General features: G+C 71.8%; 63 protein-coding genes (2 of these 63 running past the window's edge). 26 read left to right on the forward strand and 37 right to left on the reverse strand.

What is annotated here, in order from left to right; genetic code table 11:
- Both E6R62_RS16470 and E6R62_RS16475 read right to left on the reverse strand, forming a co-directional pair.
- A protein-coding gene (locus E6R62_RS16470) for an aldo/keto reductase (protein WP_136214186.1) crosses the window boundary here: on the reverse strand, positions 1-26 show its start. It extends 997 nt beyond the left edge of the window; only the first 26 of its 1,023 coding nucleotides appear in the window; the start codon lies at positions 24-26; the stop codon falls past the left edge of the window.
- Positions 23-403: a MerR family transcriptional regulator gene (locus tag E6R62_RS16475; protein ID WP_240801710.1), complete on the reverse strand. Its 381-nt coding sequence runs from the start codon at positions 401-403 to the stop codon at positions 23-25. The genes E6R62_RS16470 and E6R62_RS16475 overlap by 4 nt, the downstream gene beginning before the upstream one ends.
- Before the next feature lie 70 nt (positions 404-473).
- Between E6R62_RS16475 and E6R62_RS16480 the strand changes: the two genes are divergently transcribed.
- On the forward strand, positions 474-1,292 hold the full coding sequence (locus tag E6R62_RS16480; protein ID WP_136214315.1) for a serine hydrolase: 819 nt from the start codon (positions 474-476) through the stop codon (positions 1,290-1,292).
- 16 nt (positions 1,293-1,308) lie between these two features.
- Here the strand turns inward: E6R62_RS16480 and E6R62_RS16485 are convergent, their stop codons facing one another.
- Entirely contained in the window at positions 1,309-1,965 is a 657-nt protein-coding gene (locus tag E6R62_RS16485) for a pirin family protein (protein ID WP_136214188.1), read from the reverse strand.
- 115 nt (positions 1,966-2,080) lie between these two features.
- On the opposite strand from E6R62_RS16485, the gene E6R62_RS16490 reads away from it, so the two are divergent.
- From E6R62_RS16490 to fabF, 5 genes are all read left to right on the forward strand, one after another.
- Positions 2,081-3,310, forward strand: a complete 1,230-nt coding sequence (locus E6R62_RS16490; RefSeq protein ID WP_168714072.1) for a CdaR family transcriptional regulator — start codon at positions 2,081-2,083, stop codon at positions 3,308-3,310.
- Between the two features lie 89 nt (positions 3,311-3,399).
- Positions 3,400-4,317: an ACP S-malonyltransferase gene (locus tag E6R62_RS16495; protein ID WP_136214189.1), complete on the forward strand. Its 918-nt coding sequence runs from the start codon at positions 3,400-3,402 to the stop codon at positions 4,315-4,317.
- 19 nt (positions 4,318-4,336) lie between these two features.
- Positions 4,337-5,341 (forward strand): ketoacyl-ACP synthase III, encoded by a 1,005-nt coding sequence (locus tag E6R62_RS16500; RefSeq protein WP_136214190.1) that lies wholly within the window; start codon positions 4,337-4,339, stop codon positions 5,339-5,341.
- Positions 5,342-5,395: 54 nt separating this feature from the next.
- Positions 5,396-5,644 carry an acyl carrier protein gene (locus tag E6R62_RS16505; RefSeq protein WP_136214191.1) on the forward strand — a complete coding sequence of 83 codons (249 nt, stop codon included), beginning with the start codon at positions 5,396-5,398 and terminating at the stop codon, positions 5,642-5,644.
- An 81-nt stretch (positions 5,645-5,725) separates the two neighbouring features.
- Entirely contained in the window at positions 5,726-6,991 is a 1,266-nt protein-coding gene (gene fabF / locus E6R62_RS16510; protein ID WP_136214192.1) for a beta-ketoacyl-ACP synthase II, read from the forward strand.
- Between the two features lie 59 nt (positions 6,992-7,050).
- On the opposite strand, the gene E6R62_RS16515 is transcribed toward fabF, so the two are convergent.
- Positions 7,051-7,545 carry a DUF3145 domain-containing protein gene (locus E6R62_RS16515; RefSeq protein ID WP_136214193.1) on the reverse strand — a complete coding sequence of 165 codons (495 nt, stop codon included), beginning with the start codon at positions 7,543-7,545 and terminating at the stop codon, positions 7,051-7,053.
- 250 nt (positions 7,546-7,795) lie between these two features.
- On the opposite strand from E6R62_RS16515, the gene E6R62_RS16520 reads away from it, so the two are divergent.
- A complete protein-coding gene (locus tag E6R62_RS16520) occupies positions 7,796-8,692 on the forward strand; it encodes an SGNH/GDSL hydrolase family protein (RefSeq protein WP_136214194.1) in 897 nt (298 codons plus the stop codon).
- A 78-nt stretch (positions 8,693-8,770) separates the two neighbouring features.
- On the opposite strand, the gene E6R62_RS16525 is transcribed toward E6R62_RS16520, so the two are convergent.
- On the reverse strand, positions 8,771-11,224 hold the full coding sequence (locus tag E6R62_RS16525; RefSeq protein ID WP_136214195.1) for a beta-glucosidase: 2,454 nt from the start codon (positions 11,222-11,224) through the stop codon (positions 8,771-8,773).
- 180 nt (positions 11,225-11,404) lie between these two features.
- On the opposite strand from E6R62_RS16525, the gene E6R62_RS16530 reads away from it, so the two are divergent.
- Together E6R62_RS16530 and E6R62_RS16535 are read left to right on the forward strand one after the other, a co-directional pair.
- Positions 11,405-11,986, forward strand: a complete 582-nt coding sequence (locus E6R62_RS16530; protein ID WP_136214196.1) for a TetR/AcrR family transcriptional regulator — start codon at positions 11,405-11,407, stop codon at positions 11,984-11,986.
- A gap of 88 nt (positions 11,987-12,074) precedes the next feature.
- Positions 12,075-12,788, forward strand: a complete 714-nt coding sequence (locus E6R62_RS16535) for a carbon-nitrogen hydrolase family protein (RefSeq protein ID WP_136214197.1) — start codon at positions 12,075-12,077, stop codon at positions 12,786-12,788.
- A 10-nt stretch (positions 12,789-12,798) separates the two neighbouring features.
- Here E6R62_RS16535 and E6R62_RS16540 read toward each other — a convergent pair whose 3' ends face one another.
- The 3 genes from E6R62_RS16540 to E6R62_RS16550 form a co-directional block, all read right to left on the reverse strand.
- Positions 12,799-13,662 (reverse strand): EI24 domain-containing protein, encoded by an 864-nt coding sequence (locus tag E6R62_RS16540; protein ID WP_136214198.1) that lies wholly within the window; start codon positions 13,660-13,662, stop codon positions 12,799-12,801.
- Positions 13,663-13,732: 70 nt separating this feature from the next.
- On the reverse strand, positions 13,733-14,155 hold the full coding sequence (locus tag E6R62_RS16545; protein WP_136214199.1) for an organic hydroperoxide resistance protein: 423 nt from the start codon (positions 14,153-14,155) through the stop codon (positions 13,733-13,735).
- 65 nt (positions 14,156-14,220) lie between these two features.
- The gene (locus tag E6R62_RS16550; protein ID WP_136214200.1) at positions 14,221-15,243 is read right to left on the reverse strand and encodes an NADP-dependent oxidoreductase; all 1,023 of its coding nucleotides are present in this window, start codon (positions 15,241-15,243) and stop codon (positions 14,221-14,223) included.
- A 114-nt stretch (positions 15,244-15,357) separates the two neighbouring features.
- Between E6R62_RS16550 and E6R62_RS16555 the strand changes: the two genes are divergently transcribed.
- Positions 15,358-15,780, forward strand: coding sequence for a MarR family winged helix-turn-helix transcriptional regulator (locus E6R62_RS16555; RefSeq protein WP_136214201.1), 423 nt, complete (start codon positions 15,358-15,360; stop codon positions 15,778-15,780).
- 7 nt (positions 15,781-15,787) lie between these two features.
- On the opposite strand, the gene E6R62_RS16560 is transcribed toward E6R62_RS16555, so the two are convergent.
- Positions 15,788-16,747 carry a hypothetical protein gene (locus tag E6R62_RS16560; RefSeq protein WP_136214202.1) on the reverse strand — a complete coding sequence of 320 codons (960 nt, stop codon included), beginning with the start codon at positions 16,745-16,747 and terminating at the stop codon, positions 15,788-15,790.
- Between the two features lie 78 nt (positions 16,748-16,825).
- Here E6R62_RS16560 and E6R62_RS16565 point away from each other — a divergent pair, with 78 nt between their 5' ends.
- Positions 16,826-17,419 carry a hypothetical protein gene (locus E6R62_RS16565; RefSeq protein WP_136214203.1) on the forward strand — a complete coding sequence of 198 codons (594 nt, stop codon included), beginning with the start codon at positions 16,826-16,828 and terminating at the stop codon, positions 17,417-17,419.
- A 16-nt stretch (positions 17,420-17,435) separates the two neighbouring features.
- Here E6R62_RS16565 and E6R62_RS16570 read toward each other — a convergent pair whose 3' ends face one another.
- On the reverse strand, positions 17,436-18,146 hold the full coding sequence (locus tag E6R62_RS16570) for a triacylglycerol lipase (protein WP_136214204.1): 711 nt from the start codon (positions 18,144-18,146) through the stop codon (positions 17,436-17,438).
- 223 nt (positions 18,147-18,369) lie between these two features.
- Here E6R62_RS16570 and E6R62_RS16575 point away from each other — a divergent pair, with 223 nt between their 5' ends.
- Both E6R62_RS16575 and E6R62_RS16580 read left to right on the forward strand, forming a co-directional pair.
- Positions 18,370-19,407: a rod shape-determining protein gene (locus E6R62_RS16575; RefSeq protein WP_136214205.1), complete on the forward strand. Its 1,038-nt coding sequence runs from the start codon at positions 18,370-18,372 to the stop codon at positions 19,405-19,407.
- Positions 19,408-19,499: 92 nt separating this feature from the next.
- Positions 19,500-21,017, forward strand: a complete 1,518-nt coding sequence (locus tag E6R62_RS16580) for a GAF domain-containing protein (RefSeq protein WP_240801723.1) — start codon at positions 19,500-19,502, stop codon at positions 21,015-21,017.
- A 42-nt stretch (positions 21,018-21,059) separates the two neighbouring features.
- Here E6R62_RS16580 and E6R62_RS16585 read toward each other — a convergent pair whose 3' ends face one another.
- Complete coding sequence (locus tag E6R62_RS16585) at positions 21,060-21,494, reverse strand: Lrp/AsnC family transcriptional regulator (protein WP_136214207.1); 435 nt, start codon at positions 21,492-21,494, stop codon at positions 21,060-21,062.
- Positions 21,495-21,563: 69 nt separating this feature from the next.
- Between E6R62_RS16585 and E6R62_RS16590 the strand changes: the two genes are divergently transcribed.
- From E6R62_RS16590 to E6R62_RS16600, 3 genes are read left to right on the forward strand one after another with little or no spacing between them, the layout of a single operon-like run.
- Positions 21,564-22,265 (forward strand): LysE family transporter, encoded by a 702-nt coding sequence (locus E6R62_RS16590; RefSeq protein ID WP_136214208.1) that lies wholly within the window; start codon positions 21,564-21,566, stop codon positions 22,263-22,265.
- A 52-nt stretch (positions 22,266-22,317) separates the two neighbouring features.
- Complete coding sequence (locus E6R62_RS16595) at positions 22,318-23,679, forward strand: carboxyl transferase domain-containing protein (RefSeq protein WP_136214209.1); 1,362 nt, start codon at positions 22,318-22,320, stop codon at positions 23,677-23,679.
- A gap of 40 nt (positions 23,680-23,719) precedes the next feature.
- Positions 23,720-24,139, forward strand: coding sequence for a hypothetical protein (locus tag E6R62_RS16600; RefSeq protein ID WP_206308743.1), 420 nt, complete (start codon positions 23,720-23,722; stop codon positions 24,137-24,139).
- Positions 24,140-24,178: 39 nt separating this feature from the next.
- On the opposite strand, the gene E6R62_RS16605 is transcribed toward E6R62_RS16600, so the two are convergent.
- The gene (locus E6R62_RS16605; protein WP_136214210.1) at positions 24,179-25,441 is read right to left on the reverse strand and encodes an MFS transporter; all 1,263 of its coding nucleotides are present in this window, start codon (positions 25,439-25,441) and stop codon (positions 24,179-24,181) included.
- 203 nt (positions 25,442-25,644) lie between these two features.
- Here E6R62_RS16605 and E6R62_RS16610 point away from each other — a divergent pair, with 203 nt between their 5' ends.
- A complete protein-coding gene (locus E6R62_RS16610) occupies positions 25,645-26,811 on the forward strand; it encodes a glutamate--cysteine ligase (RefSeq protein WP_136214211.1) in 1,167 nt (388 codons plus the stop codon).
- Here E6R62_RS16610 and E6R62_RS16615 read toward each other — a convergent pair.
- Positions 26,808-26,999 carry a hypothetical protein gene (locus tag E6R62_RS16615; RefSeq protein ID WP_136214212.1) on the reverse strand — a complete coding sequence of 64 codons (192 nt, stop codon included), beginning with the start codon at positions 26,997-26,999 and terminating at the stop codon, positions 26,808-26,810. The genes E6R62_RS16610 and E6R62_RS16615 overlap by 4 nt on opposite strands.
- Positions 27,000-27,005: 6 nt before the next feature.
- Between E6R62_RS16615 and E6R62_RS16620 the strand changes: the two genes are divergently transcribed.
- Positions 27,006-28,034, forward strand: a complete 1,029-nt coding sequence (locus E6R62_RS16620) for a hypothetical protein (RefSeq protein ID WP_136214213.1) — start codon at positions 27,006-27,008, stop codon at positions 28,032-28,034.
- Between the two features lie 16 nt (positions 28,035-28,050).
- Here the strand turns inward: E6R62_RS16620 and E6R62_RS16625 are convergent, their stop codons facing one another.
- Together E6R62_RS16625 and E6R62_RS16630 are read right to left on the reverse strand one after the other, a co-directional pair.
- On the reverse strand, positions 28,051-28,737 hold the full coding sequence (locus tag E6R62_RS16625) for a GAP family protein (protein ID WP_136214214.1): 687 nt from the start codon (positions 28,735-28,737) through the stop codon (positions 28,051-28,053).
- Between the two features lie 74 nt (positions 28,738-28,811).
- Positions 28,812-29,225 (reverse strand): SHOCT domain-containing protein, encoded by a 414-nt coding sequence (locus E6R62_RS16630; RefSeq protein WP_136214215.1) that lies wholly within the window; start codon positions 29,223-29,225, stop codon positions 28,812-28,814.
- A 1,043-nt stretch (positions 29,226-30,268) separates the two neighbouring features.
- Between E6R62_RS16630 and E6R62_RS16635 the strand changes: the two genes are divergently transcribed.
- The 3 genes from E6R62_RS16635 to E6R62_RS16645 are packed head-to-tail and all read left to right on the forward strand — an operon-like array spanning position 30,269 to position 32,572.
- Entirely contained in the window at positions 30,269-30,634 is a 366-nt protein-coding gene (locus E6R62_RS16635) for a WXG100 family type VII secretion target (RefSeq protein ID WP_136214216.1), read from the forward strand.
- A complete protein-coding gene (locus tag E6R62_RS16640) occupies positions 30,631-31,893 on the forward strand; it encodes an RNase A-like domain-containing protein (protein WP_136214217.1) in 1,263 nt (420 codons plus the stop codon). The genes E6R62_RS16635 and E6R62_RS16640 overlap by 4 nt, the downstream gene beginning before the upstream one ends.
- 22 nt (positions 31,894-31,915) lie before the next feature.
- On the forward strand, positions 31,916-32,572 hold the full coding sequence (locus tag E6R62_RS16645) for a contact-dependent growth inhibition system immunity protein (protein ID WP_136214218.1): 657 nt from the start codon (positions 31,916-31,918) through the stop codon (positions 32,570-32,572).
- Between the two features lie 1,147 nt (positions 32,573-33,719).
- On the opposite strand, the gene xerC is transcribed toward E6R62_RS16645, so the two are convergent.
- Both xerC and E6R62_RS16665 read right to left on the reverse strand, forming a co-directional pair.
- On the reverse strand, positions 33,720-35,363 hold the full coding sequence (gene xerC, locus E6R62_RS16660; protein ID WP_136214220.1) for a tyrosine recombinase XerC: 1,644 nt from the start codon (positions 35,361-35,363) through the stop codon (positions 33,720-33,722).
- Between the two features lie 67 nt (positions 35,364-35,430).
- On the reverse strand, positions 35,431-36,012 hold the full coding sequence (locus E6R62_RS16665) for a helix-turn-helix domain-containing protein (RefSeq protein WP_168714073.1): 582 nt from the start codon (positions 36,010-36,012) through the stop codon (positions 35,431-35,433).
- A 132-nt stretch (positions 36,013-36,144) separates the two neighbouring features.
- Between E6R62_RS16665 and E6R62_RS16670 the strand changes: the two genes are divergently transcribed.
- On the forward strand, positions 36,145-36,372 hold the full coding sequence (locus E6R62_RS16670) for a DNA-binding protein (RefSeq protein ID WP_240801711.1): 228 nt from the start codon (positions 36,145-36,147) through the stop codon (positions 36,370-36,372).
- An 81-nt stretch (positions 36,373-36,453) separates the two neighbouring features.
- Here the strand turns inward: E6R62_RS16670 and E6R62_RS16675 are convergent, their stop codons facing one another.
- The 8 genes from E6R62_RS16675 to E6R62_RS16710 form a co-directional block, all read right to left on the reverse strand.
- Positions 36,454-36,768, reverse strand: coding sequence for a MazG-like family protein (locus E6R62_RS16675; RefSeq protein ID WP_136214223.1), 315 nt, complete (start codon positions 36,766-36,768; stop codon positions 36,454-36,456).
- A 44-nt stretch (positions 36,769-36,812) separates the two neighbouring features.
- The gene (locus tag E6R62_RS16680) at positions 36,813-37,037 is read right to left on the reverse strand and encodes a hypothetical protein (RefSeq protein WP_136214224.1); all 225 of its coding nucleotides are present in this window, start codon (positions 37,035-37,037) and stop codon (positions 36,813-36,815) included.
- A 21-nt stretch (positions 37,038-37,058) separates the two neighbouring features.
- Entirely contained in the window at positions 37,059-37,772 is a 714-nt protein-coding gene (locus E6R62_RS16685; protein WP_240801712.1) for an endonuclease/exonuclease/phosphatase, read from the reverse strand.
- Positions 37,738-38,487 carry a dTMP kinase gene (gene tmk / locus E6R62_RS16690; protein ID WP_240801713.1) on the reverse strand — a complete coding sequence of 250 codons (750 nt, stop codon included), beginning with the start codon at positions 38,485-38,487 and terminating at the stop codon, positions 37,738-37,740. Before tmk ends, E6R62_RS16685 begins: the two co-directional genes overlap by 35 nt.
- Complete coding sequence (locus E6R62_RS16695; RefSeq protein ID WP_136214225.1) at positions 38,484-39,599, reverse strand: radical SAM protein; 1,116 nt, start codon at positions 39,597-39,599, stop codon at positions 38,484-38,486. The genes tmk and E6R62_RS16695 overlap by 4 nt, the downstream gene beginning before the upstream one ends.
- Before the next feature lie 83 nt (positions 39,600-39,682).
- Positions 39,683-39,868 (reverse strand): hypothetical protein, encoded by a 186-nt coding sequence (locus tag E6R62_RS16700; RefSeq protein WP_136214226.1) that lies wholly within the window; start codon positions 39,866-39,868, stop codon positions 39,683-39,685.
- 84 nt (positions 39,869-39,952) lie between these two features.
- Positions 39,953-40,381 carry an ATP-binding protein gene (locus E6R62_RS16705; protein WP_136214227.1) on the reverse strand — a complete coding sequence of 143 codons (429 nt, stop codon included), beginning with the start codon at positions 40,379-40,381 and terminating at the stop codon, positions 39,953-39,955.
- Between the two features lie 95 nt (positions 40,382-40,476).
- Positions 40,477-40,959, reverse strand: a complete 483-nt coding sequence (locus E6R62_RS16710) for a hypothetical protein (protein ID WP_136214228.1) — start codon at positions 40,957-40,959, stop codon at positions 40,477-40,479.
- Positions 40,960-41,233: 274 nt separating this feature from the next.
- On the opposite strand from E6R62_RS16710, the gene E6R62_RS16715 reads away from it, so the two are divergent.
- The 3 genes from E6R62_RS16715 to galE all read left to right on the forward strand — a co-directional run bounded on the left by E6R62_RS16715 (position 41,234) and on the right by galE (position 44,249).
- Positions 41,234-42,541, forward strand: coding sequence for a hypothetical protein (locus tag E6R62_RS16715; protein ID WP_240801714.1), 1,308 nt, complete (start codon positions 41,234-41,236; stop codon positions 42,539-42,541).
- Positions 42,541-43,113 (forward strand): GNAT family N-acetyltransferase, encoded by a 573-nt coding sequence (locus E6R62_RS16720; protein ID WP_136214229.1) that lies wholly within the window; start codon positions 42,541-42,543, stop codon positions 43,111-43,113. Before E6R62_RS16715 ends, E6R62_RS16720 begins: the two co-directional genes overlap by 1 nt.
- Before the next feature lie 140 nt (positions 43,114-43,253).
- On the forward strand, positions 43,254-44,249 hold the full coding sequence (gene galE, locus E6R62_RS16725; RefSeq protein WP_240801715.1) for a UDP-glucose 4-epimerase GalE: 996 nt from the start codon (positions 43,254-43,256) through the stop codon (positions 44,247-44,249).
- An 18-nt stretch (positions 44,250-44,267) separates the two neighbouring features.
- Here galE and E6R62_RS16730 read toward each other — a convergent pair whose 3' ends face one another.
- The 6 genes from E6R62_RS16730 to E6R62_RS16755 are packed head-to-tail and all read right to left on the reverse strand — an operon-like array spanning position 44,268 to position 49,744.
- Positions 44,268-45,110: a hypothetical protein gene (locus tag E6R62_RS16730; protein ID WP_136214230.1), complete on the reverse strand. Its 843-nt coding sequence runs from the start codon at positions 45,108-45,110 to the stop codon at positions 44,268-44,270.
- Complete coding sequence (locus E6R62_RS16735; protein ID WP_136214231.1) at positions 45,085-45,861, reverse strand: sugar phosphate nucleotidyltransferase; 777 nt, start codon at positions 45,859-45,861, stop codon at positions 45,085-45,087. The genes E6R62_RS16730 and E6R62_RS16735 overlap by 26 nt, the downstream gene beginning before the upstream one ends.
- A 17-nt stretch (positions 45,862-45,878) precedes the next feature.
- Positions 45,879-46,937: a DUF2332 domain-containing protein gene (locus tag E6R62_RS16740; protein WP_168714075.1), complete on the reverse strand. Its 1,059-nt coding sequence runs from the start codon at positions 46,935-46,937 to the stop codon at positions 45,879-45,881.
- Positions 46,934-47,614, reverse strand: coding sequence for an RraA family protein (locus E6R62_RS16745; protein ID WP_136214233.1), 681 nt, complete (start codon positions 47,612-47,614; stop codon positions 46,934-46,936). Before E6R62_RS16745 ends, E6R62_RS16740 begins: the two co-directional genes overlap by 4 nt.
- Positions 47,615-47,628: 14 nt before the next feature.
- Positions 47,629-48,825 (reverse strand): SIS domain-containing protein, encoded by a 1,197-nt coding sequence (locus tag E6R62_RS16750; protein ID WP_136214234.1) that lies wholly within the window; start codon positions 48,823-48,825, stop codon positions 47,629-47,631.
- A 16-nt stretch (positions 48,826-48,841) separates the two neighbouring features.
- A complete protein-coding gene (locus E6R62_RS16755; RefSeq protein WP_168714076.1) occupies positions 48,842-49,744 on the reverse strand; it encodes an SDR family oxidoreductase in 903 nt (300 codons plus the stop codon).
- 223 nt (positions 49,745-49,967) lie between these two features.
- Here E6R62_RS16755 and E6R62_RS16760 point away from each other — a divergent pair, with 223 nt between their 5' ends.
- Positions 49,968-51,278 carry an XRE family transcriptional regulator gene (locus tag E6R62_RS16760; RefSeq protein ID WP_136214236.1) on the forward strand — a complete coding sequence of 437 codons (1,311 nt, stop codon included), beginning with the start codon at positions 49,968-49,970 and terminating at the stop codon, positions 51,276-51,278.
- A gap of 54 nt (positions 51,279-51,332) precedes the next feature.
- Here the strand turns inward: E6R62_RS16760 and E6R62_RS16765 are convergent, their stop codons facing one another.
- From E6R62_RS16765 to E6R62_RS16790, 6 genes are all read right to left on the reverse strand, one after another.
- Positions 51,333-52,355 (reverse strand): HAD hydrolase-like protein, encoded by a 1,023-nt coding sequence (locus E6R62_RS16765; protein WP_240801716.1) that lies wholly within the window; start codon positions 52,353-52,355, stop codon positions 51,333-51,335.
- A gap of 160 nt (positions 52,356-52,515) precedes the next feature.
- A complete protein-coding gene (locus E6R62_RS16770; RefSeq protein WP_136214237.1) occupies positions 52,516-52,890 on the reverse strand; it encodes a hypothetical protein in 375 nt (124 codons plus the stop codon).
- A gap of 5 nt (positions 52,891-52,895) precedes the next feature.
- Positions 52,896-53,204, reverse strand: coding sequence for a hypothetical protein (locus E6R62_RS16775; RefSeq protein WP_136214238.1), 309 nt, complete (start codon positions 53,202-53,204; stop codon positions 52,896-52,898).
- A 16-nt stretch (positions 53,205-53,220) separates the two neighbouring features.
- The gene (locus tag E6R62_RS16780; RefSeq protein ID WP_136214239.1) at positions 53,221-54,141 is read right to left on the reverse strand and encodes an N-acetylmuramoyl-L-alanine amidase; all 921 of its coding nucleotides are present in this window, start codon (positions 54,139-54,141) and stop codon (positions 53,221-53,223) included.
- A complete protein-coding gene (locus tag E6R62_RS16785; protein WP_136214240.1) occupies positions 54,141-54,404 on the reverse strand; it encodes a hypothetical protein in 264 nt (87 codons plus the stop codon). The genes E6R62_RS16780 and E6R62_RS16785 overlap by 1 nt, the downstream gene beginning before the upstream one ends.
- Positions 54,405-54,580: 176 nt before the next feature.
- A protein-coding gene (locus E6R62_RS16790) for a hypothetical protein (RefSeq protein ID WP_240801717.1) crosses the window boundary here: on the reverse strand, positions 54,581-54,782 show its 3' end. Its footprint extends 713 nt past the window's final position; only the last 202 of its 915 coding nucleotides appear in the window; its start codon lies beyond the right edge, outside the window; its stop codon occupies positions 54,581-54,583.

Below are 54,782 nucleotides of genomic sequence, written 5' to 3' on the forward strand. Positions count from 1 at the left end.
TCGATCTTCATGGTGCTCTCCGTCATTGCCGTACAGCCTTCCCCGCGTAGAGATCGATCTTGTAGTCCAGTACGGCGAGCGCGTCCTTCATCTCCGAGAGCCGCGCCCGCACCTCCCGGCGCGTCCGTTCCAGCAGTTCCCGTCGCTGGTCGATGGTGTGCTCCCCCTCGCGGACCAGCTCCGCGTACCGCACCATGTCCGCCACCGACATCCCGGTGGTGCGCAGCTTGCCGACGAACGCCAGCCAGTCGAGGTCCTTGTCGGTGAACCGGCGCTGCCCCGAGTGGGAGCGGTCCACGTGCGGCATCAGGCCGATCCGCTCGTACCAGCGCAAGGTGTGCTGGGTCAGACCGGTCCGTGCCTCGACTTCGCTGATCGTGTACCGCGTCTGCGTCAGGCTCATGGCGACCACGCTAAAACCTTGGAGTGCACTCCAAGCAAGTAGGCTCGGCCGCATGGAGAGCCCGGAGACCTTGCAGACCCTGAGGACCATCGAGAGCTGGCCGGTGCCGACGGCCGCGGCGGCCGTGGTGCGCGCCGACGGGAGCGTCGCCGGCGCCCACGGGCCCGTGGACCACCGCTTCGCCCTGGCCTCGGTCACCAAGCCGCTCACCGCGTACGCCGCGCTCGTCGCGTACGAGGAGGGCGCGGTCGAACTGGACGAGCCCGCCGGGCCCCAGGGTTCCACGGTCCGTCACCTCCTCGCCCACACCAGCGGGCTCGCGTTCGACGAGCACCGTGTGATGGGGCCGCCCGGACAGCGCCGGCTGTACTCCAACGCGGGTTTCGAGGTGCTCGGCGACCACATCGCCAAGGCCACCGGCATCCCCTTCGCCGAGTACCTGCACCAGGCCGTGTTCGAGCCGCTGGGCATGGCGTCGAGCGCGCTGGAGGGCTCCCCCGCCAAGGACGGCGTCTCGACCGTCCGCGACCTGGTGCGTTTCGCCGCCGAACTGCAGGCGCCCCGCCTGCTGGACGTCCGCACGGTCGCCGAGGCCACCTCCGTCGTGCACCCGGGCCTCAAGGGCGTCCTGCCGGGCTACGGGCACCAGTCCCCCAACGACTGGGGACTCGGCCTGGAGATCCGCGACGGCAAGTCCCCGCACTGGACGGGCACCACCTCCTCGCCGCGCACCTTCGGGCACTTCGGCCAGTCCGGCACCTTCCTGTGGGTGGACCCGGACGCGCGCGCGGCCTGCGTGGCGCTCACCGACCGCGCCTTCGGCCCGTGGGCCGTGGAGGCCTGGACCCCGTTCACCGACGCCGTCCTCGGCGAGCTCCGCGGGCGCTAGGTCCCGTCCCCGGCGCTCAGGGGAGTTCGAAGATCAGCAGTTCACCCGGGGAGCCGGCGACGACGGCCAGGCCCGGCTCGTCGGTGATCCGCGCCGAGTCCCCGGGGCCCAGCTCCTCGCCGTCCAGGCGGAGGTCGCCGCGCACCACGTGCAGGTAGACCCGGGGCGCCGCCGGGACGGCGATCCGCTCGCCGGCGCCGGGTCGGCGCACGTGCAGGACGGCCCCGGCGGCGGGGATCTCGTAGGGCTGCCCGTCGGCGAGGCCTCGGACGAGGCGGTAGGAGGGCTCGCCGCCCGCCGTGAGCGGGGCGAGCCAGGTCTGGACGAAGCGCAGCGGCGTGGGGCCGTCGTTGCGTTCGATGTGCCGGGCGCCCGATCCGGCGGCGAAGTGCTGGACGTCGCCGGGGCGGACCGGGCCGGTGTGGCCGGTGGTGTCGTCCTTGTGCGTGAGTTCCCCCTCGGCCACCCAGGTGACGATCTCGGTCTGGCTGTGCGGGTGCTCGTCGAACCCGGCGCCCGGCCGCAGGAGCTCCTCGTTGCAGGCCAGGACGGGCCCGAAGCGGATGTTGTCCGGGTCGTAGAAGGACCCGAAGGAGAAGGCGTGCCGGGTGGTGATCCCGGCGGCCGGGTTCCCGCCCTCGTACCGGTCCGCGGCTCGGCGTACATCAATCATGGTGGCCACCGTAGACCCCCGGGGGCACGTGGTTCCGGGACGGCTGCGGCGCCCCCCGGTCGGGTGGCCCCGGACCCGGCTCCGCGCCGGGGCGCCGATAAGGCAGTCTTGTCCCGTGCCCCAACCCGAACGTGAGCTTTCCCCCGAGACCGGCCCGGCGCGTCCCGCGCACTCCGCGCATCCCGCGCACCCGCATCCCGCGACGCTGCGCCGGCTGGAGAAGTCCGCCGGTCGGCTCTCCGCCAACGCGATCGCGCGCATGGACGAGACCCTGCCGTGGTACCGGGCGATGCCGCCGGAGAACCGGTCGTGGATCGGTCTGGTCGCCCAGGCAGGCATCGCCGCGTTCACGGAGTGGTTCCGGCACCCGGAGACCCCGCAGGCGATCTCCACGGACGTGTTCGGGACGGCTCCGCGGGAGCTGACCCGGGCGATCACCCTGCGCCAGACGGTGGAGATGGTCCGTACGACGATCGAGGTCATGGAGACCGCGATCGACGAGGTGGCGGCCCCGGGCGACGAGTCGGTGCTGCGCGAGGCGCTGTTGGTGTACGCGCGGGAGATCGCCTTCGCCACCGCCCAGGTGTACGCGCAGGCGGCCGAGGCGCGCGGGGCGTGGGACGCCCGCCTGGAGTCCCTGGTGGTCAACGCGGTGTTGTCGGGCGAGGCGGACGAGGGCGCGTTGTCGCGGGCGGCCGCGCTCGGCTGGAATTCGCCGGAGCACGTGTGCGTCGTCCTGGGCACGGCCCCGGACGGCGACAGCGAGCTGACGGTCGAGGCGATCCGGCGTGCGGCCCGTCACCACAAGCTCCAGGTGCTCACCGGCGTGCTGGGCGACCGCCTCGTGGTCGTCGCGGGCGGCAGCGACAACCCGTTGCAGGTGGCGAAGTCGCTGATCGGACCGTTCGCGGCCGGTCCGGTGGTGGCCGGCCCGGTGGTTCCCGACCTGCTGAACGCTACGAAGTCCGCGCAGGCCGCCGCGGCGGGGCTGAAGGCGTGCACCGCGTGGCAGGACGCCCCGCGCCCGGTGCTCGCGGACGATCTCCTTCCCGAGCGCGCCATCGCGGCTGATCCCTCGGCGAGGGATCAGCTGGTGGAGGAGATCTACAGACCGCTGGAGGAGGCGGGCTCGGCGCTGCTGGAGACGTTGAGCGTCTACCTGGAGCAGGCGAGCAGCCTGGAGGGGGCGGCGCGGATGCTGTTCGTCCACCCCAACACGGTGCGCTACCGGCTCCGACGTGTGACCGACGTCACCGGCTGGTCACCCTCCGATGTCCGTTCGGCGTTCACGCTCCGGATCGCCCTGATCCTGGGGCGTCTGGCCGACGGCGATCTTCAGTCCTAGACTTTTGTCGGACATCAACAATTACCCCGACGGTTCTTCGTCCCTGTCCCCACGGGCGGCGCGGGCCGGATACAAGAGAGAGTGTGAGGGTGTTCGTACTCGTCGCTCCAGGCCAAGGCGCTCAGACGCCCGGCTTCCTGACTCCCTGGCTCGAACTCCCCGGCGCCGCCGAGCGCGTCTCGGGGTGGTCCGACGCCCTCGGGCTCGACCTCGCCCACTACGGCACCAAGGCCGACGCCGACGAGATCCGTGACACGGCCGTGGCCCAGCCGCTGCTGGTCGCCGCCGGTCTGCTGTCCGCTTCGGCGCTGGGTTCCCCGGCCGCCTTCGGAGCGGTCGCGGGTCACAGCGTCGGTGAGATCACCGCCGCCGCGTACGCCGGTGTCCTGAGCGAGGCCGACGCGCTGTCGCTCGTACGGACCCGGGGCCTGGCCATGGCCGAGGCCGCGGCCGTCGCCCCGACGGGCATGGCAGCGGTGCTCGGCGGTGACCGCGACGTGGTCGTGGCGCACCTGGAGAAGCTGGGGCTCACCCCGGCCAACATCAACGGCGCGGGCCAGATCGTGGCGGCCGGCACCCTGGAGCAGATCGCCGCTCTGGAGGCCGACAAGCCCGAAGGCTCCATCAAGGTCGTCGCCCTCAAGGTCGCGGGCGCCTTCCACACGGCCCACATGGCACCGGCGGTCGCCACCATGGAGAAGGCCGCGCAGGCCCTCACCCCGGCGGACCCGGCGCTTACGTACGTGTCGAACAAGGACGGCGCGGTCGTCACCTCGGGCGCCGATGTCGTCGCCCGCCTGGTCGGCCAGGTCGCCCATCCGGTCCGTTGGGACCTGTGCATGGAGACGTTCGCCGAGCTGGGCGTCACCGGGATCATCGAGCTGTGCCCGGGCGGGACCCTGACGGGCCTGGCCAAGCGCGCGCTCAAGGGCGTTCCGAACGTGGCCCTCAAGACCCCGGACGATCTCCAGAAGGCCGCGGCGCTGCTCGCCGAGCACGCGGCCTGAGAGAAGGAGCCCCCTCAGCATGTCGAAGATCAAGCCTGCCAAGGGCTCCCCCTACGCCCGCATCCTCGGTGTCGGCGGTTACCGCCCGACCCGTGTGGTGCCCAACGAGGTCATCCTGGAGACGATCGACTCGTCCGACGAGTGGATCCGCTCGCGCTCCGGCATCGCGACCCGGCACTGGGCCTCGCCCCAGGAGACCGTCGCCGCGATGTCGGTGGAGGCGTCGGGCAAGGCGCTGGCCGATGCCGGCGTGTCGCCCGAGCAGATCGGCGCGGTGATCGTCTCCACGGTCTCGCACTTCAAGCAGACGCCGGCCGTCGCGACGGAGATCGCGCACCGGGTCGGCGCGATCAAGCCGGCCGCGTTCGACATCTCCGCGGGCTGCGCCGGGTTCGGCTACGGCCTGACGCTGGCCAAGGGCATGGTGGTCGAGGGGTCGGCGCAATACGTCCTCGTCATCGGTGTCGAGCGGCTGTCGGACCTGACCGACCTGGAGGACCGCGCGACGGCCTTCCTGTTCGGTGACGGCGCCGGCGCGGTGGTCGTCGGTCCGTCGGACGAGCCGGCCATCGGCCCCACGGTGTGGGGTTCGGAGGGCGACAAGTCCGAGACGATCAAGCAGACCGTGCCGTGGGACGAGTACCTCGGCAAGGGCGGCGGCGAGAAGTTCCCGGCCATCACCCAGGAGGGCCAGGCGGTCTTCCGCTGGGCCGTCTTCGAGATGGCCAAGGTGGCCCAGCAGGCGCTCGACGCGGCCGGGATCACCGCCGCTGACCTGGACGTCTTCATTCCGCACCAGGCCAATATGCGGATCATCGACTCGATGGTGAAGACTCTCAAGCTGCCGGAGCACGTCACGGTCGCCCGTGACGTGGAAACCACCGGCAACACGTCGGCCGCCTCGATTCCGCTCGCTATGGAGCGGCTCCTGGCGACCGGAGCGGCGAAGAGCGGCGACACCGCGCTCGTCATCGGCTTCGGGGCGGGGCTCGTCTACGCCGCGACGGTCGTTACCCTCCCCTAGGGCCGGGATCGTTTTCCCTCCCTGATCATCAATTAGCTAGAGAAGGAGCGCCTCATGGCCGCCACCCAGGAAGAAATCGTCGCGGGTCTCGCGGAGATCGTCAACGAGATCGCCGGCATCCCGACCGAGGACGTCCAGGTCGACAAGTCCTTCACCGACGACCTGGATGTCGACTCCCTGTCCATGGTCGAGGTCGTCGTCGCCGCCGAAGAGCGCTTCGACGTCAAGATCCCGGACGAGGACGTCAAGAACCTCAAGACGGTCGGCGACGCCGCTGAGTACATCCTGAAGCACCAGGCCTAAGAGCCTGCCGGGCGTTTGTCGCCACCCCGCGGTGGCGCCGTGACAATTCAGCACCCCCTGAGACGTGGAGAAAGAATTCCTGTGAGCCCGACCAATCGCACCGTGGTCGTCACCGGTATCGGCGCAACCACTCCGCTGGGTGGCGACAGCGCTTCGACCTGGGAAGGTCTGCTTGCCGGCCGTTCCGGCGTCAAGCCCCTGGAGGGCGAACGTTTCGCCGAACTCCCGGTCCGCATCGCCGCCCAGGCCGCCGTGGACCCCGGTGAGGTCCTGCCCAAGCCGCTGGCCCGCAAGCTCGACCGTTCGGCGCAGTTCGCCCTGATCGCGGCCCGTGAGGCCTGGGCCGACGCGGGCTACACCGCCCCGGCCGGCGAGGACGAGTCGATCGTCCCCGAGCGACTGGGCACCGTGATCGCCTCCGGCATCGGCGGCGTCACCACCCTGCTCGACCAGTACGACGTCCTGAAGGAAAAGGGTGTGCGCCGGGTCTCCCCGCACACCGTCCCCATGCTCATGCCGAACGGCCCGTCGGCCAACGTCGGCCTGGAGGTCAACGCCCGCGCCGGTGTGCACACGCCGGTCAGCGCGTGCGCGTCGGGCGCCGAGGCCATCGGCTACGCCGTCGAGATGATCCGTACCGGCCGCGCCGACGTGGTCGTCGCCGGTGGCACCGAGGCGGCCATCCACCCGCTGCCGATCGCCGCCTTCGCCAACATGATGGCGATGTCCAAGAACAACGAGAGCCCCACCGAGGCCTCCCGCCCCTACGACAAGGCCCGTGACGGCTTCGTCCTGGGCGAGGGCGCGGGCGTCGTGGTCCTGGAGTCCGCCGAGCACGCCGCCGCGCGCGGCGCCCGGGTCTACTGCGAGGTGCTGGGCCAGGGCCTGTCCGCGGACAGCCACCACATCGCGCAGCCGGAGCCCACGGGCCGCGGTGTCGCGGCCGCGGTGCGCAACCTGCTGGACAACACCGGCCTCGACCCGGCCGAGCTGGTGCACCTGAACGCGCACGCCACTTCCACCCCGCAGGGTGACACGGCCGAGCTGAAGGCGCTGCGCCAGGTCCTGGGCGACGACCTCGACCACATCGCGATCTCGGCGACGAAGTCGATGACCGGTCACCTGCTGGGTGGCGCGGGCGGCATCGAGACCGTCGCGACGGTACTGGCCCTGTACCACCGCATCGCCCCGCCGACGATCAACGTCGACGAGCTGGACGACGACATCGACGCGGACATCGTGCGCGGCGAGCCGCGCAAGCTGCCAGTGGAAGGCCCGATCTCGGCGATCAACAACTCGTTCGGTTTCGGCGGCCACAACGTGACGCTGGCGTTCCGTACGGTCTGACGCCCCGGACAACGCGTGAAGCCCACCCGGTCACCGGGTGGGCTTTTCGCGTGACGGGCTCAGACCACCTGGTGGAGCCAGCGCACGGGGGCGCCCTCGCCCGCGTGGCGGAAGGGCTCCAGCTCGTCGTCCCAGGGCTTGCCGAGCAGCGTGGAGATCTCCGCCTCCAGATCGCTCTCGCCGCTCGCGGACCGGGCGAGGGCCGCGCGCAGCCGGTCCTCGGGGATCATGATGTCGCCGTGCAGACCGGTGACGGCGTGGAAGATGCCGAGCTCCGGGGTGGAGCTGTAGCGCTCGCCCTCGGCGGTCGGGCAGGGCTCGGCCGTCACCTCGAAGCGCAGCAGGTGCCAGCCGCGCAGCGCGGACGCGAGCTTCGAGGCGGTGCCCGCCTCGGCCTGCCAGGAGAACTCGGATCTCCAGGTTCCGGGGGAGGCGGGCTGCCTGATCCAGTCGAGGTTCACCCGCACCCCCAGCACCCCCGCAACAGCCCATTCCACGTGCGGGCAGAGCGCGCGCGGTGCGGAATGCACGTACAGGACTCCACGTGTCGTCACCGGGACCTCCAGTGTGGGACGAGGTCGGGAATAAACTCCAGAAAACGGACAGTATGTGACGAGATGTAATGTAACGGAAATGATCTGACATTGCGTCGCGGGACCTGCGGCCGAAACGCCACGGGAAAAAGCTACCGTGCGCCAGGGGTCCCGGTGTGACGTACGGTCGCTCAGAACCCCGTGAACACAGAGCATTCACTCAGCAGGACGCCCCCGCAGGACGGGGGGCGACGAGGGAGGGACCACCCCGATGGGCACCACCGCTCCGCGCCGCCGCACCCGCGGGACCCTCGCGGCGGTGGTCGCGACGGCCGCCCTGCTTGCAGGGGCGGTGACGGCCTGCGATTCCGGCGACCCGGGGACCGGTGGCGGCCGGGGATCGCAGGCACGGCCCCGCTGGAACACCGCCCCGAGGTCGATCGCCGCGGTGGGTGACTCCATCACCCGCGGGTTCGACGCCTGTTCGGTGCTGGCGGACTGCCCCGAGGTCTCGTGGGCCACCGGCGCGGACCCCGAGGTCGACTCGCTCGCCACCCGGCTGCTCGGCCGGGCCGACGCGCCCGCGCACAGCTGGAACTACGCGGTGACCGGCTCCCGGATGGCGGACCTGGCGGCCCAACTGTCCTCGGCGGCCTCGCACAAGCCCGACCTGGTCACGGTGATGGTCGGCTCGAACGACGCCTGCCGGCCCACCACTTCCTCGATGACCTCGGTGGCCGCCTTCAGGGCCGGCTTCGAGAAGGCCCTCGCCGACCTCAGGGCCACCTCTCCCACGACCCAGGTGTACGTGTCCTCCGTGCCGGACCTCCAGCGATTGTGGGAGCAGGGCAAGGACGCCCCGATGGTGCGGCAGGTCTGGAAGCTCGGCATCTGCCAGTCGATGCTGGCCGAGCCGCTGTCGTCCACCCAGGAGGCGACGGCCCGGCGCGAACGGGTCCGGGCGCGCGTGGTCGAGTACAACGAGGTGCTGCGCACCGTCTGCTCGAAGGACCCCCTGTGCCGCTACGACGGCGGCGCCGTGTTCCAGTACCCGTTCGGAACCGCCCAGTTGAGCCGCTGGGACTGGTTCCACCCGGGCAAGGCGGGCCAGGCCCGACTCGCGGAACTGGCGCACCGACAGGTGACGGCGCCCGCGCCGCCGCGCTGAACCACCGGACCGGCGGAGGCGACCGGTGGAGGCCGTCAGGAACCTCCACCGGTCCGTTTCAGGGGTGATTTCCGGCCATCACACGCGCAGCACGGCCGTCAGCCGCGTGTCGCCGTGCGCGTGGCTCGCGCGCACCTCGTACTCGCCGCCGATCCGCCGCCACGATCCGGCCGCCTCGTCCCAGATCTCGAAGGCCCGCTCGGGCAGGACGACCTCCGCCTCGACGCTCTCGCCGGGGGCCGCCGCGACGGACGCGAAGCCGGCCAGCCGGCTCGCCGGGCGCTCCGCGGTGTCGGCGAGCGGAGCCAGGTACACCTGCACGACCTCCCGGCCCGGCCGGGAGCCGGTGTTGGTGAGCCGCACCCGCGCCACCGACCCGGTGACCTCCAAAGACGCGTACGCCCATGTGGTGTAGCCGAGGCCGTGGCCGAACGGGTAGGCGGGGGCCACGCCCAGGGCCTCGTAAGCCCGGTGGCCGACGAGGAGGCCCTCGCGGTACTCCAGCCGGCCCTCGGTGGGCGTGACCTCGGTGACGGGGGCGTCGGCGAGGACCGCGGGCCAGGTGGTGGGCAGCCGGCCGCCCGGCTCCGCCTCGCCGAGGAGTACGTCGGCCAGCGCGGCGCCGCCCTCCTGCCCGGGGAACCAGGTCAGCAGTACGGCGGCCACGTCGTCCCGCCAGGGCAGTTCCACCGGGGAACCGGCGTTCACGACGACCACGGTGTTCGGGTTCACCGCGGCGACGGCCCGCACCAGCTCGTCCTGACGCCCGGGCAGCCTCAGGTCCTTGCGGTCGAAACCCTCGGACTCGACGCGCTCGGTGGTGGCGACGACGACCACGGCGGTGTCGGCGGCCCGGGCGGCCGCGACCGCCTCGGCGATCAGCTCGTCCGCGTCCCGCCGGGGCTCCAGGTGGAGCAACGAGAACATGATCGCCTTGAGCGGCAGGGCGCTCACGTCGGGCACCTGGAAGGTCAGGGACACCTCGACGGGCTCGCCCGCGGTCAGCGGGACCCGGGCGCGTTCGCTGGGGGCGCCGAAGAAGGCCTCGAACGGATCGGCCTCGTCGCCCATCGGCTGGACGCCCTCCCAGAGCGTGCGCCCGCCCACGGCGAGGGCGAAAGCGCCGAGCCCCCGGGTGCCGAAGGCGTGCTCGCCGCTCTCGCGCGGCACGAACGTGCCGGTGACCTCGATGCTCGCCATCGTCTCGTACGTGGCGCCGGCGGGCAGGTCCTCCCCGATCCACTGGACCTGGCCGGACGGGAGGCCGGCCTCCCCGAGGACGGCGCCGGAGGCGTCGCGGCAGATCGCGCGGAGCTCGAAGCCCTTGTCGGCGGGGACGAGTTCCTCGCTGGGGTCGGCGCCGACGCAGAAGGTAAGCGAGCCGGCGGGCAGCGCGGCGGCCAGGCCGTCGAGCGGGGAGACGACCCGCTCGGGGAAGACCGTCGCGGAACCGCCGCCGAGGACGCGGGCATCGCGGGCGGCGGCGCCGATCAGGGCCACCGTGCGCCCCGGGGCGGTGTCGAGCGGCAGGGCGGCCCGCTCGCCGGAGACGGCCTCGTTGCGGACGAGGACGAAGCCACGGGCGGCGATCTCCCGGGCCAGCGCCCCGCCGTCGATCCCGGACGGGGGGTCGGTCACGACGGGGGGCGCGCCGTCCAGGGCGCCGACGCGGGCGGCGAGGCGCAGGACGTTGCGCACGGCGCCGTCCACCGCCTCCGGCGGGACCTCCCCGGCGCGGACGGCTTCGGCGAGGGCGGCCCCGTAGACGGTCCGGGGGCCGGGCATGGCCACGTCCAGGCCGCCGAGGAGGGCGCCGGCGGTGGAGCGGGCGGCCATCCAGTCGGAGACGTTGCAGCCGTCGAAGCCCCACTCGGCGCGCAGCACGTCGTTGACGAGGTACCGGTGCTCGGTCATCGTGGCGCCGTTGACCCAGTTGTAGGCGGTCATGATGCCCCAGGGGCGGGCGTCCTTGACGATGGCCTCGAAGGGCGCCAGGTACATCTCGCGCAGCGGGCGCGGCGCGATGACGTTGTCCACCGTGAACCGGTCGGTCTCCGCGTCGTTGCCGACGAAGTGCTTGACGGTGGTGCCGACGCCGCCGTCCTGGACGCCCCTCACGTAGCCGGTGCCGATGGCGCCGGTGAGGTACGGGTCCTCGGAGTAGCACTCGAAGTGCCGGCCGCCGAGCGGGGAACGGTGCAGGTTGACGGTGGGGGCCAAGAGGACGTGGACGCCCTTGCGGCGCGCTTCCTGGGCGAGGAGCCGGCCGGCGCGGCGGGCGAGCGCGGGGTCCCAGGTGGCGGCGAGCGCCGTCGGGGAGGGCAGCGCCACGGACGGGTCGTCCGCGCTCCAGCGCGCGCCCCGGACACCGATGGGGCCGTCCGACATGACCACGGAGGCCAATCCGATCTCGGGCACGGCGGGCAGGGACCACATGTCCCGGCCCGCGAGCAGACGGGTCTTGGTGTCGAGGTCGAGCTTGTCGAGCGCGGCCTCTACGGCGTCTTCGCGGGCCTGATCGGCGTCGGTCACGGCCGTGCCTCCTCGTCCGGGTGCGGGCGGTGTGTCGGTGCGGTGTGGTGTGCCGCGGTGCGGTGCGTGCGCCCATGGTGGACCCGAGACCTGTAGCTTGGTAGGTGTTGTTATCTTCTTGTGATATCCGCATGCCGTACGGTCCTGCTGGCAGGTGCGAACGGAAGGGGAGCCGGGGCGATGGTCAGGGCGAGGAGCGAGGAACGGCGGGGCGAGATCGTGCGCGCCGCGGTCGAGGTGATCGCGGAGCGCGGCTACCGGGGCGCCTCCTTGGGCACGGTCGCCGAACGCGTCGGCCTGACCCAGCAGGGGCTGCTGCACTACTTCCCCACCAAGGAGGCTCTGCTGGTCGCGGTGCTGGAGGAACGCGACCGCTGGGACACCGGCGGCGGCTCGCGCGCCTCGGCGGACACCTGGCGGCTCGACCTGCTGGCGTCCCTCGTCGACTACAACGCGATGCGTCCGGGCATCGTGCAGACCTTCTCCGCGCTGTTGGGCGAGAGCGTCACCGAAGGCCACCCGGCCCGGGAGTTCTTCACCGAGCGGTACGCTCAGGTGCGCGCCGAGATGGCGGCGGTGCTGCGCGCGGAGTTCGGCGACCGCCTCCCCTCCGGCCTCACCCCCGAGGAGGCGGCCCCGCTCCTGACGGCGGTGATGGACGGCCTCCAGTACCAGTGGCTGCTCGCCCCCCGGTCGGTGGACATGCCGGCCGCCTTCCGCTCCTTCCTGACCCTGCTGCGCGGCCCGGACGCGGCCGGCTAGACCCGGGCCGGCAGGGGTCCCGGACCGCGCGCGGCGGGCGGCTCACCCCCTCGTCGGGCCCGAGGTCGGCGGCCGGCATCCTGGGTCCGTGAAGATCGCCGCAGCCCAGCTCACCTGTGTCCCGGCCGACGTCACGGCCAACGTCGCCGCCGCCGTCGGACTCGCCGCCGATGCCCGGGAGCAGGGCGCCGAACTCGTGGTGTTCCCCGAACTGGCCCTGACCGGCTACGAACTGCACGCGCTGGCCCGCGACCCGGGCCTGTGGCTCGCGGACGCCGACGACCCCCGACTGGACCCGCTGCGGTCCGCCGGCGTCGCCACCGCCGTCAACGTCGCCCTGCGCACGGACGGACCGCTCCCCGCCATCGCCACGCTGGTCCACGACGCGGACGGCGCGCACCTGACCACGTACGCGAAGCAGCACCTCTACGGGCACGAACAGGGCGCCTTCGCGGCGGGTACCGCCGACGGCCGCTTCACCCTCGGCGACGTCCGCTTCTGCCTCGGCGTCTGCTACGACAACCACTTCCCGGACCTGGCGGCGCGGGGCGCGGCCGACGGCTGCCGGGTGCACCTGGCGAGCTCGCTCTACGGGACTGGCGACGGCGTCCGGGAGCGGGCCGACATCTACCCCGGGATCGCGCGGGACCACGGGCTGTACGTGGTGCTGGCCAACCACGTCGGCCCGGCGGGCCCGTGGACCGGCTGCGGCGGCGCCGCCATTTGGGCACCGGACGGCACGCCGATGGTCGAGGCCGACGACCGCACGCCGTCCGTGGTGACGGCCTCGGTCGGGACCTGACCGAAGCCGTCTACCAGGACTTCGGCGGCCCGAACTCCCCGGCCGGCGCGGTCCGGGCGCCGACTGCCGGCGCGGCGCCCTGCCCGGCGCCCCGGCCCGCGGAATCCCGCCCCGCGTCCTCGGCCGCGCTCTCGGTCTCCGCTCCCACCAGGTGCCGAGCCATCAGGGTCGCCCCCGCCACCGCGCCGGGCATCAGGAACACCGCCACCAGCGGCACCACGAACGCCAGCACCAGCGGCACCCCGAACCCGAGCGCCAGCGCCCGCCGCGCCTTCAGCAGCGCCAACTGCCCGTCGAGGTCGACGCGGCGCCGCTGGAGGGCGACGGAGGTGAGTTCCTGGGTGAGGAAGTAGCCGGACACGCAGAACCCGATCGCCGGGACCACGGTCTGCCCGATCACGGGGACGAAGCCGAGGGCGAACAGCAGGACCCCGTAGAGCGCCACCCGCAGCAGCAGGCGCACGCTGTCGCGGCCGGAGATCCACAGGTCCTGCCACAGGCTCCGCCCGGACTCGGGCACCTCGCCGCCCTCGGTCCGGTCGACCTGCTCGGAGAGGGACTCGTAGAACGGCTGACCGATGAGCAGGGTCACGGCGGTGAAGGTGATCACCGCGAGGAAGAGCCCGAGGGCGAACACCAGGGCCGTAAGGAAGCCCCGGAACAGCCCGAGCCACGGCTCGGACCAGTCGTCGGCGAAGGGCGTGGCCCAGGCGGTCAGGTCGTCGGCGCCGAACCCGAGGCCGACCAGGGCGCCGGCGTACAACACGAGCGCGACCAGCCCCGGCAGCAGACCGACCCCCAGCCAACGGCCGTTGGAGAACACCCACCGCTGTCCGGCCAGCAGGTACCGGAAGCCCCCCACAAGATCACTCATGCGGCCCAGTTTACGGCGGAGGCCGCACCCCCCGGAGGGAGTGCGGCCTTCGCTTCGGCACGGTGCGGGCTCAGACGGCCAGCTCGACCGTGATGTTGCCGCGGGTCGCCTTGGAGTACGGGCAGACCTGGTGGGCCTTCTCGATGAGGTCCTTGGCGGTGGCGGCGTCCACGTTCGGGATGACGGCGGAGATCTTCACGATCAGGCCGAAACCCTCGTCGTTCTTGCCGATGCCCACCTCGGCGGTGACGGTGGAGCCGGTGATGTCGGCGTTCTCGTTCTTGGCGACGACCCCGAGGGCGCCCTGGAAGCAGGCGCTGTAACCGGCGGCGAACAGCTGCTCCGGGTTGGTGCCGGCGCCGCTGCCGCCGAGCTCCTTCGGCGGGTTCACGACGACGTCGAGCTTGCCGTCGTTGGTGGCGACGCGACCGTCACGGCCGTTCTCTGCGGTGGCAACGGCGGTGTACGCGACGTCGGACTGCGTGATGGACATGAAAGTGGATCCTCCATAGGAATCGCCGTGACTCGCGCCCACGATCACGACGGTGTGGAGTGAGCCTAACGGGTGAAAGAAACGATCATCTTTCCGGTGTTCTCGCCGCGCAGCATTCCGAGGAAGGCGTCGGCGGCGTTCTCCACGCCCTCGACGACCGTCTCGTCGTAGCGGAGCTCACCGGAGCGCAGCCAGCCGGCCACGTCCTGGACGAACCGGTCCTGGATGCCGGCGTGGTCGCCGACGAGGATGCCCTGGAGGCGCAGCCGCTTGCCGATGACCTGCACGAGGTTGCGCGGGCCGGCCGCCGGCTCGGTGTCGTTGTACTGGGCGATCGCACCGCACAAGGTGGCGCGGCCGTGCACCTTGAGGGAGGAGATCGCGGCTTCCAGGTGGTCGCCGCCGACGTTGTCGAAGTAGACGTCGATGCCCTCGGGCGCGGCCTCCTTGAGCTGCTCGGCGACGGGGCCGTTCTTGTAGTTGAAGGCCGCGTCGAAGCCGTACTTCTCCGTGAGGAGCGTCACCTTCTCGTCCGAGCCGGCCGAGCCGATCACCCGGGACGCGCCCTTGATCTTCGCGAACTGGCCGACGAGGCTGCCGACCGCGCCGGCTGCGCCGGAGACGAACACGGCGTCGCCCTCCTTGAAGGAGGCGACCTCGAAGAGACCGGCGTAGGCGGTCAGGCCCGGCATGCCGAGCACGCCGAGGTAGGCGGAGAGCGGGGCCAGCGAGGCGTCGACCTTGGTGGCGTGCTTGGCGTCCAGTTCGGCATACTCGCGCCAGCCGAGGCCGTGCAGGACATGGTCGCCGACCGCGATGCCCTCGGCGGCGGAGGCGACGACCTCGCCGACCGCGCCACCGTCCATCGGCCGGTCCAGCTGGAACGGCGGTACGTAGGACTTCACGTCGTTCATGCGGCCGCGCATGTAGGGGTCGACCGACATGTGGAGGTTGCGCACCAGAATCCGTCCCGGGGCGGGCTCGGCGTTCACCGGCACCTCGCGCAGGGCGAAGTCCTCGGCGACGGGCCAGCCCTGCGGGCGGCGGACGAGGTGCCACTCGCGGCTCACGGCGGGAATCTGGGACATGAGGTGCTCCTGAGGCATGAGGGAAACGGAACCCGGCGGCGAATTACTTCACTACCTGAAACAACCATGCTCCTGGATATTTCATGTTGTCAAGTAAATGGGTACGCTGGTTCCATGCCCAGTCGTCGCACAGACCCCCTGACCCTTGAGGTCGTCGAGCTCATCGGCGACGTCGTGGCCCGCTACCACCAGGAGTACGAGCACGCGGCCGCGGGCCACCAGCTCACCGGCGCCCAGGCCCGCGTGCTGAACCTGCTGTCCCTGGAACCGATGCCCATGCGCCGCATCGCGCAGAAGCTGAAGTGCGAGCCCTCGAACATCACCGGCATCGTGGACCGGCTGGAGTCCCGCGGCCTGGTCGAACGCCGGCCGGACCCGGCGGACCGCCGGGTGAAGCTGGCCGCCCCGACGGAGGAGGGTCTGCAGACCGCGGATCGGCTGCGCGAGTCGCTCGACTTCGCGCGCGAGCCGTTGGCCGGGCTGTCCGACGCCGAGCGGGGGATGCTGCGGGACCTGCTCAGGCGGATGCTGGGCTAGCCGGGCCTCACCAGCAGAGGAACCAGCACGTCGGCTTGGGCTTCTTCGTCTGGGTGGGCGTGGGCAGCGGCGCGGGCGGCCGCGCCGTGCCGGAGGTGCTGGGCGCGGGCTGCCCCGGCTTGGTGGGCTGTACGGACGACCCCGACCCGGAAGCGGTGGGCGTCGGCCCCGGCGTCCCGGAGGCGGAGGCGCCCGCCCCCGCGCCCGGCTGCGCGGACCCGCTCGGGCTCCCGCTCGGCCCGGCCGACTTCGTGGCGTCCGCGGCGGCCTTCGCGCCCCCGGCGCCCTTGCCCGTGCCCGTCGCCCCGGAGCGCGCGGCCCCGCTCGGCGCGTCCGGCGCAGGCTCCGGCTTCTCGGGGCCGTCCTCGTCGGTCAGCACCACCTTGGCGGCCCGACCGCCGCCCTCGTCGTCCGTCGTCATACGGGCCAGGGCCACCGAACCGCCGGTGGCCAGGGCCAGCCCGAGCCCGATGCTGAGCACGGTCCGCCGACCCCGGGCCGCGCCGCGGCCGCGCGACCGGGCACGGCCGTCCACCGGCCCGGAGAGCAGCACGATCGACTCGGTGTACGGGTCGGCGGGATCGGGGGCGGCCTCGGCGGCGGCCTGGTCGCCGTACCCGGACTCGACGTATCCGCCCTGGCCCGCGTATCCGGCCTCGGGGTAGCCCGCCTCGGCGTAGTCCGCGTCGGCGTGCCCCGGATCGGCGTACCCCGCCCCGCCCGCGTGTCCGGGGTCGCCGTGGCCCCCGTACCCGGGCGGCGCGTAGGCGGGCGCCTGCGGCGGCGCGAACGCCGACTGGGCGTACCCCGGCTGGACGGGACCGGGCTGCCCATGGCCGTAGTGCTCATGGCCGGGCGCCGCGGCGGAGGCCGGCGGGGCGGGTATGAGGTACTCGGCCGGGGTTCCGCATCCGGCGCACGCGAGCGCGCCGTTGAGGTACCTCCGGCAGGCAGGGCAGTAATTCATAGGGCCCGCAGGCTACGTGGTGATCGGCAACAGCGGGATTCCGGGAACGTAAGGATCCTGTGTGGAATCGTGTCTTCCATGACCGCGACCCCGCCGACCCCGCCCGCGGCCGGCTCGGGGGCCTTCGGCCCGGCCGCCTTCCAACTGGTGCTGCTGCGCAGGATGGCGGACTTCCGGCCGGACCTCGCCGAGCAGGCCCGGCTGCGCCTGGGCGCCTCCCTCGCCGAGCAGCGGCAGGCCAACAAGCGTTGGCAGGCCATGGTCCGCTCACCCCGGTCCCGCGGCGCCTTGGCCCGCTACCGCTCGGTGCTCGGGCCGCCGGAGTCCACCGCGTCCCGGCGGATCGGCGACCTGGAGTGCGAGGCGCTGCTCTGGCCGGTCCCGCTCTGGCCCGACCTGCGCTTCGAGGTGCTGGCCGGGCCGGACGGGGCGGTGTGGAACGAGTGGCTGGTGCGGGCTCCGGGCGCGCGGGGGCCCGTACTGGAGGCCGCGCGGGACCTGCGCCCCTGGTCGGCGACGGTGGACGAGGTGGCGCGGGCCTTCGCACCGGTCCGCCCGATGGAGGGCACGGCTCCGACACGATGGCGGCTGGCCTTCACCGTGTCGGGGCAGCCGCTGGTGGCGGAGTTCACGTACGGCCTCCTCCAGGAGGTCCGGCCCGGGACGGCCTGAGGCCCCGACGCCGGCTTCAGGAGGCCAGGAAGGCCCGCACTCCGGCCGAGGTGGCGTCATCGCCGAGCAGGTCGTTGTGTTTCAGGCACCCCACGGCCACGTTGGCGGCCCCGGTCAGCGGGACGCTGTCGTCCGGGTTGACCACTTCGTCGCAGTCCGAACGGAAGGTGGCGTACGCGACCGCCCCCGGCGTCTCGTCGCCCGCGGCCAGGTTCCTCACCACGTACGACCCCGGGGTCATGTCCCGGCACGCCTGGTCCCACAGGGCGCAGGCCCAGGCGGTGGAGGTGCCGTGGTTCGGGCCGGCGAGCGAGACCCAGTGGGCGACGGCCGCCGTGCCGCCGCCGTACTTCACGTACCAGCGGCTGACGAGCGAGCCGAAGGAGTGCCCGACGATGTCCACTTTGGCCGCTCCGGTCTGCCGGCGGACCTGGTCGACGTAGGCGCCGAGCCGTCCGGCGAGGACCTCGTTCACCGACAGGTGCGTGTCGTAGCCCCAGGAGAAGAGCCGGTCGTCGGTGTACCCGTCCGCGCGCATGTCCTCGCGCAGCGCCCCCCACACTCCGGGGTCGGCGTTGTAACCGTGCACGAAGACCACCGGATCGCGGGGGGCCGCCCGCTCGGCGGACCCGCCGACCGCCCGGGCCTGGGAGGGCGCCAGGAGGGTGACGAACAGCGTCAGGCAGAGCGTCAGGAGGGCCGGCAGTCCCTGGCGGGGCGTCAGCATCGGGTCCCCTTTACCTTGTTACGCGCCGGTAGCGCGGACAGTGCGCGCATCGTGGCGCCTGTCGGTACAGAAGACCACCCCTGTGCAGCACCCTCCGGCACACGCGACCCACCCCGGCCGGAGCATCTCAACAGGCGCATGACCCTATTGACCCGAGAAGATATGAGTTGTCCGACCGGCAGTCGCCGGTCCTCTTGCGTCAGCGCTCTCGGAGGGATCTGCCGTGACCGTCAGTCTTGAGCAGTTGCGCCGCTGCCACGTCGCTGTCGACCTGGGAGCGGCCAGGACCCGCGTCTACGTGAAGGGCGCCGGCCTGGTCGTGGACGAGCCCAGCGTCGCCGCGGTGAACACCCGTACCGGGGCACTCATCGCCGTCGGCACCTTCGCCGAACGGATGACGGGCCGTACGCCCGACTACATCCGGGTGGTGCGCCCCGTCTCCGGCGGCACCGTCGTCGACATCGAGATGGCGCAGCGGATGCTGCGTCACCTGCTCGGCGAGAAGCTGCGCCGCGCCCTGCGGCGCAAGCCGCGGCTGCGGGCCGCCGCCTGCACCCCGCACGACGCCGATCCCCTCGCGCAGCGGGCGGCGGTGGAGACGCTGGTCGGTCTCGGCGCCCGGCGTGTCGAGCTGGTCGACACCCTGATCGCGGCGGCCGTCGGCTGCGGCCTGCCCGTGGAGCAGCCGACCGCGACCATGATCATGGTGTGCGGCGCCGCGGCCACCCAGGTGGCGGTGTTGTCCCTGGGGTCCATCGTCACCGCCGAGCGCATCCCGGTCGGCGGCGAGGCAATCGACCACGCCGTGGTGCAACACCTGCGCCACGCGCACGAGCTGATGCTCCCCAGCCAGGCCGTCCGGCCGCTCCAGCTGGCCCTGCACGGCAACGGCATCACCGCCGAGGGGCCGGCCTCCACCCTCATCCACGGCCGGGACGTGGCCACCGGCCTGGCCCGTTCCGTGCACGTGGACACCGCGGCGGTGCGCGACGCGATCCACACGCCGCTGACGGCGGTGCTCGACGGCATCGGCAAGGTACTGCGCGACTGCCCGCCGGACCTGGTGGCCGATCTGACGGACCGGGGCATCATGATGGTGGGCGGCAGCGCCCTGCTGCCGGGCCTGGACCAGATGCTGCGCGACGCGACGGGGATGCCCGTGGCCATCGCGGAACGCCCCGACGTGTGCGCCGTGCTGGGTCTGGGCGCGATGCTGGAAGGAAAGATCGCCCCCATGGTCCTCAACCCCCTGACCGAATGACACCACCCGCACACGAACGCCCCGAGGGCCTGCCCGGTCGGGAACCCGGCCGGCCGCGGACCCCGGGACCGACGGAGTCGGCGAGCCTGCCCATGCTGCTGGAGGCGGTGCTCGCCGTCGGGTCGGAGCTGGAACTGCGCAGCACCCTCCAGCACGTGGTGGACTCGGCCGCCGAGTTGTGCGCGGCGCGCTACGCCGCGCTCGGGGTCGTCGACCCCGAGCGCGGCCGACTGACCGAGCTGTTCACCTCCGGTCTGACCGCGGCCCAGCGGGCCGCGATCCCGCGGCTGCCCGACGGCCGCACGGGCCTGACCGGGGCGCTCATCGGCGACCCGCGCCCGCTGCTGCTCGACGACCTCGCCCGGGACCCCCGTTCGGCCGGCTTCCCGCCCGGGCATCCGCCCATGCGCGGCTTCCTCGGCGTACCCATCCGGGTGCACACCGAGGTCTTCGGCAACCTCTACCTCACGGAGAAGCGCGGCGGAGGCCCCTTCACCGACGAGGACCTGTCCCTGCTGCGGGTCCTGGCCTCACAGGCCGGGATAGCGATCGGCAACGCCCGCCTCTACGACACCGCCCGCCGCCGCGAGCGCTGGATCGAGGGCGCCGCCGCGGTGACCACCGCCCTGCTGGCGGGCCGTCCGGCGGCCGACGCGCTGATGTGCGTCGCGGAACGGGCCCGGCTGTTGGCGGACGCGACGGCGGGGGTGGTGCTCCAGCCGACCCCCGAGGGCGGCATGGAGATCGTCGCCGCCTCGACGCACGGCGATCCCGGCGACCTGGTCGGCACCACCATCGCGCCCGGTTCGGCGGTCCTGGAGCAACTCCTCGGCGGGGAGCCGGTCTTCATAGAGGATTCGGCGACGGACCCCCGGATGACCACCCACGTGCGGGAACGGTTCGGCCCGAGCATGATGCTGCCGCTCCAGAGCGGCGGCCGGCTGATCGGCACCCTCGCCCTGCCGCGGGCCCGGGGCGGACGCCCGTACGACGCCGTGGACCGGCTGCTGGCCTCGCAGTTCGCCTCGCAGGCCGCGCTGGCCCTCGTACTGGCGGACGCGCAGCACGACCGCGAGCAACTGGCCGTGTACGAGGACCGGGACCGGATCGCGCGCGACCTGCACGACCTGGTGGTCCAGCGGCTGTTCGCGACGGAGATGATGCTGGAGAGCACGAAGAAGCGCTCGGCGTCCGCCGCCGCGGGAGACACGATCGGCGCCGAACTCGGGCGGGCCGTGGACGAACTGGACTCCACCATCCAAGAGGTCCGCACCGCGATCTTCGCGCTCCAGCAGCCCCCGACGGATGCCCCGACGACCTTCCGGGGCCGGGTACTGCGAGAGACGGGCGGTGCGGCGGTGCTGCTGGGCTTCCAGCCGTCGGTGCGGTTCGCCGGGGCCGTCGACGCACTGCTTCCGGACCCGGTGGCGGCCGAACTGCTGTCCGCCCTGCGGGGCGCCCTGGCCGCCGCCCACCGCCGGACGGACATCACCTCGATCGAGGTCGAGGTGGACGCGGCCCCGGGTCGGGTCCGCCTGACGGTCCGTGACGACGGCCGGACGACAGCGGACACCAGGGGGACGACGCTCACCTGGGAGTCGCCGCTCTGAGAGCTCCCGCCGTCCCACCGCCGGCGGCGCGCGACGCCCCCGCTACCCCGGGGTGTTCGCGGCCCGGAGCGCGATCCTCGTACTGGACTGGGCGACCCCGGCCTCCCGCTTGAGGCGGCGCAGCAGCGCGTCGAGCGCGGCGGCGTCGGCGGCGCGGGCCCGTACGAGGTAGTCGTAGGCGCCGGTGACGTGGACGACCTCGGTGATTCCGGGCAGTCGGACGACCCGCTGCTCGAACTCGTCGTTGGTGACGCCCTCGCGCAGCGTCAGGTCGATGAACACGACGAGCCCACCGCGTGTGTCGGCGGCCGGGTCGACCACCACGGTGAAGCCGCGGATCACCCCGTCCCGTCGCATTCGGCGGACCCGGTCCGCCGTGGCGTTGGCGCTGAGCCCGACGCGCACACCGAGGTCGCGGTAGGAGATCCGCGCGTCCTCCCGCAGGATTCCGAGGATGTCGCTGTCCAGGCGGTCCATTCCGCGATTATCGCAGCCGCGGCCGATATTCACCGCCGTGGTCCCGGCCCCCCGGACCAGGCTCGCCGCATGAGTGATCCGAGCGCGTTGAGCGCACTGACGGTGTTGAGCACGGCAAGCGGGCCGGGCGGACTGCCGGCGCCCGCCCTCTCGGGAGCGGTCGCCGGCCTGGGGGTGGCGGTGCCGATGGGGGCGATGAGCGTCCTGCTGCTCCAGGAGGCGATGCGGCACCGCCGTACGGCGGTGGCCGCGGCGGCGGGCATCGCCGTGGTGGACCTGGGCTACGCGGCGTCGGCCACCGCACTGGGGCCCTGGGTGGCCACCAGCGTCGGCCCGGTCGAGGCCTGGGTCCGCCTGGCGGCCGGGATCGTCCTCCTCACGATCGCCGCCCGCGGCCTCCGCGCCACGCGCCGCGCCCGCGCCGCCCCGCCCGCCGCCGCACCGCCCTGCCCCGCCGCACCCGCCCCCGCCGGCGGGCGGCCGACAGCGACGTTCGCCCGCTATGTCGGCCTCACCGCCGTGAACCCCACCACCGCCCTCTACTTCGCCGCCCTCACCACCGCCCAGGGCGCGAGCCTGCGCACCGGCGGGGCCGTCGCGGCCTTCCTCGCCGGCGTCGGACTCGCCTCCCTCGTGTGGCAACAACTGCTCGTCGTGGTGGGCTCCCTCGCCGCCGCCCGGATCTCCCCGGAGGTCCGCCTCTGGACCTTCCGACTCGGCTACGGACTGGTCGCCGCCTACGCCCTCAAGATCGTGTTCCCGCTTCCGTGAGCCGCCCCACATACCGGGCCGTTGCCGCGCCTGCACGCCCTAGGGTGACCCCGTGACCACGACCCGCCTGTCGGCCCGCGCGGCCATCGCCTCCCTCGCCGACCCCGGCAGCTTCGCCGAACTCCGCGTTCCCGAAGGGGAGTCGGTTCCGGACGGCCCACTGGCCTGGGCGGGATACGACGGCGCGCGGGCCCGGGCGACCGCCGCCACCGGGGAGACGGAGTCCGTGGTCGTCGGCGCCGCCCGGGTCGGCGGGTACGAGGCCGCGGTCGTCTCCTTCGAGTTCGGCTTCCTCGGGGGTTCGCTCGGGCTGCGCACCGGGGACCGGCTGGAGGCGGCGTACCGGTACGCCCGCGAGCACCGGCTCCCCCTGGTGTCGCTGATCGCCACCGGTGGCTCCCGGATGCAGGAGGGGATGCTCGCGCTGACCCAACTCCAGCGGGTGGCCGCGCAGTCCGCCCTGACCAGGGCCGCCGGGCTGCCCCAGATCGCCGTCCTGCGCGACCCCACCACCGGCGGCGGCTGGGCCACCCTCGGGGCGGGCGCCGATGTCGTGCTCGCCCTCCCGGGCGCCCAGGTCGGTTTCGCCGGGTCCCGGGTGCGGCCGCCGGAAGCGGACCCGGCCGCCTACACCGCCGAGGGGCAGCACGCGGCCGGGCACGTCGACGCCGTGGTGCCCGCGCCGGAGCTCGCCCGGGCCGTGACCGACTGGCTGCGGTTGTTGGCCGCGCCCCGCTCGACCGAACCCGTCCCGCCCCCGGCCGCGCAGGCCGACGCGGCGGCTCCGGCGACGGGGTGGGACGCCGTCCGACGGGCCCGCCACCCGGACCGCCCGCGCGCCGGTGCGTACCTGGACGCGTACTTCGGGCTGCGCATGCCCCTGTGGGGCGACCGGGCGGGTGGCACCGATCCGGGGATGCTGTGCGGGTTCGGGCTGCGGGCGGACGGGGACGGGTCGGTGGTGGCCTACGTCGCCCAGTGCGGCACCGCCACGCTCCCGGCGGGCTACCGTACGGCGGCCCGCGTGATCCGCCTCGCGGACCGGCTCGGCATCCCGGTGCTCACCCTCGTCGACACCCCGGGCGCGGCCAACGACGCCGCCGCCGAACGGGCCGGGGCGGGGGCGGCCATCGCGGACGCCTTCGCGGCGGTGGCGGCGGCCGGCGTCCCGGTGACCACGCTCCTGATCGGCGAGGGCGGCTCGGGCGGCGCCCTCGCGCTGGCCGCGCCAGGGAACACCTGGGTCACCCCGGACAGCTATTTCTCGGTCATCGCCCCGGAACTGGCGGCGGCCATCCTCAAGCGTCCCGCCTCCCAGGCGCCCGCCACGGCGGAGCAACTCCGTATCCGCCCCCACGACCTGGTGTCGCTCGGGGTCGCGCGCGGCGTCGTGGCCCCGCGGGCGCGCCCGTGACCCGCCGCTCCCGTGGAGCGGGCCCGTACGGCTTCGGGTAGTGACCGCCGCGATCCCGCCGGCGCCCCGACCCGGAGCCGTCCGTGTCCGTACCGCCCACCACATCCGCTCCCGCCGCCGAACCGACCGCACGGCGGCGGTTTTCGGCGTGCTCGTACGCGACCTGCGCTACACCGCCCGCTGCCGCGCCGAGGCCGCGCTCGGCGGCCACCGCCCCCACCCGCGGGCCGTACGCCGCCGCGCCGTCATCCGGCACTTCCCGCGCGTGGGACGCGACCGCTCGGTGTCCCGCTGGGCCGCCCGCGAGGAACGCCGTGCGCGGCAGCGGCTGCGCGCGGACGCCCGTACGCTGCTCCGCCTCACGGACGGCGGCCGAGGCGCGCGGCTCGACCTCCGCGGGGCCGAGGAGGCGGAGATCCGGCCCGCCCGGCACCGCCGGGCCGCGCTCTGGCTCGCCTGAGCGCGCCGGCCCGTACCCCCGGAGCCGCCCGGCCCGGGGTCAGGCCTGCGGCGAGCGCGCGTCGTAGCGGGCGAAGCCGCGCCAGCGGGCCGCCAGCAGGCCCACCACCAGCACGCACCCGAGGCCCCCGCCGGTGATCGCGAGGGCCGGGGAGCCGAGGTCGGCGGCGGTCCCGGCGAGGAAGTCCCCGAGCCGGGGGCCGCCCGCGACGACCACGATGAAGACGCCCTGGAGCCGACCGCGCATCTCGTCGGGGGTCGCGGCCTGCATCATCGTCGAGCGGAACACCATGGAGACGGTGTCGGCGCACCCGGCCAGCGCGAGGAAGAGCAGGCCGAGCCACAGGTTCCGGGTCAGCCCGAAGACGGCGATGGCGAGCCCCCACGCGGCCACGGACAGCAAGATCGCCAGCCCGTGCCGCCGAATCCGCCCCTGCCAGCCGGAGAACAGGCCGCCCAACAGCGCCCCGACGGCGGGCGCGGCGACGAGGAGGCCGACGGTCTTGGCGTCTCCCCCGTACCAGAGCACGGCGATCGCCGGGAACAGTGCCTTCGGCTGGGCCAGCACCATGGCCGCCATGTCGGAGAAGAACGTCATCCGGATGTTGGGGCGCGTCCCGAGGAACCGCAGGCCGTCCATCACCGAGGCCCGGCCCCGCTTGTCCTCGCTCCGCTCCGGCGCCATCGAGGGCAGTCGCCACATCGCGTAGAGCGCGGCGACGAAGGTGACGGCGTCGATCAGGTACGCGGCCTGGTAGCCCCACCACCCGACGGCGAGACCGCCCAGCATCGGGCCGGCCATCATCCCGGAGGTCATGGTGACGGAGTTCAGCGCGTTGGCGGCGGGCAGCTGCTCGGCCGGCAGCAACCGGGGGATCATGGCCGACCGGGCCGGCCCGTTGAGTGCGCCGCAGACCGCCTGGAGCGCGACGACCGCGTACAGCAGCCAGACCCGGTTGTAGTCCGCGAGCGCGGCGGCGGCCAGGCCGACGGACAGCACGGTGAGGCCCAGCGAGCTGTAGAGACCGAGCTTGCGCCGGTCGACGGTGTCGGCGATCGCGCCGCCGTAGAGACCGAAGGCGAGGAGCGGGACCAGGGAGAAGAGTCCGACGAGCCCGACCGAGAAGCTGGAGCCGGTGATCTCGTACACCTGGAGCGAGATCGCGAGGGTGGTCATCGCCTGGCCGACCCAGGAGACGGTGTTGCCCACCCACAGCCGCCGGTAGTGCGGGGAGGTGCGCAGGGGGGTCAGGTCGGCGAATATGCGCCGCCGGGGTCGGGGCGGGGTCGTCGTAGCGGTCACAACGGATGATAACCACCCCGCGGTCGAGGGCCGCCGGACTCGGACACCTGTTCACGTCCCGGCAACGACGACCCCTCGCGCCCCGCGCGCCCCGCCCTTGCCGCTAACCCGCCACGCGCACCGGACATTTGACCGAATCGGCGTAGCCGTCACGCCTCCGGTTCCGCTCATGATGAAAAGACTCGTATGTCCAGGGAGGCGTAGTGATCGAACCTGGCAACAGCACCACGAGCACCGGCAGCGCGGACGACGGAGTCCACGCGGTCCCCCTGACGGCCCCGCTGACCGTCGGTGTCGAGGAGGAGTTCCTCCTCGTCGACGCCCGCACCTTCCGGGTGGTCCCGGCCGCCCCGCTCGTCCTGGCCACCGCCGCGGGCCTGCCCCACGAAGTGCACCCCGAGGGCACCCGCTACCAGGTGGAGATCTCCACCCCGGTCGCCGATTCGGCATCCGTGGTGCGCGAGGAGCTCGCCACCCTGCGGCGCACCCTCGCCCGGGCGGCCCGCGCCCACGGCTGCCGTCTGCTCGCCGCCCCCTCGCCGGTCGTGGCCGTGGAGGGGCCCCTGCACCTGACCGACGACGAGCCTCGCCAGCGGGAGCAGCACCGCCGGTTCGGCGCGCTCACCGACACCCTGGTCAGCTGCGGCCGCCACATCCACATCGGCACCTTCGACGTGGACACGGCGGTCGCGGTGTCGAACCGGGTCAGACCGTGGCTGCCCACGCTGATCGCGCTGGCCGCGAACTCGCCGTTCTGGGGCGGCCGGGATACGGGGCACGCCAGCTGGCGGGCGATGGCCTGGTCGGGCTGGCCCTCGGCCGGCCTGCCCCCGCACTTCACCTCCACAGCCCATTTCCGGCGCTCGGTGCAGACCCTGCTCGGCTCCGGGGCGGCCCTGGACACCAAGATGGTCTATTGGGATCTGCGGCCGTCCGGACACTGGCCGACGCTGGAGATCCGGGCGCCCGACATGTCGCCGGACATCGACACGGCGATCCTCCAGGCCGAGCTGGTCCGCGCCCTCGTGGCCACCGTCCTGCGGGAGATCGCGGAGCAGCTTCCCGAACCGGCGGTGCGGGACGACGTACTGCGCCTGGCGCGCTGGCGGGCGGCGCACGACGGGCTGGAAGGGTTCGGCCTCGACCCGTACACCGGGGCGGAACTCCCGGCGGCGGACCTGGCGGAGGCCCTGCTGGACCTGGTCGCCCCGGAACTGGCGGCGGCGGGGGAACTCGACCACGCGGCCAAGACGATGGGGGGCCTCCTGCGCGACGGCTCGGGCGCCCACCGCCAACGCGCGGCCTTCGACCGGCGCCAGGACCTGAACGACGTCCTTCGCTCCTTGGCGGACGAGACGGAGAACCTCTAGCGCCGGAAGGCCGCCCCGCCCCGGCCGGCGGCGGGGCGGCCGCGGTCGGCGCGGTTGCGGTCGGCGCGGTTGCGGTCGGCCCGGTTGCGGTCGGCGCGGTTGCCGTGGTTGTGGCCCTGGCCACAGCGGGTGTACGGCCACCGACGTCCGACCACCGGCATGCGGAGCCCGGGCCGGTCGCGCAGCATGGAGACATGGCCGGCCTCCCGCCGACGGGCGACGACGCCGTGGACCGGGAGCCACGCGCGTCCCGTGTCCGGGCGCCCGCCCGCCTGCCCCGGAGCGCATGCGCCGCACTCGCGGCGCTCTTGGCGACCGCCCTCACCGCCGTGCCCGCCGGCCCCGCCCAGGCCTTCACCGGCGGCAACCACGAGGACGTCACCCGGGCCGCCCTCCCCTGGCAGCCCCGCACGCTGGCCGCGATGGCCGACGCCCGCGACGGGGCCGTCAACGCCGACGACCACCGCCCCTACTTCGACGTCGGGCCCCTGCACTGCGACAACGCCGACTACCTCGCCCCGCGTTACGCCCCCGACTACCCCCGCACCCGGGACGAGGCCACCACCGAACTCCTGGCCTGCGTCCGGACCTCGGTGGCCCGCTTCCGCAACGCGGTCAGGGCCGCCGAAGGCCTCGTCGGTGCCGACGGCACGGTGCGGGCGGACCAGAGCGACCTGGGCTCCCCCTGTACGTGGGACGAGAAGCCCGGGCGGGCCAAGTGCGTCGTCCTCGAACAGCTCGGCCGCGGCTGGCACCCGATCGAGGACTTCTACGCGCACTCCAACTGGACCGATCGGTCCGCGCCGGGCCCGATCGGCCTCGACAACCCGCCCGGCCTGCGGCGTACGGGCCCCGCCCCGTTCCTCGACATCCGCCGCTACAGCGCCCTGGACGACGCCGCCTGGACCCGCCAGGCACGCGCGCTCATCCCGGCGGACCTCGCCACCGGCTGCTACCCGGACTTCGACTCCACCGGGCTCAAACCGGCCGGGTGCGACGGCCGCGTCTCCCACAACCGGGCCCTGAACAAGGACACCCCCGCGTCCGCGCGGTCGAGGACGGGCGACAACTTCCGGCACGCGACGGCCGGGGCTACTGCCGAGATCACCCGTCAGTGGAACGCCTTCACTGCGGAGCTGCTCGCGAGGTACCCCGATCACCGGCGCGGTGCGCGGATGGCCTGCGCGATCGTCCACGACGACCCGGCCGTCGCCTGCCGCTGAGGGGGCCCGGCGCGGCTCAGGCGGTGAGCTGGTACAGGCTCCTGCCCACGATCCACAGGCCGAGGACGAGGCAGGTGACGACGATCGCCGGATCCTTGTGGCGGTCCAGCCACGCGCGCAGGTTCGCCAGTGCCACGTGCGCCCTCTCCGGCGCGAACACCGTGTACAACTCCATGGCCAGCAGGGAGGAAGTGGCCAGGACGCAGAAGCCCAGGAGCGCCAGGAACGACGCACTGTGGGAGAGGTCGGCCTCCACCACGGTGGTGGCGGCCAGGCTCACCATGCCCCACGGCTGCAGGAGCACGGCGAGCGAGGCCGCCGACCACACCGTGGCCTCGTCCGTCCTGGACGTGATCGAGGACCGGGAAGTCTTCGGATTCCCGTCCGCCGTGCCGCCGACGGCGGCGGCGGACCGCCGGCGCCGCCGACGCCTCCTGTGCTCGCTGTACACGATCAGTCCCAGCCCGAGGGCCAGCTTGAGCGCGAGTACGGCGGTGGAGGGAGGCGAGCGCGGCGGTGGCGGCTGCCCGTCCGTGACGAGCAGGACGATGGCGATGACGGTCACGAGGCAGGCGAGCCAGGCGAGGATGAACGCCAGCCCCTTCCACACGCCGCGCGGGGCCGACACCACGAGCACGAAGGCCAGGATCGGCAAGGGGTAGACCGTGATGGCGAGGCCGATGAGGAGCAGGTCGAGCACCATGGCGACGCACCTTCATCCCGGTGCGACCGCTGCCGCACTCATCGCGGTCCTCCCGGGCGCTGCGACCGTCCGACCTATCCGGCGAGGACCTTCGCCTTGGCCTGCTCGAACTCGGCGGCCGAGATGTCGCCCCGGTTCTTGAGCTCGGCGAGCCGGGCCAGTTCCTCCGACGCGTTGCCGCTTCCGGCGCTCTGCTTCACGTAGGAGCGGAAGTCCTCCTCGGCGCGCTGGGCGCGCAACAGCTCTCGTTCGCCCATGCCGCGTCCGCGGGCGATGAGGTAGACGAAGACGCCCAGGAAGGGCAGGAGGATGACGAACACGGTCCACCCGGCCTTGCCCCAGCCGCCCAGGCCGTCGTCGCGGAAGATGTCGCCGATGATGCGGAACAGCAGCATGAACCAGAGGACCCAGAGGAAGATCATCATCATGGTCCAGAACATGTTGAGCAGCGGGTAGTCCACCGCCAGGTTCACCATCGACTCGTTCATGGCCCGTCTCCTACTCTGCTGTGGGCACAGACGTCGAGCGCGGCGTCAGACCGCTCAATGGACGGAGGGGAAAACTCCCGTCCGCCCGCGGTTCCGCGACACCGCAAGTCGTCTCCCCGGGCCTGCCGTGGGCGCCGGCCGGGTAGCCGATCACCTCGGGCGGGGGCCCGCACTCGCCTCCTCTCCCGGCCGCTCCCCGGCAGCCGAGCCGAGAATGACGCCGACCGGACCTGACGGCAGTTTCATGGTCAACCCATCCCCGGGTGATCGCCACGCGGGCGCGAACGGCGCCGCCGCAGAGCCGTCGGCGGCCGTTCACGACAGGACGTCCACCACGACCGCCCGCCGAGGGCCGTCGGAGAGGCGACGCCTGAGGCGTCGCCCGAGGTTCTCCCGGCGGTGCGGCGTCGTCCGCGAGTGGTGCTCGGGCAGGCCCGGCGTGACGCGAGCACGGCGAGCGCCGCGACCCGGGAGGAGCCCCCCGCGCGCAGGGCCACCGAGCGGCGCCATCGGAACGCGCGGCATACCGCGCACCGGAAGAGGGCCGCTGACACGCCGACACGAACAGGCGTGGACGCGGCTGTTGACCCCTCCATCGGCCCGATTCCCGGGGACGCGGAGGTTCCCGCAAGAGGCGCAGACCGGTTCACAGAGGCCACCGGATCGCGAACACGCAGGTCAGAACGTTCCTGCATGTTCGCCATGAGGTTTTTGCAGGCTAAAGGCCGTACCCCGATCGCTATGCCACGCTCCATGTCGCACCCCGGAGGCGAGTGCGGCGTGATCAGAGCAAGCCTTCAGGCTCTCGCGCGAGAGGAGCTCCACCCGCGCTTCGAGTACATCAACGGCTCGCAATCCCCGCATTCGGAAACGGCTCGGTCACCTCGGCCCATCGAGTGCCAGGGGCAGGTCGGCGTAGGCGTGAACCGACACACGCGGGCTGCGAAAGTTGATCGTTGCTTGCGCTTGGCACTACCCGGAGTCGCCAACGATCAGTCGTAGTTAGGGTCTTATGACCGCAAGGGCAACGGGAGGGAACACGGGTGGGCGACGAGGGCAAGATCCTTGACATCAAAACGGCTGATCTGAAGGCGGCAGCACCGACGTTCCACGACCAGAGCGTGGCCCTCGGCACGGCCCTGGGCACGCTTCGCACGTCTCTGGCGAAAGCCGGGGCTGCCTGGGGAGACGACGACCCGGGCAAGAAGTTCCACGACAAGTACGGGCCGATCCTCGCTCGGATCGAGGAGTCGGCCGGCATCATCCAGGACGGTCTGGCCAGCATCCATGCGGCGATGACCGACATGGCAGACGGCCACATAGAAAACGATGCCCTGGTCGGGGCCATGTTTCGCAAGGTGGCCTCCGCGCCCCACGGGGGGCCCGACGACCGGAGCCACCAACCGTGAGCACCGGCGACAAGGTTCGGGAGATCGTCACCGACGTCACAGGAATCGAGTGGCCGGCCGCCGACGTAGGCAGGTTGCGCAACATCGCGAACGCGTGGCGGACATTCGCCGACGACATGGAAGATGTCGCGGCAGCCGCCAACAAGGCCGCTCAGACACTGATTCACAACAACAGCGGAGAGGCGATCTCCGCGTTCGCCGATCCCTTCTGGGCCCGCTACTACCACGACAAGAAGGGGTGGCTCCAAGACCTCGTCGACGGCCCCCGCTCCCTGGCTGCCGGGATCGATCAGTACGCCGATGCAGTGGCTGACGCGAAGAAGAAGCTCGACCGCGAACTGGAGATCGGCGGCGCCGTCATCGTCGCCGGCACGACCCTGGCGTTCTTCACTCTCGGCGCCACCGAAGTCGCCGCGGCGGCAGCCACCGCCACCATCGTCGAGCTGGCCGCGACCGTGGGCGTGGCCCTGACCACCGAGGTCGCCACCATCGCCGGCACGGTTTTCGCGACCGCGGCCATCGCGGGCATCGAATCCATCACCGTCGACCTCGCCGTCGCCCAGCCTCTCAAGATGGCGGCTGGGCTCCAGACCGGCTTCAACCTCGACGAGGCACAGGACGCCGGGGTCTACGGAGCCTTTACCGGCGGAGCCTTCGGCGGAGCAGGGAAGGCGTTCCAGCTCGCGAGGGAGGGCGGTGGCTGGACCAACCTCCTTGGAGGTGTCCGCCCGCCGGGCTACACCCCGGAATTCGCGCTGCCCAGCGGGCTCGCGGTCGAGGCGGGCGATCTCGGCATGCTCCTCCGCGACGGAGAGCCGAGCACCTGGCCTCGTAGCAAGCGCAAGGGACCCGTCAAACCCAAGTACCGTGCCGATATCGCGGGTGACGAAGGAAAGAACGGTTCGCATACCATCGAGCGACACGTGGAGATGACGACGCGTGACCTCCGCACGCGCCTCCGGAGCAATCCCAGAATGGATGCGGCATCCAGATACATAGACGAGGCCCAGGCTCAGAGATTCACTGATGCGGCGATGCTGAGAAACCAGCAAAAGATTGGCGAATGGCTCGCCGGCCCGAAGGGGTCGAAGATGAACTTCACCGAGGAATTCGACGAGGCAACCGGCATGAGTCTGACCCGGGAGAACTTCAAACGCGGAACCGCTGCACAATGGGTGAACAAAGTGCAAGTGGTTCTGAAGCGCGACCCATCCGCTGCGAGCGGCTACCGAATCCTCACTTCATATCCCACTCAATAGCTCGAAAGTAAGGCGTGAACAGGTGACACCGTCGAACGATCGTTTCCGTGAGCTGCGCGAGCTCCTACGCTCTTACACGGCGACCGGGTACGCCTTCGATGACACAGAGGACCGTCGCGGAGTTGCACTCAGCGCCTACCTCAGGCAAGCCGCACGCGATCCCGCACGCGCAGCCGAGGCGGTTGCGGAAATCGACGACCTCCTTGAGACAGGTCTGTTCAACGATGAGATCGCGGATGACGTCGACCTCTTGCCTCACATCAACCCTCCCCACGGAAAAACGGTGGAGAGCTGTCTTGCCGTCATCGGCAGGCACCTCCGGCAGTTCCTCGCAGAGCCGGAGATTCCCTCCCAGTCGCCTCCTCAAACCGCATGGGAATGGAGAGAACGGTTTCCCGGACTCTCACAGCTACTGGGATCATATTTCTACCAGGAATATTCGCTGGAGTACTCCTCGGATAGGGAAGCTCTGGACGATTATGTTGCAGATACCTCAGAGATCGACCTCCGGCAGGTGGCGGACGAGATTCGCGAGTTCCTGATCTTCAACGAATCGGATCAACTGCTCAAGAAGTCGGCAGCGACGCTGGGGCTTGGCGTTCTCCCGCCAGAGGGCGTGCGGCTGCGACAGTGGCTTGCGGATATTCGGGAGATCATCGTCCACCACCTTCAGGGATGAGCGGCGGGTAGTCGGCAGGCTTGGCGTTCGGTACCCGGATCGCCCGCACGCCTCCGCCGGATCCTCTCCGGCGGCCAGGACCCCTCCGCCATCGCCGCGATGGCCGACTCGGCATCGACGTCTCCGACCAGAAGCCCAAGGTACGCACCCCCCGCAGCCGCACAGGCATCCGACTACACATCACCAAGGCCGCGGGAGCCCCTGTTGTTCGGCAAATCCGGCATCATCGGCGGCTCCCTCACCACGACGGTCGAGGTCCGGAACTTCCCCGGCTGCCCCCGGGGCGTCCACGCCCCGGGGGTATGGACGACAGCGGGACCAGGCAGAGCGGTTCGGCGGACCGTAGCAGCGGCCCGGGTGAGGCACCGGGCCCAATGGTCAGGGGCGCACGGCTCGGACATGGTCGGGCGGGGTGGAGCTCATACGGCAGGCTGATCGAAGTGGAGTCGTGCGAGGCTTCCGCCGGTCGGCCCGGCGACGGACCGGTGTCGGTGCCCCCTTTTTGGCCCGACCGCGGAGGCCCTCCACGCACGCCCTCGACCAGTCGAGCGGCCGGCTGCGTCGAGCTGACTGAGCAGGATGCGGTGCAGCCGGTCGAAGACCCCGGCCGGCGGCCACCGCTCCGGGCGGCGCCGGCAGGCCCTGACCGGAGCCGAACCCGATTTCCGGCGGCGGGAGTTGCCAGGGACGCCGTTGCAGAGCATGTACAAGATCCCCCGCGGACACAGCCGGTCCGCCATCGGCCGCGGTCCTGGTGACCGCTTGGACCAATGCCAAGGCAGCACCAACGGCTCGACGAATTGGCCGTTCAAGGCCGCCACTCCGAACACCACAGCACGCCAAAACCCCAGGTCAGAACGTTTTTCCTGACCTGGGGCGCAGTGGGGCGGGTGGGACTCGAACCCACGGCCGACGGATTATGAGTCCCCTGCCGGGCAACTCTCCCTCATGTCGGCTTGTGTCACCTCGTGTTGCCCACTGCCGGAACGTGCTGGTCACGGGCCCGATCCATACGGTACCGCTCCCGCATTCCTGTCGGCTCGTGTCGCCTCGTGTCACCCCGTTACGGGACGTTCGGGCGAGCATCGGGCGAGCAGAGACCCGCCGCCACCTGGGGAAACGCACCCCGTCGGCGACACCCACGACCCTACTCGCCCGAGGGCGCGGGCGAGCCGTCCGGCCCATCTTCGGGCCCGTCCTCCGGCGTCGGCGGCGCCTCTTCAACGGGCGGGTCCAACGGCTTCCGGGCCCTGGGCACGAGCCCGGCCGCGCGCTCCGCGATCTCCTGGTCCACCTGAGTCAGCAGCGACGTGTACGTGTCGCCGGCGAGCTGGATGGAGGAGTGCCGCAACGTCTCCTTCACCGCGTGGAGGTCCCCGCCTCCGCCGTGGATGAGAGTGGCCGCGCAGTGCCGGAGGTCCCGGAGGTTGATCGGTGGCAGACCGGCCTTCCGGCAGATCCGGCGGAACTCGTCGCTCACCTTCTCCGGGTGGAGCCATGACCCGTCGACGTCCACGAACTCCTTGCCGGTCTCCACCCAGTCCTTCGTGTCCTTGCCCTCCTCGCGGTCCTTCGCGGCCTTCGCGTTCCAGACCTCCCGCTCCGCCGCCTTCCGGATGCGGTGCTCCCGGAGCACGGCCACGTTCAGGGAGTCCAGGGCGATCGTCGCGGCCGACCCGTCGGTCTTCGGGTCGTCCTCGAACACCTGCCAGTTGTCCACCACGATCTCCTTCGAGATGGTGATGGACCCGTTCTCCAGGTCCACGTTCCGCTCGTCCTGGCCCACGCCCTCGCCACGGCGCAGCCCACGGAACGCGATCAGGTGGAAGAAGGCGTAGAGCCTCGACTCCTCGGCAGCGTCCAGGAACTCCCCGATCTGGGTCGGCGTCCACACCATGACGGCGCTCGGCTTCTCGCCGGTCTTCCGCCAGTGCTCGACGTGCCGGTCCAACCACAGGACGGCTTTCGGCCGCTTGCCGGACTCCAGCTCCACCCACTGGGCCGGGTTGAACGTGATGTACTGCCTCCTGATCGCGGCGTTGAGCGCGGTCCGCAGCGTGGCCCGGATGCGCTGCTTCGTCGCCGGCCCCGTGATGAGCCGGTACGGCGGCATCGCGGCCAGCTTCTCCCGCTCGGCCGCCAGACGCGCGGACTCCTCGGCGGGGGGCCGGGATGCCTTGCCCCACTTGCAGCGGGCCTCCTGCTCCCTGCGCGCGGCGTTCTCGGCCGCGATCACCTCGTTCTGCTCATCGATCGCGTCGAAGAAGGCTTGGCACTGGGCGACGTTGAAGCGGTCCAGCCGGTAGTGCCCGACCCCCGGCACCAGGTGCACGCGAATGTGCGACCGGTACCCGGACGTGGTGGTCCGCTTCGTCTTCTTGGACTCCACCCAGGTCTCCAGCCACTCCCCGACGGTCATGGAGACGTCCATAGGCACGCCGCCGGCGAGGCGCCGCTTCACGTCGGCGGTGTCGGGGATCGCCTCCCGGTCCCGCATCACGGCCACCAGGAGGTCGCCCACCCGGCGAGCCGCGTCCTCGTCGTCCTCCGCGAGGTCGAGGATCGCGCGGATCTTGTCGAGGTCGCTCTGGGCGTCCTTCACCTGGGCGTACCCGGTCCGCCGGAACGTCCGCCGGGTGCCCTTGTCGTCCGGCGGCAGCTCTTGCCGCAGCTGGTGGTTGCCGTGCGCCCTCTTCGACAGCTGCGGGCACTTCGTGCCGAGCCGTTTCCCTGCCTCGTCGCGGCACTCGCACCGCTTCGTGATGCCACCGGCACGCCGTGCTCCGGGCATGGCTATCCCTCCGTAGGACCAGGGCGCACCCCGCGCCCGTACGTGGCGGGCAGTCGCCGCCAGGAAGCTAGGCCGGTCGGTCCAGCCCGCTGAGCGGGGGCAGGACCAGGCCGCGGGCGGCGATCTCGTCACGCAGCTCGTGGAGTTCGCGGGTCAGCTCCTCCGCGACCTCCCGGGCCGCGCCCGCCTCCGGGCCTCCTGGCTCCCCGTGCCACCGGTAGTCGGCGATGGCCGCCTCCCAGATCTGCTTGTAGAGCCGCCGGATCTGGGACTCCAGGCGGCGGTGCTTGCGGAGCAGGGTCAGGGCCCATTCCTCGTCGGCCCGCTCCCCGTTCCACCAGTCGGCTGCCTCCAGGGGCGTGGCCGCCTTGCCGGGCAGGTGCTCGACCTCAGCCTCGTACCCGACGGGGAAGACCAGCGCGGCCGGCGGCACCTCGAGTGCAGCGGCGAGGATCATCACCTCGGCCACGGTGACGTTGCCTCGTCGCCCGTTCTCGATGTTGGAGATCACGGTGCGGGGGAGGTTGCCCCCCAGGCGCTCGCACGCGTCCGCGAGCTGCTGCGCGCTCAGGCGCCGCGCCGTGCGGTGCCGGCGCACCTCCTGCGCGATCGTCTTACTGACTCGGACCGACCACTCCAATTGCTCCACGATGACCCAAAGTACAGAGGGTGTTGTGCCGTATCAACCCATGTCGTACAGTGCGTCAGAAGGACACAGCAGAGCCCGCATCTGACCCGGAGTTGCGCCGATATGACCCAGACCGCAGCGACCGTAGCGCCCATGACCACCCGCGACCTCCTGGACCTCCCCCCGACCACCGACCTGGAGAGCGCCGGGCGCGCCTTCGGGATCGGGCGCACCACCGCCTACGCCCTCGCCCGCACCGGTGACTTCCCGTGCAAGGTCATCCGGACCGGCCGACTGTTCCGCGTCGTGACGGCCGACATGCTTCGCGTTCTCCAGGTCCCCTCCCCCTGCCAGGAGAGCGCCGCCGCGCCTGCCGCCTAACTCCCCCCGGGTGGCAGGCACGCCACGGCCCCGGCACCATTCCCCCCTGGTGCCGGGGCCGTCGCATGTCCGGGCCCCGAGTCAGCCCAGGTTCAGGCGCTCCAGCAGCCCCTGGACCCGCGCGTCGAGGACCTTCTCCGCTTCCGGGGTGATCGTGGCCAGGGCCACCATGGCGGTCACGATGACGTCACTCAGCTCCTTCTCGACGTCCTGCCAGGTGTGGGAGTTGCCCTTACGCGGGTTGGCGCCGAGCGCGCCGGTGATGGCCTCGGCGGCCTCCCCGAACTCCTCCCCGATCTTGAGCACCCGCAGCAGCTTCACGTCACCGGCCGCGGCCTGGTCCTCCTCATCCAGCCAGCCGCGCAGCTTCTGCACGCCGTCCCACGTTGCTTCCATCGCTCGTCTCCTCGTCGTCTACAGGGGTTGTCAGCGGGGCAGGGCTACCGCAGCCACACGGCCAGGCCCAGGGCGCCCACAAGGCCGCCCAGGACCGCGACGTGCGCAGCCGCCGCCCAGGCGAGCGCCGGATGCGAACGCCGGATGCGCCGCCAGGCTGCCCACCCAGTGTGGCCGTCGGCCTGGGAACGGAACCCGAACGCGCTGATGCTGAGCGCTACGTACTGGACGGGGCGAGATTCCGCCCCTCCCGCCTTGAAGGCGTCCATCACAGGTCTCCTCGTGGTGAGTCAGAACAGCGCCGGCACTGGTTCGGGCGCGCGGTGGGGATCGCTCACCTGGAGCGGCTGAGTCGCGGTGACGGCCAGGCCCACCGCCAGGGCGGAGTGGTCGGTCAGCCGGTCCGGCATCGTGCGCGGTTCGTGGACGTACGAGCAGGCGGTCAGCCGGTCCGCGAGGCGGCCGGAGACGTGGGCGTGGTCGTATCGGTAGCCGTCGCCGGTCCGGCCCACCCATGAGTAGTCGAGTTCCTCAGGGTGCAGGCGCCGGAACGCGTCCTCGTACCCGGCGGCCCCGAACCAGTTGTAGAACTCGTACTCGAAGGGGCTGAAGAACCGGTAGCGCGGGACGTGCCCCGGCTCCAGCACGTTGAAGTCACCGAGCACGAGCCGCATCGCGTCACCCTCACCATCGAGGAGCGTGTGGCGGCACTCCTGCAAGAAGTTCCGCTTCCGCTCCGTCTTGACCTCCGTGGCGTCCCGCGAGGGCACGTACAGGCCGATGACATCGACCGGCCCCTCGTCACTGTCCACGGTGACTCCAACCGCCCGGTGCGGCAGGTAGGTCACCCCGGTCTCCAGCGGCCGGGTCTCCAAGCGGCTGACGATCATCGCGCCCCGTTCGCCACGCTGCTCGGGCCGAGGAAACGTCACCGAGTACCCGGCCGCCGTGAATCGCCGCTCCAGCAGGTCACACCCGGCGCTGCTCGCCGTCTCGGTCAGCACCAGCACCGACTCCGGCCGACCCGCCAGGTAGCGGAGTTGCCTCTCCGCGCGCTCCCGGGACGGGTTGTTGAGGTTGAACGTCAGCACGTCCAGCATGGTTCGGCTGGTCCTTCCGGAGTCGGGTGATCGCGGCCACGATCGAACGGGCGACCTCTTCGGCCGGCGCGTGGGAGGCGTCCACGCCCAGGACGCGGTGCCCCTTGTTCCGTAGGAACTTAGCGGCCTCGGCGAAGTAGGCGCATTCCACGTGACTGGAGCCGTCGGCGCGTTCGTACCGGGAGTGCGCCCCCCGCGCGGCGAGGCGCGCCTCGATCACGTCCGGCTGCCCGCTCACCATCACCGTCAGGTCCGGCTGGACGACGCCCTGGTTGAGCAGCCACACGAACTCCCGGTCGACGCCGTCCATGCACTGGAGCGCGAGGCTACTGGCGATGTACCGGTCACAGACCACGATCTCCCCACGCTCCAGCGCGGCCCGGATCTCCTCCCCGTGCTTGAAGCGGTCGGCCGCGATGAGGCAGGCCATGGCCTCGCCCTGGTACTCGTCCGTCCCGTGCCGCGCGAGGTTGCCCAGATCGGTGTCCGTCGGCTCCCGCGTCGCAAGCACGGGTACGCCGTCCGCGCCCAGCATCCGCGCGACCAAGGCGGTAACGGTGGACTTCCCCACGCCCCCCGGCCCCTCGATGGCGAGCAGCAGGCCGCGGCGACGGGTCACGAGACACCGACCACGGGCAGCACTCGGGTCTTGCGCGGCACCACGGGGCACTGCTCGGTGTCCACGGCCCCGATCCGCTCGCCGGCGGCCACCACGGCGGCCGGGCAGCCCTTCCCGCACGAGTCCGACAGTGAGCAGGCACCACACGTGGCGTTGCCTCCCAGGTCCCACCGGTCACTGAACTTCCCGTAGGCGTCCAGGCGTGCGCCGATGTCGTCGTGCTCCCACACGTTGCCGACGAGGAAGTCCGTGTCCGGGTGCTGGGAGACCTTCGTCCGGGCGGCGAAGACGAGGTATGGGCAGATCGCCACGCCGCCGTCGGTGAAGACGTAGATGATGTTCCCGGCCTCGCAGCCCGCGAGCGGCTTGGAGTCGTTGGGGAACCGGATGTTCACCATCTCAAGGCCGTCCGCCTCGAACGGTGCCGTCATCTCCGCGATCTGCCGCATCTGCTCGTCCGGCGTGCGCAGCTTCCCCTGTGCCGTCTTCGACGCGCCGCGCCCCATCGAGCCGAGTGGGTTCATCAGCACGTACGTCGCGCCCATGTCCCGGGCGAACTCCACCAGCTTCCGGTACTCCTCGTCCTCCGCCAGGTTGTTGGGCGTGCAGAGGAGGCCCTGCAAGATGCCCGCCTTCGCGAACCGCTTGACGGTGTCCACCGTCTCAGCGAAGCAGCCGGGCAGGCCACGGAAGACGGAGTGCGACTCCTCCGCGAAGCCGTCCAAGCTGACGTTCATGTGGGCGTCAAGCTCGACCAGGGCGGCGATCTGCTCGTCCGAGCACATGGTCCCGTTGGTGCACACCCCGACCGACATGCCGGCCGCGCGGAACAGCGCGACGATCTCGATCAGGTCCTCGTGCATGAACGGCTCACCGCCGGTGATCGTCACCTTGGTGACGCGGGCCGCGGCGAGCTGCGGGACCAGCTTGTCCCGGACGTCGTCCACGGGCATGTACTTCCCGCGCTTCGTGGCCACCACGAAGCAGTGGCCACAGAGCGCGTTGCACGGCTCGCAGATCTGAACGAGGGCTTTCCTGTGCGGGTGGTCGACGGTCGTCCGGAAGTAACAGGATGCCGCCTGTTCCCCGGTGATGATTGCGCGTCCGGTCACGGAGACCTCCACAGAGAAATGAGCGAGGATGACCCGCGCCCTGGCCGTACGCCGACGTGCAGCACAGCCGGGGGCGGGAGTCTTTATGCCGAGGCGACGCCTCGGCTGTGATGAGCGCGGACCAGCGCTTCCAGACGCTGAACGCAGGGTTCGCAGCAGTAGAACGGCCCGTCGCCGTGGTCCTGGCTCTGCACGGGGCCCAGCCAGAGAACGGGCACGTCGACGGCGTCGCAGCGCCAGCACTCGCCGGTGACGTAGGTCCTCTTCACGGCCGCTACCTGTTCGAGATGCCGAGGCCCAAAGCACCGAGCATCGCGGCGAGGATCACCACGTACAGGAGCTGGCGGGCGCGCTCATTCACTGGGCTGCTCCTTCGCGACCGTCAGCTCGGCCCACACGCGCTTCCCCCAGGGCAGCGTCTCGGCGCCCCACTTGCCGTCGCTCAGCGCGTCCACGAGGGCCAGGCCCCGCCCGGACTCGTCGTCCGAGCCGGACAGCCGCAGTTCCGGCAGCTCCCGCGAGAGGTCGACCACGGCCAGCTGGACCACGTGGGCGTCCTGCCGCGTCACTATCACCCGGATCGACTCGCTCCGCGCGTGCGCGACTGCGTTCGACACCAGCTCGCTGATGACGATGAGCGCGGCGTCCTCGGCCTCTTCGAGTTCCCAGAGGTGGAGTGCCGAGGAGACGAGGCGCCGCGCGCGCCTCGCCGACTCCGGGAGCCTCGGCAGGGTCGTGGTGTAGGCGGGGTTTCCGATGGCTGCGGTCTCGAACATCGACATGGGCGAGCCGATCCTGTTGGGCCGGCGGGCACCGCCAGCCTCGTTCAAAGCCGCACGGGACCTCGTGTCCAGCACAGGCCAGGTCAGGGCCTCGGTCACCGCAGCTCACCGTCCGATGGGATAAGACGACGGCGGCCAAGGCTGGCGAGGGAGGCTAGCAGGGCCGTGGAGCAGAGCTGCGCGGGCCCGTCGAGGGGGACGACCCACCACGGCCGGTCCTCGACCGGCGCGCACCGCTCGGGGGCCGGGACGAGGAGCAGAGCGCGGGCGGGGTACAGGGTCGTGCTCGGCACGTTCCAGAAGCGGCCCGCGCTCGCGGGCAACAGGGCCGTGTAGCCGCCTTCCTGGCGGCAGGCGGCGGGGTCGAAGATGACCGGGCCCTCCAGTGCGTCGCGGAGCCGCGGGGCGCACCGCTGCGGGGTCGTTTCTCCGATCGCGGAGTGGACTACGGCGGCGGAGATCATGACCGCCGTGAACAGCGCTCCCGTTCGCAGGCACGCCTCGCCGTCGTACTTCCACCGCGCGTTGGCGTCCGGGATCGAGTCGGCCGCAGCCAGCAGCCAGTGGCCGGAGGCCATCCGTCGCTCGTTCGCGGTCGTTATCGCGGTAGGGACGAGGCCGAGGCCGGAGTTACCGTCATTTCTCGTGCGTGTGCTCGGCATTGCTCTGCACTCCCAGGCGGATCGATGGCCAGCTGACGGGCTGGCACCCTCACTACGAGCCAACTCCCGTTCACCTGGGCTCGCCGGACCTTCGCGCGGACTTTCCGGCGGACTTTTCACGGCAAGCGGTCTTTCCGATGTGACGAAAGCCGCTACGGTCAGGAAGGTTCAGATCACCGGAGGTGACCGGGTGGACGTACTGACGCCCTTCGAGCACGCCTGTCTGCTGCACGGCTGGGAGAAGCCGGCGGACTTTCTGCGCGCCTTCGAGGCGACGGCGGACGTCCTGGGCGAGGCCGTGACATTGACCGACCGTCAGTACCGTCGGTGGAAGCGGCCGAAACCGCCCGCGCCCCGGGCACGCGCCTGGCGGACTTTGCACGCCATGTTCGGGGTGTCACCGGTCGATCTCGGGTTTCCCGGGCCACCGCCAGGTGCGACCGTGGGGAGTGCAGCACTCTCCGCACAGAAGGGCAGCACCTCCGTGGACCGACGAGCATTCATGGCCGACGGTATCGGCGTCGTCGCCGGACTGGGCCTACCCGCCCACTCGCGACCGCTCAGCCCACCCGGCGAGACTGGCGCCGTCGGCACCACCCATCTCCTGGAGCTGCGGGCCGGCCTACGCTCGTTGTTCCAGCTCGATGACGCGTACGGCGGCGGTGACGTCCGGTCCCTGGCGGTCCGGCACCTGACCCGCGTCCGACGCGTCATCAACACGGGCACCTACCCCGACACGATCGGTCGTCAGCTCCAGCTCCTGGCCGGGGAGATCGCCGAGCACTGCGGCTGGCTCTACTACGACGCGGACGAGCAGGACAACGCCCGCCGGTACTGGGGCGACGCACTGACCACGGCGACGATGCTCCGCGACAGCAATCTGGAGATCCTCGTCTTCTCCAGCATGAGTCTCCAGGCGTGCTACGAAGGCCGTGCCCGCGACGGTCTCGAACTCGCCCGCGCCGCCCAGGAACGTGCTACCCAGCTCGGCTCGCCGGTCCTCCAGTCGCTCATCGCCGCTCGTGAGGCCCGCGCCTTGGCGCTGATGGCTGACGGTTCCGGCGCCAAGGCCCGGCTCTCCGCCGCCATGCAGCTCGTCGACCGCAAGGGGCGGGGCCGCCCCTCCCCCGAGTGGACTCAGTTCCACGGGCCGGCTGAGCTGGACTACGCGCAGGGCCTGCTCTACTCCGAGCTGGGCAACCACCGCGCGGCCACCCGGTTCCTCGGCGCCGCCCTCGCCCACCAGGAGACCACCTACGGCCGGAATCGGGCTCTCTACCGCATCACCCTGGCTCAGGCCCTCGTGGACGCCGGTGAGGCCGACGAGGCTGCTGCGCACGCCGTCGCCAGCCTAGAGGCCCTGGAAGAAGTCGAGTCCGGCCGCGTGATGCGGCGGCTCACCACCGTGACGAACTCGCTCCGCGCGGTCGACGCCCGCTCCGCGCGGGCCGCCGCCGACGAGCTGACCGAGTACGCCAGGACGAAGGAGGCCGCGTGATGTCCGCTGAGGTGACGTACGAGCGCTACGACGGGCCGGAGGCCGCCGCGGCTGCGCTCGACGCCTTCCTCCCGGCGTACGAGGAGGTCTATGCCGAGCCGCCGTACAGCGAAGGCCCCTCAGACGTGGCGCAGTTCATCGAGCACTACGTCCACCACGCGCAACGGAACGGGATGCGCCTGATCATCGCCCGGGAAGCCGCGGAGGTCATCGGGTTCGCGTACGGCTACTACCTGCCCCCCGACACCGGGTGGTGGAGCAACGTCGACGAGGACCTGGCCGACGACTTCACCCGCGAAACCGGAACCCGGACCTGGGTCATTCTGGAACTGGCTGTCCGCAAGCCCTGGCGGCGACGCGGAGTCGCCAAGGCCCTCCACAACGCCCTGCTCGACGGGCTGCCGGTGGAGCGGGTCACCCTGACCGTCCGCCCGGAGCCCGAGGCGGCCCCGGCACAAGCCGCGTACGCCGCGTGGGGCTACCAGCCCGTCGGGATCTCGCATCCGTGGGAGGAAGCGCCCTTCTACCGGGCGATGGTCCTCGACCTGAAAGGCCAGCCGGCCGTCTCCTGACCCCGGACATTCAGACGCCCGCGCGGTTCCAGACAACGAACGTCGCCGTCGCTCGGGGCGGCGATGGCGGCGGGGCTTTCTCCGCTAGCCTTGCTGCCGGTCGCCCCCTGGGGCTGGAACGAGGCCGGGAGAGAAACAGCGTGGTGAAGGTCCTTATCGCCGGTGGAGCCGGCTACATCGGCAGCACGGTCGCCTCGGCCTGCCTGGACGCGGGCATCACCCCCGTGATTCTCGACAGCCTCGTCAGAGGCCGCCGCGAGTTCACCGAGGGGCGCACGTTCTACGAGGGCGACATCGCGGACGGCGCCGTGGTCGACCGGATCTTCTCGGAGCACCCGGACATCTCCGCCGTGGTTCACTGCGCCGCGCTGATCGTGGTGCCCGAGTCCGTCGCGGACCCGATCGGCTACTACGAGGCGAACGTCAGCAAGAGCCTGTCCTTCGTCAGCCACCTGCACCGGAACGGCTGCGACCGCATCGTCTTCTCCTCCTCGGCCTCCATCTACCAAGCCGAGGACGGCTCCCCCGTCAACGAGGACTCGCCCCTGGCGCCGCAGAGCCCGTACGCACGGACCAAGGCCGTGTGCGAGGAGATGTTCGCCGACATCGCCGTGGCCGGACCGCGGGTGCTGTCGCTGCGGTACTTCAACCCCGTCGGGGCCGACCCCCAACTGCGCACCGGCCTCCAGCTCAAGCGCCCCAGCCACGCCCTCGGCGTACTCATCCAGGCCCACCAGGAGGGCCGGCCGTTCCCAATCACCGGGACGAACTACCCGACCCGCGACGGCACCGGCATCCGGGACTACGTGCACGTCTGGGACCTGGCCGCGGCCCATGTCGCGGCGATCAAGCGCTTCGACTCCATCCTCACGGACTCCAAGCGCTCGACCGCGATCAATCTGGGCACGGGCAACGGAACCACCGTCCGAGAGCTGTGCGATGCCTTCAACGCCGTCGTCAGCACGCCGCTGGCCACGGTCGACGCCGACCCACGCCCGGGTGACGTGGCCGGCGGCTACACCAAGAGCGACCGCGCAGCCGAACTGCTGGGGTGGACCCCCAAGCTGTCCCTGGAGGAGGCGATCCGGTCCGCCCTGGACTGGATCCCTGTCCGCGACGAGCGACTCAAGGACTGACCGCCCCTCTCCCCGCCTTCACCCCTCCCGTGCGACGGGGCCGGGATGAAGGCGGGATTCGAGTGCTAGGAGATGCCGCATCGCAGGGGCGAGCCACGCGGCGCTCCAACGGTGCTCCGCTGGAGCGTCCCTGTAGGCGCGGTGGGGGATGTCGAGCCGCTGGAGAAGCTGACGCCCGGCCGTCCAGTCGGCCTCCAGCGTGCCGATGCCGCCGAGCGCGATACGGCGGCCCCCACGCAGCGGTCCGGCGTGGCGGCGCAGGTTCGAGCGCACGTCGTACTCGTCCAGCCGAGCGCCGTCCCCCGCGAGTTCGACAAGCTGCGGGTGGGGCGGCCGGTCGCTGAGGAGCGAGGGATCCCAGACGCTGGCGGCCGTGAAGACGCCAGGATGCCGCGCAATCAGGTTGAGGGCTGCGAAGCCCCCCTTGCTGTAGCCCAGCAGGTGGACGGGCGGCCGAGGCTGTTCGCCGCCGAGGGTGGCGAGGACGGTGGGCACGACCACCTGGGTGAAGTGGTCCTCCTGCTGCTGGTCGGCACGGGATGAGTGGTTGACCAGCCACGGCGATGCGCTGAACGTCGGTGCGGCGAAGAGGGTTCCGTCCCGCAGGGTCGCGGGGAGCCGGCTGATCTCCTCCAAAGCACTCCCGTACTTGGTGCCGTTGTGCTTCTCGACGGGCAGGACGAGCACGATCCGGCGCACTGGCCCGCGGGGGCGGAGCAGGGTGACCGCGGTGCCCGGCTCCTGGAATGGGCTCTCCAGCGGGATCCTGGCCACGGGGACCGGGCCGGTCCCGGCCGCCGTCGGGGAGCGGGGGGCGGCCGGCGTGGGGCGTTCGTCAGGTGCGGAGGGTGGCGACGGCATCTTCGTAGGTCCTCCAGTTGTCGCAGTTGAAGCGCATCTCGGCGGTCAGGAGCGGATGCGCGGTGACGCTAGCTCCGGCCTGGATCCAACGCTGGATCGCGTCGATGAGATAGAGCTCGCCGTTCGGGCGCGGGGGGCAGGCGCGCAGGGCCTCGAAGGCGAACGGGCCAAGGATCCAGCGCGCGGCGCAGGCGTACACCCACCGGGCGTCGGCCAGGTCGAGATGTTCCCTGCCGATGGTGACGGCGTGCGGGCCGGGGCCTTCCGGCGGTGGGGTGGCCGCGGCCAGCAGGGTCTCGTGCGGCGGGATCTTGTCCGCCGGGACTAGGCGGGTGAGAACGGAGCAGCGGGCCGCTTCGTTGCGGACGAGGCGCAGCAGGGGCGCCTCGCCGTCGGGGGCCGGGCGGATCAGGTTGTCGCCGAAGGCGAGAACGAAGGGCTCGGCCTGCGTCCACGTCTCAGCGGCGAGGACGGGTGCCCCAGGGCCGGCGCCGTCGTCCTGGACGCGGTAGGAGAAGTCCATCCCGTACTCGGCGCCGCTGCCGAAATAGGCCGGGATCTGCGGCTTGCGTGAGGAGATCACGAACAGGACGCTGTCGATCCCGGCGTCTCGCAGTTCGAGGACGAGGTGTTCCAGGATCGGCTTCCGCCCGGCGGGCAGCATCTCCTTGGGGAGGATGCGGGTGATCGGGTCCATCTTCGACCCGGCCCCGCCGGCGGCCACGACCGCCCTGGTGATCCTGCGCGTCATGACGCTCTCCTCGGCGGTCAGATGCCCGGGTGGGCGGGGTCGGTGAGCCAGTCGAGCCAGTTGCCGTAGACGTCGCAGTGGGCGACGACGTCGGAGCGGCTGATGCCGGCGTCGTAGCTGGCCATGATCATGCGGGGCGTGTCGTGGCCGAAGTGCCCGATCGAGATCTCGTGGATGGGGCGCTGCTGGCTCAGGTCCGCGAGGGTGGCGGCGAGGCGGTCTCGGCCGCCGGGGGAACCGAAGATCTGGTAGATGGACCAGGAGAAGACGAAGACCAGGTGCTGGTCGATCGGGGTCTCGGCGACGACGTCGGCGAGATGTTCCTCGGCGGGGCCGGCCAGGATCGTCGGCGGGGTGCGGGAGGCGAGCGCGAGCGCGGCGTTCAGCGTGCGCATCCGGGCGGTCTGCTCGGGCCAGGTGAGGCTGACCAGCCACTCGGTGGCCTCGGTGTCGGTGACGTCCACCGGGTGGAGTTCGATTCCGACGGGCCGGACGAACCGCGCCGCGTCGATGGACAGGGGCGGGGTCCCACCCCGGATGTCACAGGCCAGGACGGTAGCGGGGTCGCTGTCGGGCAGGGTGAGGCGCTGCCCGCCGTAGTCGTAGGTGTAGCGGTTCCACAGGAGGTTCAGCCCGGCGCTGGCGCCCACGTCCACGATCCGGATCGACCGCTCGTCGAGCTGCTGCTGGAGGGCGGCGAAGGCCGGGAGGAGGACGGCGCAGCGGCCCGGCTCGTTGGTCTGGACGGATCGGGTCGAGATGATCCGCTCGATCCGTGCCCTGTGCCGGCGGCAGAAGTCGGCGAGAAGGCTGTCGGCGTGATCTGCGTCCAGATGCTCGTGGCCGGTGAAGTAGGGGGCCAGCGGGTGCTGGACACCTCGCCGCAGGATGTGGTGGATCCCCCCGAGCAGGAGGTTGGGCGCGGGCTGGCCCGGCCGGGTGCGGGCCGCGAGGTCCAGGAGGTCATTGCTCCGCGCGACCGCGTGGGACAGGGTGGCGTACAGCGGGGACAGCCCGGCGCACTGCTGGTCTGCGAAGCGGCGGAAGGTCTCGGCGAGCTGGGCACGGTCGGTCACGACGACACTCCTTCGATGATCGTGTAGCCGGTGGCGGTGAGCTGGTCGACGGCGCCCAGGCTCTGGCCGCGCCGGTCCGCCCACTTCTCCGCCTCCGCCTTGAGGGCGGCCTGCGTGGTGGCGATGACGTCCGCAACCTGGGCCCGGGGGACGACGACGGTCCCGTCCTCGTCGCCGACCAGGACGTCGCCGGGCGTGATGGTGATGCCGTCGATGACCACGGGGACATTGACCGCGCCGTCCTCCTGGCCGGCGGGGTACGTGTGGTTGAGCGGGGTGGTGCCGCGGGCGACGGTCGGGAAGCGGAGGCGGCGCAGCTCGGCGACGTCGCGGACCATGCCGTCAACGAGGACGCCGGTAATGCCCCGGCTCTGCATGTGCTCGGCGGTCACGCCGCCGAAGCAGGACTTCTCCTTGCCGCCGCCGGCCGCGACCACGACGATGTCGCCGGGCTGCGCGAGGTCGATCGCGGCGCGGCGGACGGTGACGTCCGGGCCGAGCGCGGTGACGGCGCTGCCGCACAGCACGAGCCCGGGGGTCAGCAGGCGCAGGCAGTACGACAGGGCGCCCCTCTTCCCCAGGGCGTCCACGATCGAGGCGGCGGGGAGCTGGGACAAGGCGGCGATCTCGTCGGGGGTGGGGCGGTCGATGTCGGTGCGGATCTCGCGTGCGGGCATGGGACGGCCTTTCGTCAGGAGGAGCGGTTGATGTTGGACAGTTCGCGCAGCGGCGCGAGGTCTTGGGCCATGAGGTCAGCGGGAGAGGATCCGGGCGCGCTGCCGGTGGAGAGCGCGGCGCGGGTGGTCCGGCAGACGAGGTGGGCGACGGACTGCACCAGGGCCGCGAACGCGAAGTCGTCCGTCTGCGGGAGCTGGAGCCGCTCGGAGTGCGGCTGGGCCGGGCCGTTGCGGTAGACGAGGAACAGCCGGACGTCTGCCGCGGCGGCGGCGCGGATCGCCTCTTGGGTGGTCCTGCTAGCGGCGTCGTAGGTCAGGAGGAACACCACGTCGCCCGGGGCGGCTGAGCGCAGCTGGTAGACGACGCCGTGCGCCGGGTCCGGGTGGTCGTTGTAGATCGCGCTCATGTCGGCCAGCGACGGATCGGAGACGACCACGGGCGGCTGGACGTCCTCGACGCCGAGGGGTGCGTCCCAGTGCAGGTTGTGGGCGTAGTGCTCGCCGGCCAGGGCGAGGGGTCCGCCGTCGGGGCACAGTACGTAGATCGGGCGCCGGGTGCGGATGGCGTCCGCGACTGCTGTGGTGGCCTCCGCCAGGAACGCCCCGAGCCGGACGGTGTCGACGTCGGCCACAGCGTGCAGGTGTTGGTCGACGCGGGCCGGGAGCGGTGCCGTGGCGGGGCCCAGCGCGGTTGCGGCTGCCAGGGTCAGCGCGGTCAGCATGGCGTCTTCGCTGATCTGTTGGTCGGTGGTCCCAGTCGCCCAGACCATGCCGCGCGCGGGTTCGACCTGAGTGCCGTCGCCGCCGACCAGGGCCAGCACGGGGACGTCGTGTTCGCGGCACAGGTTGAGGGCCTTGCGGATGTTCGCCGACCGGCCGCTGACGCTGGCGACGACTACCAGGTCCAGGCCGTGGATGTCGGCCGCCAGCGACCTGGCGAAGACCTCGGGGTACGTGTCGCGCTGTGCGGTGTAGGCCATGGCCGCGGGGCTCATCATCGAGTCCGACACCGGGCGTCCGGTGTGGGCCTGGAGCTGGAGGAGGGCCGAGCGGACAATCGCGGAGGATCCCCCGTTGCCGAAGGCTCGGATCCGGGCGCCGCCGACCGCTGCCCGGTTGAGCAGGTCGACTGCGTCATGGCCGCGGGTGAGCATGCGGCCCGCTGCGGTACCGACCTCGGTCAGGTAGGCGTGCGCGAAATCCTGGTACACGGTCGTGTCCTTCTGGTCAGGTCGATGCGGGGCGGTCGGGGCGCATCCAGGGCGCGACCACGTTCGGGAGTTCGGCGCGGAACGACCGGCGCAGGGGCCAGCCCAGAGCCGCGGGGAGGTCGTCGCAGTCCAGGCGGCAGTCGATGGGACGGCCGCCGACCGCCGCGTCCGCCGCCCCGGCCCGGAGGCGGCCGATGGGCAGCCCGAACGCACGGGTGATCAGCACGCCGAGCTGGTACTTGGTGAAGGCTTCCTGCGCGCCCCAGTGGTTCACGGACCCGAGTCGCTGGCCCTCAAGGAGCACCCCGGCGAGCCGGCGGCAGACGTCGGCGGCCTCGTCCACGTGGGTCGGGTATCGCACGCATACGTCGTCCAGCTCGAGGTCCGCGCCTGCGGCCACGCTGGCGGCGATCTGGGTCAGGTTCGTCTCGGCCGCGTACGAGGCGGGCCCGTAGAGCACGGGCAGCCGCAGGATCGCGGCGTCCGGACACGCCGCCCGCACCGCGACCTCGGCTTCCAGCTTCCACCGGCCGTACGGAGTCAACGGGTTCGGGGTGTCGTCGGGCCTGTACGGCGCCTGGGTCCCGTCGAACACGTAGTCGCTGCTGATGTGGATCAGCCGGGCTCCGCGCTCGGCGGCGCCGCTGGCGATGAGCCGGGCCGCGTCCACGTTCCGACCGCGCGCCTGCTCCGGCTCTGCCGCCCATGCCTCAGGCCGGCGCTCCCCGACGCAGTTCACGACGACGTGCGGCCTCATCCGGTCGAGAAGCCGGTCGACGTCATCGGCCGACGTCGCGTCAACCGGAATCAGGCCGGCGCCCGTCCGGCTGTGTCCCGTCCCGGTCGCAGCCGCATCGCCGAACGCTTTCAGCACGCTGCGTCCCAGCAGTCCAGACGCTCCGAAGATCACTGCTCGCACCGCTTCACCTCCACCAGTAGCCCTGCGGGGAAGCCAGACAAGCGGAGCGGCATCGTGATCGCGAGAGGTTGAGGAGGTGAACTCGGTGCACCCACCAAGTCGGTTTAGGGACACCGAAATTGGCAACTGGTGTACGTACACCAAGTCCTTTTCGTCCCACCTGATTCGGCGCGCTGACCGGTGGTACCGTCCGGCTCAGGACCCCGCCGGACTTGGAGTGCCCATGGAGCCAGCCGAGGTCAGCGCATCGCCGACCACCGTGCTCGCCGCCCTCCTCCAGCAGCTGGAAGTGCGGCCGGAGCAACTGATTGCGCGGATCAACGAGCGGCGCGCGCGTCGCGGATGCAACCCGCTGAGCTTGAAGGCGGCCTACCCGTGGCTACGCGGAGCCCACCCCCAGCCCGACAATGCGACCGATGCCCTCGCCGTCCTCACGGTCAAGGCCGGACGGTGCATCACCGCGGCGGACGTCGGGTGGGACCTGCCTCGCCAGCGGACGCGCAATCGGCACATCGACGCGCCCGGCGACGCCCCCCTGGAGGCATTGCTTCACGAGATCAGCCAAGGAGACATCATGGACCGCCGCCACTTGCTCATGCTCACCGGAGCCGCAGCCACCGCCCCCGCCCTCGCGCTGCTCCTCGGCCCGATAGCGGAAGCGGCAGCCGCACCGGCCGGTGCGCGGCTCTCCGAGGGGCTGGTCACCAGCATCGAGAGCGCGGTTCGTGATCTCCGGAACATGGACGACTCCGCCGGGAGCTCCGCCGGCGACCTGACCTGGGGCACCGGGATCTGGCAGAGCACGTCCCGTGTGATGGCGCAGACCCGAGGGCAGGGCCCCCTCGTCGACCGGCTCCAGACCGCCTACGTCGAACTCAGCGAACAGGTCGGCTGGATGCTTTTCGACGCCCGCCAGCACCCCCAGGCGCAGCGCGTCTACCACACGGGAATGCGGCTGGCCCGCGAGAGCACGACGTCTCTGACCACCCAGCACGCCGCCGCCAACCTGGTTGCGTCGGCGGCGTATCAGGCCGCCTGGCTCGGGCACCACAACGACGCCGCCCAGCTCCTCGACATCGCCTCCCGGGCACCGGACCTGCCGTCCGCTGTCACCGCCGTGATCAACGATCGGCGGGTGTACGCGGCCGGGCGCCGCCAAGACCCCGAGGCGGTACTCCGCTTCCGTGACGAAGCGCTCGCGAATGCCAGCGCTCCGGACGGGCGTACGCCGTGGTGGGCTACCTGGCTGACGCCGGAGTCCGTGGACGCAGCCACCGGACGCGCCTGGCTCGCCTGCGGCCAGCCGTCTCGGGCCGTGCCCTTCCTGACCCGCCGTGTCGAGGCGGTCTCGGCCGTCGACTACCCGCGCGATCGCCTGCTCGCCGTCCTCGACCTGGCCGACACGGTCCACAAGGGCGGCGACACCGAGCACGCCCGCGACCTTCTCGGTCAGGCCGAAGACCTCCTCGGCCGGGTCTCCTCGCAGCGTGTGGTGCACCGGTACGAGAGCCTGTCGGCGGCCGTCGCCGCGTGAGAGCGCGGCCCCGGCGCGGAGTCCGCACCGGGGCCCGGCGCGGGCCGTGGTGCTCTACGGCCGGTCGGGGCCGCGTGCGGCGTATCGGCCCGTCCAGATCGTGCGACCCTCGAAGGTCCCCCGCGCTTCTGCCCTGCCCCGGCGAAGCTCCTGCAGAGCCCCAGGGCTGATTCCGAGGTCGGCGGCAAGAGCGTGCACCACCTCCAGGATCTCGGCCAGCTGCTCTCCGGCCGCCGCGGCGGCGGGATCCTCGGCGAGGAGCGCCGTGACCTCCTCCCTCAACGCCTCTCGCAGCCGCGCCCGGTACTCCGCCGGGGCCGCCTCGTACACCTCGGGCTGTCGGCCTTCCGTCTCAAGCAGCCAGGCGGGGATCCGGTCTCGGACCAGCCGGGGCCGCTCCCCCAGCACGTGGGCGATCGCTTCGACAACGTCGGTCGCGATGTGGGTCGGCCAGTAGCTGGACTCCGTCCATGGCCGGCCACCAGAGACCCAGACGCTGTGAATGCCGAGGTCGACCGCGCCTCGCACGTCGGCGTGCGCGGCATCTCCGATCATCCAGGTGGTGCCTCGATCAAGGGCGGGCAGGCCGACCACCTTGGCGGCGGCGTGGAAGATCTCCGGCGACGGCTTCCGGTGTCCGACCGAGCCGGAGATCACCCACCCGTCTACAAGGCCCGCCAGCCCGGCGTTGCGGATCTTCTCTTCCTGTTGATCACCTCGCCCGTTGGTGACGATCACGCAGGGCACCCCTGCCGCCCTGACGGCGAGGAGCGATCGGCGGACTGCGTCGTCGAGCGTCACGTGGGCCGCCGGACCCCGGCGCAGGAACCCCAAGATCTTCTCCTCGGAGATGCCGTTCCATCGCTGCGCGAGGGCAGCCGCGACGGCTGGCCGGGGTGCGTGGCCGCCTTGGTCCAGCTCCATGATCACGTCTGCGTCGTGCTCTGGAAGGCCGTTCTCGGCGAGGAATGCGCTGGCGGTGCGCCTGAATGCGGCGTCCCTGTTGATCAGCGTGTTGTCGAGGTCAACGGCGAGCAGGGAGGCCCGGGGACGAGGGAGGGCACGCGACGTCGGCATGAGAGGCAGTATGGCGGCCGACGCCCGCGACGGTCAGGGCATCGGCAAAGGCGACGCCGAGCGGCGACGGGAGCGCTCGGGCGCGTCTGGCGGGAAGGGGCCCGTGGTGCTGTTCACGTCTCGTGAACAGCACCACGGGGTCGAAGGGACGGACCGGCGGTCACTGGCTGGCAGGCGCTGACGGCGGAGGGCAGCCCTCCTCTCCCGGATCGTCCGGGCATAGCCGGGCCAGCCGCTCGTTCGCGAGGTCGACGGCATCTCGGAGACTGTCGCCGCTGTTGGGGTACAGCTCGTGCTCAACGCGACCGATGCGGTCCTCGATCCCGCCCATCCGCTCCATGACGCCGGGGCGGCCGGGGACGCCTGGCCGCGCCTCCTCGCCGTACCAGTCGTCAATGAACTGGTCCACGCGCCGGCCAAGGCGGACTCCGGTCCGTGCGACGCGCCATGCCGCCGTCCCGGCGCCGGCGAGGAGGGTTATCGCACCGCCCCACACCAGCGCCGTGTCCAGCGCCGGGACTCCGGTCTCAAGCACTGGCGTCACGCGGCCTTGACGAAGGCGTCCTGCGCCCGGTGAGCGACGCCGGTGGGCTTCCACAGGCCGAAGTGCGTGGCCACAGCGACGACGAAATTCACAGCGGTGATGACCAGGGCGTTCCTGGCGCTCCACCCCGGGGTTCCTGCCGCGAGCTCCACGATGAAGCTGTCGGCCGCCGAGAGCGCGAGGAGGATGACGGCCTTCGTCCCGGGGTGGGTGACGCGGGTGGTGACCAGCCCGACGAGCACGGGAAGGACGAATGCAGTCAGCAAGCCGTACCAGTAGGCCGCGTCCAGAGTGATGGGGTTCATGAGGGGCCCTTTCTATTCAGGCGACGACGTCGAAGGAGTGCTTCGCGCCGAGTCGGGTCAGGCTGGTTCGGCCGGGAATGCCGTCCGCCGGCTGTCCGGGCTCGCGGCCCCGGAAGCCACATGCCTCCTGCCACTCGCTCATGGCGGTGATGGTGCTGGTGCCGTAGTGGCCGTCCTGGTACCGCTTCGCCAGTAGGCCCTCATCGACAAGGGCAGCCTCCACGGTGATGACCCCGGCATACGTGACCGGTGTGCCGGCCATCTGCGGGTTGGACCGTGCGGCCTCGATGAGGCGGGACAGCGACACCTTCGGCTTCGTCGGCTGGGGCAGGGGGCCGGGCGTGGAGTGTCCGAGACGGGCCGCCACCCGGTCCCGCATGGACGCCATGGTGAAGCCCCGCGGGTCCGGCTTCCCCGGCTGCCATTCCAGGTGACCGATCACCGAGGCGGCGTTCCAGCCGTGGGCCCGGCAGAGCGCTGCCGCGGTTCGCTCGATCGCGAGAAGCTGTTCGTCGGGCCAGGGGTCGTGCCCGTCGCCGTAGTTCTCGCACTCGAAGCCGTAGAAGTGCCGGTTGCCGTCGACCGTCGCTTCGTCGTCGGTGGGCAGGGGTCTCTCCGCGATCACGGCGGCCAGGACGTCCGGGTCGCCCAGGCCGGCGTGGTTGGCACGGCCGTAGCCGATGAGGTGGACGCGGCCGTCCTTCGCGATCATTCCGTGGCAGAGGGGCCCGGGAAGGCCCTCGTACCCGTCCCACCCGATACGGACGGTGTTGTCCGTACCTCGCGTCACGGTGTGGTGGATCATGATCCCGTGCATGGGGCCCCACGGTCCACGGCTGTTGCGGTTGTGCGTACGCCAGCCGTCGAGCTCTACGACGGTCACGCCTTCCGCGCGCAGTGCCGCCAGGAAGCGGTCGTCAGTCAGCGGTGTGGCCATCACGCACGCTCCGGCCAGTGCCACGAGCCGCCGAGGCGGGCGCCTTCGGAGACCACGGACCCGCCGCCCGCCAGCGGGTGGAAGAACGTCCCGGTCGGGTTGAGGACGGCGAGCCCGACGCGGCCAAGGTTGTCGGCGTCGACCTCGGTGACGACGGCGGCGCGGCAGGCCGGCGGAAACGCCTGGCTGCCGTCCGACCGCAGGGGGGTTCCGTGCGAGACGTAGTGGACGATCCGACCGACGGTCGGGGACGGTTGGGACATCGCTCCTCCAAGAGGGCTCGGACACTGTCCGGACACCGTCCGGACAGGGGATTCGGTTGTGTCCGGACGGTGTCCGGACATCCGAGGCTGAGGGCCGTGACCTGGGCGGACATCGTCCGGACACGGCGCGGACACCGGGTGTCCGAGGTAGGGGACGGCGACCATGCGCGGCCCGGTCATCCGTACAGCTCGACAATCACGATGCCGCCGCCGCCCGCCTGGCCCGCCTGTGCGGCGCCGTTCGCGGAGACGGATCCACCGCCCCCTCCGCCGTAGCCGCGCGGCTGGTTGCCGACGCCCGCGGTGGCACGTGCGGCGCCGCCCTGGCCGAGGTGCGAGTCACCGCCCGAGCCGCCGATGCCGGCGCTTCCCGTCAGT

Source organism: Streptomyces sp. A1136, assembly GCF_004795055.1.
Lineage (GTDB): Bacteria > Actinomycetota > Actinomycetes > Streptomycetales > Streptomycetaceae > Streptomyces.

Coding starts and splice junctions, on each gene's coding strand:
- E6R62_RS16475 (WP_240801710.1), bottom strand. CDS start 403: ATGAGCCTGACGCAGACGCGGTACACGATCAGCGAAGTCGAGGCACGG.
- E6R62_RS16485 (WP_136214188.1), bottom strand. CDS start 1,965: ATGATTGATGTACGCCGAGCCGCGGACCGGTACGAGGGCGGGAACCCG.
- E6R62_RS16500 (WP_136214190.1), top strand. CDS start 4,337: ATGTCGAAGATCAAGCCTGCCAAGGGCTCCCCCTACGCCCGCATCCTC.
- E6R62_RS16505 (WP_136214191.1), top strand. CDS start 5,396: ATGGCCGCCACCCAGGAAGAAATCGTCGCGGGTCTCGCGGAGATCGTC.
- E6R62_RS16520 (WP_136214194.1), top strand. CDS start 7,796: ATGGGCACCACCGCTCCGCGCCGCCGCACCCGCGGGACCCTCGCGGCG.
- E6R62_RS16530 (WP_136214196.1), top strand. CDS start 11,405: ATGGTCAGGGCGAGGAGCGAGGAACGGCGGGGCGAGATCGTGCGCGCC.
- E6R62_RS16540 (WP_136214198.1), bottom strand. CDS start 13,662: ATGAGTGATCTTGTGGGGGGCTTCCGGTACCTGCTGGCCGGACAGCGG.
- E6R62_RS16545 (WP_136214199.1), bottom strand. CDS start 14,155: ATGTCCATCACGCAGTCCGACGTCGCGTACACCGCCGTTGCCACCGCA.
- E6R62_RS16550 (WP_136214200.1), bottom strand. CDS start 15,243: ATGTCCCAGATTCCCGCCGTGAGCCGCGAGTGGCACCTCGTCCGCCGC.
- E6R62_RS16555 (WP_136214201.1), top strand. CDS start 15,358: ATGCCCAGTCGTCGCACAGACCCCCTGACCCTTGAGGTCGTCGAGCTC.
- E6R62_RS16560 (WP_136214202.1), bottom strand. CDS start 16,747: ATGAATTACTGCCCTGCCTGCCGGAGGTACCTCAACGGCGCGCTCGCG.
- E6R62_RS16565 (WP_136214203.1), top strand. CDS start 16,826: ATGACCGCGACCCCGCCGACCCCGCCCGCGGCCGGCTCGGGGGCCTTC.
- E6R62_RS16570 (WP_136214204.1), bottom strand. CDS start 18,146: ATGCTGACGCCCCGCCAGGGACTGCCGGCCCTCCTGACGCTCTGCCTG.
- E6R62_RS16580 (WP_240801723.1), top strand. CDS start 19,500: ATGCTGCTGGAGGCGGTGCTCGCCGTCGGGTCGGAGCTGGAACTGCGC.
- E6R62_RS16585 (WP_136214207.1), bottom strand. CDS start 21,494: ATGGACCGCCTGGACAGCGACATCCTCGGAATCCTGCGGGAGGACGCG.
- E6R62_RS16590 (WP_136214208.1), top strand. CDS start 21,564: ATGAGTGATCCGAGCGCGTTGAGCGCACTGACGGTGTTGAGCACGGCA.
- E6R62_RS16615 (WP_136214212.1), bottom strand. CDS start 26,999: ATGCTGCGCGACCGGCCCGGGCTCCGCATGCCGGTGGTCGGACGTCGG.
- E6R62_RS16620 (WP_136214213.1), top strand. CDS start 27,006: ATGGCCGGCCTCCCGCCGACGGGCGACGACGCCGTGGACCGGGAGCCA.
- E6R62_RS16625 (WP_136214214.1), bottom strand. CDS start 28,737: ATGGTGCTCGACCTGCTCCTCATCGGCCTCGCCATCACGGTCTACCCC.
- E6R62_RS16630 (WP_136214215.1), bottom strand. CDS start 29,225: ATGAACGAGTCGATGGTGAACCTGGCGGTGGACTACCCGCTGCTCAAC.
- xerC (WP_136214220.1), bottom strand. CDS start 35,363: ATGCCCGGAGCACGGCGTGCCGGTGGCATCACGAAGCGGTGCGAGTGC.
- E6R62_RS16670 (WP_240801711.1), top strand. CDS start 36,145: ATGACCACCCGCGACCTCCTGGACCTCCCCCCGACCACCGACCTGGAG.
- E6R62_RS16675 (WP_136214223.1), bottom strand. CDS start 36,768: ATGGAAGCAACGTGGGACGGCGTGCAGAAGCTGCGCGGCTGGCTGGAT.
- E6R62_RS16680 (WP_136214224.1), bottom strand. CDS start 37,037: ATGGACGCCTTCAAGGCGGGAGGGGCGGAATCTCGCCCCGTCCAGTAC.
- E6R62_RS16705 (WP_136214227.1), bottom strand. CDS start 40,381: ATGTCGATGTTCGAGACCGCAGCCATCGGAAACCCCGCCTACACCACG.
- E6R62_RS16710 (WP_136214228.1), bottom strand. CDS start 40,959: ATGGCCTCCGGCCACTGGCTGCTGGCTGCGGCCGACTCGATCCCGGAC.
- E6R62_RS16720 (WP_136214229.1), top strand. CDS start 42,541: ATGTCCGCTGAGGTGACGTACGAGCGCTACGACGGGCCGGAGGCCGCC.
- E6R62_RS16730 (WP_136214230.1), bottom strand. CDS start 45,110: ATGCCGTCGCCACCCTCCGCACCTGACGAACGCCCCACGCCGGCCGCC.
- E6R62_RS16735 (WP_136214231.1), bottom strand. CDS start 45,861: ATGACGCGCAGGATCACCAGGGCGGTCGTGGCCGCCGGCGGGGCCGGG.
- E6R62_RS16745 (WP_136214233.1), bottom strand. CDS start 47,614: ATGCCCGCACGCGAGATCCGCACCGACATCGACCGCCCCACCCCCGAC.
- E6R62_RS16760 (WP_136214236.1), top strand. CDS start 49,968: ATGGAGCCAGCCGAGGTCAGCGCATCGCCGACCACCGTGCTCGCCGCC.
- E6R62_RS16765 (WP_240801716.1), bottom strand. CDS start 52,355: ATGCCGACGTCGCGTGCCCTCCCTCGTCCCCGGGCCTCCCTGCTCGCC.
- E6R62_RS16775 (WP_136214238.1), bottom strand. CDS start 53,204: ATGAACCCCATCACTCTGGACGCGGCCTACTGGTACGGCTTGCTGACT.
- E6R62_RS16780 (WP_136214239.1), bottom strand. CDS start 54,141: ATGGCCACACCGCTGACTGACGACCGCTTCCTGGCGGCACTGCGCGCG.
- E6R62_RS16785 (WP_136214240.1), bottom strand. CDS start 54,404: ATGTCCCAACCGTCCCCGACCGTCGGTCGGATCGTCCACTACGTCTCG.